Here is a 54,055-nt window from a genome sequence, read left to right on the forward strand (position 1 = left end):
CCCGCATGGTGGCGCTAAAGCTCACCGGCTGAAAGCCGGTGGTTTTAACCTTTCGATGGAAAATAAAAAGCCGCTGGCGTTGGTTACACCAGCGGCGAATAACAAGCGGACAGCGCTGGGGCTAACCGGCTTGACGTTGCGCCAGCTCCAGCCGTTTGACCTCATCCATTGCCCAGGACTCGAAAGTGGTTAACTGTGAGGCCTCGACAGGCTTGGCCAGCGGGTAGCAGTTAACCTCATACGCGCGCCCCGGATACTGCTTTGTGAGCACGTCTCTTGCCCAGTTCGCGTTTGCCTCGGTGGATAGCGGGCGCACCATCGCATGGCTTGCCCCCTCGCTCACTGCGGCCCAGCATACGGCCTGCCATATCACCGGCAGGCCCTGTACGGTCTTAAAGCCATTACGCAGTTGACGTGAGACAGCGGCGCGATATGGGGTACTCATGCCGGCCACTCAGAGACCCTGCGGCTGGGCGTTGGCACGGCCAGCCAACTCCACCAGGTCATGCCGGCCCAGGCGCACACGGCTCCCACCTGACGAGAAGAACGGGATATTGAGGTCATTGGTCTCATGGTAGCCACCGTCACTCAGCAACTGCACAAGCGGAGCGCCGTACCTCGCCAACAGGTCAAGAGCGGCGTCATTCCACGCAGCCATGGCCAGCGCGGCCTTGGCACCTTGCACACGGGCTAGAGCCTTAGCTGCCCTATTCTCGGCCTGCTCCATTTCAGCAGTGAGCATTTCCGCCTTGTTACGCAAAGCATCCATTAATCCAGCGTCATCAGCTACAGCCTGCCGGGCAGTGGTGAGGGCACGCCGCGCATCAACTAGGCGAACTTCCAAAGCCTGAATAGCCTTATCCGGCGAACCATTTGCGAGTGCCTCGGCAATCTCCCGTGCAATCTGGCCTTCAGATTGGGCGGCTTTATCAATGGCGGCGGCGCCATTCTCACTCAAAGCAGTGAGCCGGGGGGGCAACCGCCTGCAACTGCTTGGCAACTTGTGCCACCTCAGAGTCGGCAACCTGCTGAGACTGCAGAGCATCGGCCAACGCGGCCTTGAGGGATTGATAAACGTCTTCCGAAGTCTTGGTATGAGTCATCTCGTTAAATCTCCAATTCGATATAGGGTCTGTTCGTTCACGGGCGGGCCAGGCCCGAAGGCGGCCGGCACTCTCCTGCATGCGGCAGCCCTGGCTTATGCGGCCTCGGTTGCTGCGTCTTCGGAGAACAGCGCGGCATTGCTCACCACATAGGTACGCGTGCTGCCCATGCCGGGCAACGCCGTAACCTGTGCGGCTTTGCCATCCTTGCCGGGCAGCAAAATCCCACGTGCGACCAGCTCCCTGTTCACGTTGCGGGCGTTCATGCCCTTGAACACCTCATTGCTCCAGGCAGTCGTCAGGAAGTAGTAAGTCTTGGTGGTGTAGAGAATATCTCCATAGCCGTGGCTGTCCGTGCGCTGGAAGCCGAGACGGTCAACCGTGCGCGGGCTGTGGTCGTCGACCTTGGCGGCGACGCTCTCCCAGCGGGTAAACCGGCTTTCGCCATAGCGCTCGATGGTCAGGCGCAGGCGCTGCACAATGGCGTCGCCTTCTAGGTTGCCAGCCCCGCCCCGCTCAGCGAGCCAGGCGCCCAGGCACACCCTGGCCGCGTGTGTGGCCGTGCCATCCGGCCAGCCCGTGACGCCCAGCGACGTGGCCAGTTCGCCGGCTGCAGCAGCCAGGCCAAAGCGCGCCGCAGCTCGCTGGGCCTGGCCGCTCGCGTCAGCCGGCAACGCCTCGGCAGTGAAGCGCTCCACCGTACTGCGCACCACGGCCGCATAGCCGCGCAGCTTGCCCGGCTCGCAGAGGGCCGACAGGAAGGCCAGAGCCGGCGTGCCGTAGAACTTGCCTGCCCGGGCCTTGAGTGCATCCGACAGCGCGGCAGCATCCTCGAAGCCATGCAGCACCTCGAACAGCCCGAGACCCTTGCCAGCGTCTGCAGGTACGGCCAGCAGCCGAACCTCCATCCCTGCTTTCAGTTCCTTGTGTGCCTCGGCCATGTGCTGCGCTAGCGTCTTCTCCCCGGTGGAAAGGAACAGCAAACGCCACTCATGCACCTGTCGACCGGCCTGTCCTCGATCATTGGCGCGAGCCTTGCCGGTGCCATTGCCAAGCATGTAGACCATCTCGCCGATAATGCGTGGCTCTGACTGGCCAATTTCGTCCAGGATCAACAGCGCATCAGACAGAGCGGCGGCAATGCTCTCCATCGCGTTGTCCGTCGCCCGCCACGGCATTACCAATCGGGGGCCACCCCACACCGAGGCAGCTACCTGCAAGTGCGTGGTCTTGCCGCCCGAGCTGTCGCCATAGAGGTGGAAGCCACCCGACTCGGCGCCCAACAGATGCAGCAGCGGGCCGGCGAAGGCCACGCACACCACGAACGCCAGCCGGTTGTTACCGACGCAAAGCGCGCCAACCTGCTGCCGCCATTGTTCCAGGGTGCCGGCCTGGCTGATCGGCGGGAGGCGTGCGCCGGCTTCGTAGAAGTGCAGGTGCTCTACGCTCTGCCCTATCTGGCGATCCGGCAGCAGGTAGGCATCGCCATGCCAGCCCAGGCGCGTGACCAGCCGAGCCCGCTCGGCACTGTCATAGCCCTGCAGGTAGCTCTGCAGGTCGTTGCGTGAATTGCGGGCGGTACGCACGGGAGCCAGGCGCAAGCCTGCGTCAACCAGTGGAGCGACCACCTCCTTTCCGAAGTCGCCAGCCATGGCACGGGCTGGGATGTTAAGCCGCTTCTTGTCGCCGTCCGGGTCGTCGAACTCCACCAGCAGACCCCAGCTCCCGCCGTTACCGTCTCGAGTGCGCGCCTTAATTTCCAGCCATGAACACACCGGCCGCGCCTCGCCATCCTCGCCGGCATAGAACACGCCATCGGCTGTGACGCGAAAGCCCGCCGGCAGGGGCGCGGGCTTCTCGGTTGGTGCCGGTTTGCTGCTGGCACTCCCCTTGGTGCTGGGCTTGCCGCCCTTACCTTTACTGGCAGGCGCTGCAGCCGGCGCCAGGGCGAACAGTTCCCCGGTGCGTTCCAGCTCGGCCAGGTGCGCCGCCGTCCAGCCCTTGGCCACTGCATCGGCGGCGTCGTCACCCTCGGCCCATTCGCCACCAGGGGCGAAGGTGGGCCGGTCGCCATCGAGGCCAGGGCGCTGGCTGAACACCGTCAGCGCTACCGAGCGCACGGAGGCCGCGCCAAGCTGGCGCAGGTGCTCGGCCAGGGCATCCATGCACTTGAGGCCCGGCGCGTCGTTGTCCGGCCACAGCAGCACATGGCGACCGGCCACCGGGCCGAAGTCGGCTTTCTGCCAAGAGTTGGTGCCGTTGGGCCAGCAGGTAACGACGTAGCCCGGCAGCAGCTCGGCGGCAGCGTCTGCCGCTTTCTCGCCTTCGCACAGCACCACCGGGGCAGCCGCTCGGGTGGCCAGCTCATCGAGGCGCAGCAGCGGGCGCGGCTCGGGCAACACCTGCCAACGCCAGGACAGCGAGCCATTGCCCGAGTGCTTGCACCAGGTCAGTGGGGCGAACACCTTGCGCGGCGTGCCGCTTTCATCCGGCCCCAGGTCGAAGCGATACAGCACCATCAACGGTTGGCCATCGGCGGCACGGTAGATCCACACCTTCGACGGCTTGCCGTGCTGGCGGTGCGTCTGCAGCACCTTGCGCATGGCTTCATCAGGAATTGGCAGCACCGGCACCCACTCGGGCGCCTTGGGCTTGTTGCTGGCCGGCGCGCTGGCGCTGACAGTGCCTGGCGTAACACCCAGGAAGTCCGCCAGCTTGTTGCAAGCGTCCACCTCGCTGCCGCCGTCCAGGTAGCGCACCAGGTCTATCAGGTCGCCGCCCTTGTCGCCGGTAGCAAAGTCGCTCCAAGTGCCCTTGGCCAGGCTCACCTTGAGCGAGCCAGCGCGCTTGTCGGCCCGCGTTGGGTTGGGTGCGGTGTATTCCTTGCCACCGTCCACCCGCTTGCCACCGGGCAACCAGTGCGACAGCACCCGGTCGATGGCCTGCAGGGCGGCGCGCTTCACCTCGGCAAAGGTGGGGTACTTCTTGTGCTCTCGGGCGTCAGTCATTGGCCGCCCTCCGCGTCAAACACCCCGCCGGCACTGGCATCTACCAATGCCTTGGCCATCTCGGCCAGGTACTGGATAGCGAAAATATCACCGCCCCGGTTTGCCTCATCGCCAATCTGTACCGCCAGGTTCTCCACGCAGGCGAGTAGGTTGGATGCCTGCTCCAAGGCATCAGCGACCGGCATGCCTGCTTTAACGGCGAACAGCATGCCGGCGGGGAAGCGGCTGAACTCCTGAGGCTGGGTCAGAATGCGGCGGCGCTTCATTTCGCACCCCCTTTCATTTTCTCGGCCTGCGCGTACAGCTCGAAGCCAGTCACGCGCACATAGTTTCCCAGCGCCATGACAGCCTGTTGCAAGCCGTTAACGTCATCGGCGTGCAGCTCGCTTTCATTCAAGAGCCGACCGATTGCCTCCAAGCCCATGCCGGCCGAGGTAAGGCCATCGGCACGCTGACTCAATTGATCCAACTCCCAACGCGAATCGAGGTTATCCATGGCTCACCTCCTTGGCCTTGAGGGCAGCTGCAATCTCTTCGCAGGCATCGGCCCAGGCGTCGCCCTCCAAGCTCTCCAGCCAATCGCAGGCATTGGCTTGTGCTTCAAGAGAGCGCTGGATGGCGCGGTGGTGGTTGTAGCGGTTGAGCCGAACGGCAAGGGAGGAAGTGCTACGCAGTGCAGCAAGGGCCATTGCCCGGTGAGCGGCGGCGCGTGCTTTGGACGGATTGAGGGCGTGCGGGTGCTTCATGGGTGGTGCTCCTTTTGCTTGGTAGGAGCTGCCACGTACCGTCGCCAAACGGATAAGGGTGGCAGCCGTGCGCAGGTTGGCGAACCGGGGCAAAAGGAACCCGGCAGACCCGAAGGTCTCCCACGCACGGCCGCCATAACACGGCATTGCGGGCACAAAAAAAGCGCCTGCAATGGGGTCTATGGCGCCTGTGCGCCTTTTGCTGATCGGGTCGCCAAACCCGGCCGCTGGATTGACAGCGACGGGCGCAGAGTAGCGCGGCCGATTGGCTCGCGCAAGGTTCAAGAGCGAGCGCATTGCTTGCGCGACACTCGGCCAAGGCATAGATTGATCGAACACAGTGCGTCACCTCTAACGCCCTCGGCTGCCACCGGGGGCGTTTTCATTAGTGAATCGTGGTAGTCGGGCGCTGCAGATGCAGCCAGGCCAGGTGCTGGCCTTGCGTGGCATTGCGGTGCATCTGCTGCAGCGCCTCTGGATTGGCCATCAGGTTGGGGATGAGCTGCGCAGCGTCCTTGATCACCACGCCGGCCGGCACCTCGACAGCGAGCAATGCCCACTCGAAGGTTGGCCAGAGCAACAGCAGCACATGCGCACCGTCTGCCAGGGCTCGGTCACGCAAAGTACAGAGACGGCTGCGCCCCTGTCGGGCAGTCTCGGGCAGCGCGGCGGCGCCCAGTTCGTCGATGGCATCAAGGGCCGTGTGCGGCAGGAATATCGGCGTCATGCGGCAGCCTTCCCACGCGCAGCGATGCGAGCCAGCACCCACTGATTAACCTCACCAAGAACCCATGCCACAGGCGCGCCACGGGCGGTGCTATCGCTCAGCTTTACCGGCTGGGGAAAGCCGCTCTCAGGTTGGCGCAGCAGCTTGTAGATGGTGGGGCGCGCCAAGCCGACAATGGCCACCACCTCATTGATACGAATCAGGGTGGTGGACGGGTCACGGGGGATGGCGCCGGCTGTCGCATCCATTGCAGAAGCAGGGCGACTGCCAGCAGAGAGCGCGGCAGGTTTTCGGGTCGGGTGATCCATGGGTAGCCTCCTGTAAATTGGTTCAGGCAGGAGGCTATTGGCGCGCGATTGACAGGGCGAAGCTGGCTTTACTTTTTCTTCGCGGGTGAACTGTGTAGGCCGTAGCGCTTGAGAATGGCGTTCATCGCCGGCTTGCTCAGAGATTTTCCGGTGCCCCGTAGCAGCCATCCACGCAACTTGCTGCTCAGGTTATGTAGCTTCGTGCCGGTTCTAATCAGCTCTAGCGCCTTGAGCCGGATTGCCTCATCGCGGGCATCTGTTCCGTCAAGCTGTCGCCGCCCTTCGACCAGCAAGCCGCCTACCGGCTGATACCCTTCAATCCTTCGATAGCCGCTGGCAGAGCGCGTAGCTATCAGCGCTGCAGCGTCAGCAAGGTCGGCTATCTCAAAACAGGCATCTATCTCGCCGGCCGACAGCCCTGACGGATTAGGCGCCGTGTAACCATGCACCGCGCAGTCACGCACCGCGCCTACAGAGTCGAGAAAGACTTTATGCCACTCCCAGTCATCCGCGCCGCCCCGCTCGCCCGCCAGGATCGGCAGCAGCGCCTGCAGAGCGTGCGCAGCGCATGCCAGCACGTACGCCGATATGGCCTCCATATCGCCGGCTTGCTCATAACCGGCAGCCCGCCTTACCTCACCGGGTAACACGCGCCCGCCGTAGCCTTCTGCCATCTGGTCAATTGCGTCATTGCGAGTGTAAGCAGCCTCGGCTAAGCGCCTGGCATGCGCGCCGTCCAGCCAAGGCCTGCAAGCCTCCACAATCGACAGGATGGAGCTGATTCGCGCTTCGCAATCGTCAAAGCGCCGGTAGTCAGCCAAGCGCGCCCGCACACCCTCAACTGGGTTTTCGACTGGTTCCAGATAACTGCCAACAAGAATCTTCCACCCTATGCGGTCATCCAATCATCACCCCCCAGGCCCCGAAGTCGGCGACCATACCCGCGCTGGTTTGCTCATGCCGCAGCAGGCCAACAGGCAGGAACGGGGCCGTATCGTGTCGGACGAGGCATTACACCGATGGTGTAAATTACACGTGGTGTACGCACTCCCCGTGCCTTGTGTAATTTCTCTGAAAGCCACGCCACGCAAGGCTTTCAGAGCTTTCATTACACCTGTTACACCGATTACACCGGATTTTTGAGGGGTACGGGTTCGCATACTCAAACCACCTTGCCGAAGTTGACCGGCACCACGTTAGCGGCGCCCTCCCCTCGGTGAGCAAAATCATAGGGGGTGACGTGCTGCTGCCTGTTGGCATCGAGGTAGTCAGCCCACCACTGCACCATAAGCCGACGCTCCTCAAGGTGTTCAGCCTTGTGGATATAGGCGGCCCGCACCGTGTTGCGTTCTTGGTGGCTCATCTGCCGCTCTACCGCCTCGCGCGTCCACAGCCCTGACTCCACCAGGGCAGAACAGGCCATTGCCCGAAAGCCATGCCCGCATACCTCTGCCTTGGTGTCGTAACCCATGCGGCGTAGGGCAGCATTCACGGTGTTCTCACTCATGGGCTTGTGGTGGTAGTGGTCGCCAGGGAACACCAGCTCATAACGGCTGGACAGCATATGAACCTGCCCGAGCAACCCCAGCGCCTGGCGGCTCAGCGGCACCAGGTGCGGCGTGCGCATCTTGGCCCCTCGGCTGGAGTGCTTGACGCCCTCGATAACCTCACGCTCACCCGGGATCGTCCAGAGGCTGGCTTGCATGTCGATCTCCCGCCACCGAGCAAAGCGCAGCTCGCTGGAGCGGATGAACACCTGCAGGGTGAGTGCCACGGCCAGCTTGGTCAGTGCGCGGCCGTTGTAGGTGTCGATCCGCTCCAGCAACTCGGGCAGCCGCTCCAGTGCGAGCGCCGGTCGGTGCTGCGCCTTGCGGGTCGCCGTAGCGCCCACCAGGTCACTCGCTGGGTTGGTTTCGATAAGCCCATGCTGGACGGCGTAGCGCATTACCCCAGTGGTGTACTGACGCAAACGGCCGGCCAGCTCCAGGGTATCGCGCTGCTCTGCCGCCTTGAGCGGTGCCAGCAGGTCACGCACCTTGAGGCTTGCCACCGCCCGGCTACCGAGCGCCGGGAACAGGTGCTGTTCGATGCGGCGCAGCACCTTGGCGGCATGATCCGGCGACCACTTGCGGGCACCGGCCGCATGCCAGTCCAATGCTACGGCCTTGAAGGTGTTGGTCTGCTCGGCCTGGGCGGTCGCCCTCGCCTGCTGTTCGTGCTCAATGGGATCAACACCTTCGGCCAGCAGCTCAAGGGCTGCAGCACGGCGACCACGCGCAGACTTTAGACCGAGGGCTGGGTAGTTGCCGAAGGTGGCCAATCCGGCGCGGCCATCAGGACGGGTGAACTTGAAGCGCCACACCTTGGAGCCATTGCGCTTCACAAGCAGGAACAACCCTTGACCATCAAACAGGGTGTAGTCCTTTTCCCGAGCCTTGGCGGCCTCGCATTTGGCGTCTGAAAGTGGGGTAACGGTACGCGCCATAGGTATATGCCTCCCTTGCCGAACCGGCGTATACCTAAACGTATACCCATTTTAGGTATATGCCTAGAGACAAGAGTAGACAGCCATAAACAACAAAACCGGCCAAGAGTGCCGGTTTAGATGGGTTTCGTAGACTTATAGAGACTGCTAGAAACAGATGAATGGTGCCCGAAGCCGGACTCGAACCGGCACGCCATTACTGGCGAGAGATTTTAAGTCTCCTGCGTCTACCGATTTCGCCATTCGGGCGGTAGCGCTGTGCAAAGGACCGGACTATATACAGCCCTCCCCGTCCTCGCAAGGTATGCCAAAGCACATCAGGGGTAATGAAAAAGGCCTCGTAAATCATGGATCTACGAGGCCTTTTAAATTGGAGGCTGAGGTCGGAATCGAACCGGCGTTCACGGATTTGCAATCCGGTGCATAACCACTCTGCAACTCAGCCATGAAGCAAACGAACCGCCTTGGCGACTCGTGTAAAGCTGGAGCGGGAAACGAGACGTTTACTAGGCGCGTAAGTCGTTGTTTCCCGAACACTTTCTTCGCCGAGGTGGCCAGCGAAGACCTAGATTGTAGCCTAGTTTTTCACCCCCGCCAACAAGATCGTCCAAAGAGTTCCACTGGCGTCCATAGACCCGCACTCAGCACACCGGCCCCACACTCGTCACAACGTCGTCAGCGACGGTCTCGAACTGGCGCCTGTCCCTGCTCTCGGCACCCGCACCACTACCGCGATGACGTCCAGGCCGATTCTCTCGGTGCTGGCTCAGTTCGGATGTCAGCTACGAGCCGCATGCGCCGCGCATTGCGTAGCTCGTCCGCGCAAGTCGTGCGGGAAGAACGCACACCCTAGCCGTGGCGCGTCAGCGCGCGATTCTTTGTCGCTATATCAGGATGCTGGACAAGCATGACAGGCTGGGGTTTCACCGCGTCCTTGTGGACGTCGGGTAGCGATTGCGAGCCCTTCGCGCCTCGTGAAACCGCTGGCATATCAGGCCATACCCAAACGGTTTTGCGAAGATCGCCGCTACTTATGACGCTGCTACTGTGCGCGTCGCTTTCGAGCCTGCCAGCGAAGGCTCGACCATCTTGCGACTCACTGGATTCTTGCATATCGAGCACACGACGGCTACCTGCAACACAAGCCGGTGAGAAGTACTCAGGCCCCATGACGAAGCGGACCTCGGGACCCGCTTCATGCACAGACAACACGCCGACCTTCAGGTTGGCACCAAAGGAGTCGGCCATGTAGTTCTCCTGGAAGGAGATGGGAGCATGAACAACAATGCACCAACATCAAAGGTGTTCTACCGCCCGATCGAAGCCTCCATACGCTGGGCCGGGCTGCTGCGATTCGAGCACGTCATCCTGGCCTCGATCTCGTCGCCGAGAGACCTGCCACAGTCGTTGGACTGCCCGCGCTGGGGCGAGTTACGGCTGTACACCGAACGCATCTACGACGGCATCCTCAATGGGGAACTGCCCTTCGGGCAGAACGGCATCACGACACGCGATACCGCACTGATCGACGCCCCTGATCTGACCGTGCGCCATGTCGATCTGAAGCGCTGGATGCACCAGCACTATCCCGAGCAGCGGCCCGCCTTTCTCTTCTCCCACAGCGAGCGCATCGCCCATCCCTTCATCTCGCTGGAGACCGGGCAAGCCATGCTGGTCGAAAGGCTGGCCCTCAAATCCGCCTTGGAGCAGTCCAAGCGTCAGCTTCGCGAGTTGCAGGAAAAGCACGACGCGCTGCTCAAGCAGTCCTCGGTGATCCCCGCATGCGCGCAATGCTCGATCAGCGACCGGGCCGAGACCACCTACCTGAACATCATCGGGGGCATGCTGGAGTTGATACTCGGCCAGTCGCCCTCGGGCACGCCGTACTCCAGCTTCAAGACGCAGGAGGCCGTGGTCAGCGCATTGGTCGCCCATCACCACGGCGTCATGGGGATCGCGGAGCGGACATTGAACGGCAAGTTCGCCACAGCCAAGCGCCGGCTGCATAGCGCCATCCTCTGAGATTTTCCAGCTTGTTTAGGCAGCCGCGGAGATTGCATTGGCAATGTCTTTCCGCAGCCGCGTCTATTGAATAGAGGTCACGCCAACAAACGCCACTGAGCGTTCAGGAGTGACCGCCATGTCGCCAACACCTGCACTGCCGCCCAACGAGCGCCGCATCCTGCGCCTGGAAGAAGTCGAAGCGAAGTCCGGCTTCAAGCGTGCCCACCTCTACAACCTGATGCGCGCCGGCAAGTTCCCCAAGGCGCTGCGCCTGGGCGTGCGCGCCGTCGGCTGGGATTCCATCGAAATCGACCAGTGGATCGCCGAGCGCGTCAACAACCGGGCCTGACCCGTTCTCCCACGGACTTCCCATCCTCACCCGGAGAACGCCATGCAGGTTGTATCCATTGTCTCGACCAAAGGGGGCGTCGGTAAAACGACCACGGCCGCCAACCTGGGCGGGCTAGCCGCCGATGCGGGACTGCGCGTGCTGCTGCTCGATCTCGACGTGCAGCCCACCTTGTCCTCTTACTACGAGCTGGCCCACCGCGCGCCCGGTGGCATCTATGAATTGCTGGCCTTCAACGAGCGTGACCTCGGCCAGCTCGTGTCCCGCACGATCATCACAGGCCTGGACCTGGTGCTGTCCAACGACCATCGGGGCGAGCTGAACACCTTGCTGCTGCACGCGCCGGATGGGCGCCTGCGGCTGCGGCACCTGCTGCCGGTCCTGGCTCCCCTCTATGACCTGGTGCTGATCGACACCCAGGGCGCGCGCAGCGTGACCTTGGAGATGGCAGTACTGGCCTCCGACTTGGCGCTGTCGCCTGTCACCCCGGAAATCCTCGCCGCCCGAGAGCTGCGGCGCGGCACCATGCGGTTGCTGGAGGACATCGCGCCGTACCGGCACCTCGGCATCGAACCACCGCCGCTGCACCTCCTCATCAACCGCGTCCACCCGGTGTCAGCAAACGCCCGACTGATTCAGCAGGCCTTGCGCGACCTATTCCAGGACCACACCGGCATCCGCGTGCTGGCCACCGACGTGCCGGCCATCGAAGCCTATCCGCGCGCCGCGACGCGCGGCCTGCCGGTGCATCGGGTCGAGTACCGCCAGCCACCGGGCAGAGTCGCCCCCGCCGCGCTCGACACCATGCGCGGCCTCGCTGGCGAACTGTTCCCGCAATGGCAGCACCGATTTGCCACGGTGTCCGGCCGCCCGCCATTCCCTCTTGATACCGGGAGGTCCCATGGCGAACGCACATGAACTGGCCCGAGGCCACAAACGGCTGCGCGCCCTGATCGAGTTCGCTGTCGGTGAAGGCTGGCACGTCAAGCGCACGCCGGGCGGCCACCTCAAATTCACCAAGGCAGGCTGCGCCGCGATCTACACCAGTTCGACGGCCAGTGACCACCGGGCCGCCCTCAACGCCCGCGCGCAGATCCGCCGCGCCGAGCGCGAGGCCGGGTCCCCAGCGCAGGGAGGCCGCCATGGCTGAGATGACCTCCCAGCAGATGGCCGGCAAGCTGCTCGCGGCCGGATTCGAGCGCAGCGGCCCGTCCACCTCGGCCTTGAGCGACCCGATCGCCGACACGCCCATGGTCGTGACCCTGGACCAGTTGCGCCCCTACGACCACGATCCCAGGAAGAAGCGCAACCCGGCCTACGAGGACATCAAGGCGTCCATCCGTGAGCGCGGCCTGGACGCGGCACCGGCCATCACCCGGCGCCCGGGCGAGGACCACTACATCATCCGCAACGGCGGCAACACGCGCCTGGCGATCCTGCGCGAACTGTGGTCGGAGACCAAGGACGAGCAGTTCTTCCGCATATCGTGCCTGTTCCGTCCGTGGCCCAGCCGCGGCGAAGTCGTGATGCTGACCGGCCACCTGGCCGAGAACGAACTGCGCGGGGGCCTGACGTTCATCGAGCGCGCCCTCGGCGTCGAGAAGGCGCGCGAGTTCTACGAGCAGGAAAGCGGCGCCGCGCTGAGCCAGTCCGAGCTGGCCCGCCGCCTCGCCGCCGATGGCTTCCCGGTCCAGCAGTCGCACATCAGCCGGATGAACGACGCGGTGCGCTACCTGCTGCCGGCGATCCCGACCGTGCTCTATGGTGGGCTCGGCCGCCACCAGGTCGAGCGCCTGTCGGTCATGCGCAAGGCCTGCATGCTCGCGTGGGAGCGCTACGCCAAGGGCCGCATGCTGGTACAGGACTTCGACGACTTCTTTCAGGAGGTGCTGTCGCAGTTCGACACGCAGGCCGACGAGTTCGCCCCCCAGCGCGTGCAGGACGAGCTGATCGGCCAGATGTCCGAGCTGCTCGGCATCGACTACGACGTGCTGGCGCTCGACCTCACCGAATCCGAAAGCCGCCATCGCGCCCTGGTCAGCGATCCGACCCCGCCATCGGCGCCGCCCGCGCTGCCTGAGCCTGGCACCATGGCACGCCCGCCCGCCGCATCAGCCCCATCAGCCCCGACGCCGGCGGTCACGCCTGGGTCGCGCGACCGCGAGGCCGGCTCGGGGACGGACGGCTCGCCCGCAGGAAGCCCTGTGGCGGCTCCTGGTGATCTGCTGCAGGGGCACATCGTTTCGCCTGCACCGACGACGGAGCGGCTGCAATCCATTCAGCGGATGGTCGCCGACGAGCTGGGGGATGCGCTGCCCGATTTCTCGGCCAATGTCTTGCAGTCCATTCCCGTCCAGGCAGGCGGTCTCTACCCGATTTCCGACGTCTGGCACATCGACGCGGGCCTGGACACGCCCGACCGCCTGCGCATCCACATCGCGCAGTTCGCACGCGAGATCGCGGGCGAGGCAGGACTCGATCAGTGCATCGAGGAACGCGCGGACGGTGTTGGCTTCGCATGCCATGCCAGCGCGCAGCCCCCATCACCGCAGGGCCGCGCCGTGCTGGCATTGCTGGCGAGCCTGGCAGGCCAGGGCTTCACCGATGCCGATCTGGACGGCGGGCAGCTTGCCGCCGAGCTGCCGGCGCTGCTGCACGGCCAAGGCGATGCGACACACCGCTTGAGCGACACCGCGCTGGTCAAGCTGTTCCGATTGCTGCGCCTGGCCCGGCGCCTGCTGGACCTGGAATCCGGTGCCGCAGGCCCTGGGGCATAAAGGAAGGAGACCCGCATGTCCGCCCCGCACCCGCTCAATCAGGCCGTCATCGCCCAGGCGCTCTACGACCTGCGCAACGGCCAACTGCGCCGCTGCAAGGCGATGGGCTTCAGCGAGGCCGAGTTGGATGCGCTCAAGCATCCCGCCATGGTGAGCGTGCTGGCCAACGCCAATGTCTCGTGGTGTTCCGTGTCCGTAAACCGTGAGGTGCTCCGGCGTCTGCTTTCGCAGGCGCAGGACGTGGAGAAGGAAATAGCGACCGTCGATCGCATGTTGCGCCTGGGGGCCAGCACGGAGATGGTCAGCCGCTTCTATGGCCTGACCCATCAGGAAGTCGCCCTGCGCCGTGAGGTGCTGGGCCTGCCCAAGCGCAAGGGGCGTCACCCTGTCCTGGACGAGAAACAGGACGTCGAACTGTGGCGGCGCTGGAAAGCCATCACCAGCAGCAGGAATGTGGACCCGGAGGACGAGACCTCGATTCTCGACGCGGCCATGGACCTCGCCGAAGGCATGGATTTGCCGCTGTCGGTGGTCTGGGCCGCGATCAAGTCGTGGGTCGATCAGGGATTGGGTTGAGCCATGGCCGTGGACGACACCGCACCACGCCATGGCCCCGTCGCACTCGCTGACCTGTTCGACGCGGCGCTGAAAGACCTTGCGCCCAGGCCCAGCCCGCCCACAACCATACCTGCGCCGTCACCTGCGACACCGGCCGCATCCGGCGATGCGTTCCTCTTCAGCGGCAACCGGCATGAGACCGTACCGCGGCGGCTGTTCCTCGATCGCCGCCTGACGCCGCTGGAGCGCAACGCCTGGCAGGTGTTCCGGCTGATGCTCAACGACGACGGCGTGACCGCATTCCCCACCTATGAGCAGTTGCGGCCCTGGCTGGCCTCGATGCCCTGCGCCGGGCAGGCCTCGCACGAAACCGTGGCGCGAGCCCTGACGCTGCTGCGGCTGACCCGATGGCTGAGCCTGGTGCGGCGACGGCGCGACGCCAAGACCGGCCGCATCCTCGGCAACCTCTATGTCCTGCACGACGAGCCGCTGACCCCCTTTGAAGCGATGCAGCTCGACCCGGACTACCTGCAACTGGTCAGCCAGGCGCTCGGCCATTCGGCCAAAGCCGTGCAGATCGTGGGCCTGCACACCCTCAAGGAAATCGGCGAAGACCCGATGCTGGCCGGGCGCACCCTGCCGTCGAGGCTGCAAGTCTTGGCCGAGCGCCTCGCCAGCCAGGGCGTCGGGGCGCACGAAGGTTATCCACAGGAGGATGCCACACACGAATCCGAAGAAGGGCCGACGAGCCTTCTTCGGAATCGTGATGACCCCACTTCGGAATCCGAAGCAGGGTCGAAACCCGCGCCAAACGCCTCTCTTCGGAATCCGAAGCAGGCCCGTACAGTACGTAGTAGTCGTATTAATGAAGTACGTACTACCGCGCATGCACAGGCGCAGGCGCGCGCGCTGGGCGACCTGCAATGGCCCAAACGCTTCGCGGAACTGAAGGCAGAGCAGCAGACAGGTGCGCGGGTGGCATTGCAGCAGGTCGATGCCGCGCTGAGGCAGGCCGTGCTGGACGAATGGGCCACGCGATGCAGCAGCCACGGCATCCGCAATCCTGCGGGGTATCTGTTCGGCATCATCCAGCGGGCCATCCATGGCGAGTTCAACGCCTGGGCCAAGAAAGACGCGCCATCGGCACACGCTCCGCCGAACGAGCGGCCACCACCAGCACCGCCAACATCCCAGCCGCAGGGCAAGCCGGTGCCACCAGAAGTCGCCAGGCAGCACATCGAGCGGCTGCGCAACCTGCTCGCCAGCAAGTGAGCGGACCTGCAAGGCGGTGAAGTGGATGCCGGTGGCTTCCAGTAGAGCTATCCCCTGGGGATAGTTCCACTGACGGCTACGACGTCGAACCGCTGCACGCCAGGCCTAGATCGCCAGCCGCGGGATCGGCCTTGTCCACGCTGATCTGGGCGTGCAGCGTTCCTTGGCGCTCCATGGCGCTATCCCCAGGGGATAGCTCGCGACGCATTCGACCGCCGCGCCCTGAACCGGGGACGGGCGGGTTTCGGTTTGTTGACTGACTGCCTTCCGCCACCTGCCGAAGCTGTCCGCTCTTTTCCAACAACGAGCGGACACCATGGCAACCACCAACGAACCCCTGCAACTGAATCTCGGCTCCTTGCGCAGCGCGATGTCGCTGACGCTGCACACGCATCACGCCTCGCGCATCTGGCACGGCCGCGCCGCCGCCGAGGGGCGACCGGGCATCGTCGGCCTGAATGGCTACATCGCCCAGATGAACAAGATGCGGCGCGGCTCGGAGCAGGACGACCCATACAGCGACTTCTGGATGCTGCGCATCGAGGACAAGCTCGACCAGACGAAGGCCACGCTGCAATCGCTGCGCGAGCAGGTGGACCAGGCCCTGGCGAGCGTGCCGCCTGCACTCACCCTGGGCGAAAACCTCAACGTCCAGCCCGTCAAGCTGCCGCTGTTCGTCAATGCGCAGTTGGGCTTTGCCGCGGTGTATCTGCTTGCCGACTACGACGACATCGCCCGCAAGCTGATCCTCGCGCACCACACCGCGCTGATCGATCGCTCGACACTCGAACGCTGGCTCAACGAAGGCGCACATGCGCTGCGCAGTCTTTTCAGCCTGGCCCAGCAGTACCGCTACTCGGGCTGCACCCGCGATGACTTCGCCGCCAAGAATGCCGCAGCACGGGCGGCGCTGGAGAAGTTCGGCGAACTGCCGCAGGACGTGCTGGAAGGCACGCGCCGCTCGAAGTTCGCGCCGCCCATCGTGCGCCGTGGCCTGCAGCAGCGCGGCGACGGTCCTGCCGCAGCCGCATCCCCCAGCGACGAGGCCGCCGCCGAGGCCCCCGAAGCGACGGCCGGAGAGGACTCGCAGGCATGAGCGCCCCGAACCGCGACACCCGCTACTTCCGCCCCCTGCAACAGACCGCCTTCATGCGGCTGGAACACGCAGGCTCTCAAAAAGGCCTTTTAAGGCCTTTTAAGGGTAAAGGGGACTTGGAGGCCTGGGCCAGCCAGTGCTTCGCCATGCGCGACGAGTTGATTGGCTTGGCGCAGCGACAGGTGCTGCAACAGGCCGTCGGGCATCCCTTCCACCTGCTGCCCATCGAGTTGGCCCAACAAACCACTGGCGCAGGCACGGCGTTTCTTCGCTGGCGCAAGCACGACCGCTCGGCCATGGGCGTCACCTTGTGGCAAGAGCTGATGGAGAGCACCAGCACGCCGGTCAACCTGCTGGCCGACCTGCACGCGATCGAGCTTCAGCGCATCACGCTGAACATGCAGATCAGCCTGTTGCACACCTTGGGCAGGCAGGCCCAGGAGTGCGCCAGCAAGGCCGCCGAGGCGGAAGACGCCTACCTGCGCCGGCTCAAGTCCACGCCACCCGCCATGCGTGATCGGTGATCGCGCAGGGCATCCCAGCACGCGCCCGCCGCCGACCCGGTGCGGGTATCTCAACCACCACGGAGATTGCAACATGAGCACCTTCTTTTCGGGCGAGGGCAACATCGGATCACCCCCCGAATTCCATGAATATCCCAATGGCAACGAGGAACCCCGTCGGGTGCTGCGCCTCAATGTGTATTTCGACAACCCGGTTCCCGGCAAGAACAACACCTACGAAGACCGCGGTGGCTTCTGGCGGCCAATCGACTGGTGGCACCGCGATGCCGAGCACTTCGCCACCCTCTTTCAGAAGGGAATGCGGATCACCGTACAGGGACGCGAGGAACGTGACGACTGGACCGATGACGAGGGCAACCCGCGTACAACTTATCGGATCAATGCGCGCAGTGTCGGCATCCTGCCGTACCGCATCGAGTCCGTGACGCTTAGCCCGAAGCCGCAGGAGACCGAGCCCAAGGCCCAAGCCGCCGAGGAGCCGGCCGCACCGAAAGAGTCCAAGCGCAGGAAGTGAAGCGGCATGGAGGGCGGCCGAGGTCTTCGTCGCCCTCCTTGAGCCGCAAACTATCCCCAGGGGATAGCTCCATCAACGTCCACCGACTTCCACGCGCTCCCAAAAATCGCGGCTCCCGGCCCGCACACCCCCGGCCGCACGCCACTTCCGTCCTCACCATTCCATCCCGTGAAAGTGGCCGCCACCGCATGCGGCTTGTTTGCTGCTGCCCCTGGTGGTGCTCGGCATCCTCGATTCCAGCAACTCAATGAACCACGGAATTCGGATGGACGGACATGCGGCTGTTTTTGTGCGAGAAGCCCTCCCAGGGCAAAGACATTGGCCGGATTCTCGGCGCGACTCAGCGCGGTGAAGGCTGTCTCAGCGGCTCCGGCGTCACCGTTACCTGGTGCATCGGCCATCTCGTAGAAGCGGCAGCTCCCGAGGTCTATGACGCGGCGCTCAAACGCTGGTCGCTTGAGCAGTTGCCCATCATTCCCCAGCAGTGGCGGGTCGATGTCAAACTGAAGACCGCCACGCAATTCAAGGTCGTCAAGGCGCTTCTGGCGAAGGCGACCCATCTGGTCATCGCCACCGATGCCGACCGTGAGGGCGAGCTGATCGCCCGCGAGATCATCGACCTGTGCGGCTACCGCGGCCCCATCGAGCGGCTGTGGCTGTCGGCGCTCAACGATGCGTCGATCCGCACCGCGCTCGGCAAGTTGCGGCCGTCCTCCGACACGCTGCCGATGTACTACTCGGCGCTTGCGCGCTCACGCGCCGACTGGCTCGTGGGCATGAACCTCAGCCGGTTGTTCACGGTGCTGGGCCGGCAGGCGGGCTACGACGGCGTGCTATCCGTCGGGCGCGTCCAGACGCCGACCTTGAAGCTGGTCGTGGACCGCGACCGCGAAATCGCGGCCTTCAAGTCGGTGCCGTTCTGGGCCATCGACGTATCCCTGTCCGCAGGTGGACAGGCTTTCAGCGCGCAGTGGGTTCCGCCAGATGGCTGCACCGACGATGCCGGCCGCTGCCTGCAGCAGCCCATCGCCCAGCAGGCCGCGCAGCAGATCCGCGCTGCGAGCAGCGCCCAGGTCGTGTCAGTCGAGACCGAGCGCGTGCGCGAAGGTCCGCCGCTGCTGTTCGACCTGGGAACGCTTCAGGAGGTTTGTTCCAAGCAGCTTGGGCTGGATGTGCAGGAGACGCTGGAGATCGCCCAGGCCCTGTATGAGACCCATAAAGCCACCACGTACCCGCGTTCCGATTCGGGCTACCTGCCCGAAAGCATGTTCGCCGAGGTGCCGACTGTTCTGGACAGCCTGCTCAAGACCGACCCCTCGCTGCGCCCGATCATGGGCCAGCTCGACCGCTCCCAGCGCTCGCGCGCCTGGAACGACGGGAAAGTGACGGCGCACCACGGCATCATTCCCACCTTGGAACCCGCGAACCTCTCGGCCATGAGCGAGAAGGAACTGGCGGTGTACCGGCTGATCCGCGCGCACTACCTGGCGCAGTTCCTCCCTCACCACGAGTTCGACCGCACGACCGCCGAGCTGTCCTGCGGCCAGCAGAAGCTGGTGGCCACCGGAAAGCAGGTGGCCGCCCAGGGTTGGCGCCTGGTGCTGGCCGAGCCGCAAGCGGACGAGGACGGGGAAACCACCGCGCGCAGCCAGGTACTCCCCGCGCTGCGCCAGGGCATGGCGTGCCAGGTGGCCGAGGCCGAGATCAAGGCGCTCAAGACGATGCCGCCCAAGCCCTACACGCAAGGCGAACTGGTCAAATCCATGAAGGGGGTCGCCAAGCTGGTGACAGACCCGCGCCTGAAGCAGAAGCTCAAGGATACGGTCGGCATCGGCACCGAGGCGACACGGGCCAACATCATCAGCGGGCTGATCACCCGCGGCTACATCGTGAAGAAGGGGCGCTCCATTCGCGCATCGGATGCGGCGTTCACCTTGATCGATGCCGTACCCGCGGCGATTGCCGACCCCGGAACCACCGCCGTGTGGGAGCAGGCGCTCGACATGATCGAGGCCGGACAGCTCACCCTGGACGTGTTCATCGCCAAGCAGGCGAATTGGATCTCGCAGTTGATTGCGCAGTACGGCAGCACCTCGCTGTCCATCAAGGTTCCCCAGGGACCCGCTTGCCCGCAGTGCGGCGCACCCACGCGCCAGCGCACCGGAAAGACCGGCCCCTTCTGGTCGTGCAGTCGCTACCCCGACTGCAAAGGCACGCTGCCGGTCGAATCCGGCACGTCCAAGCGCGGTGCCTCGCGCCCGCGCACTAGCGGCCGCAAGGGCTCCTGACCGACCCCGCTCCCCGAGAGCCGTGCCCGCCATCGGCGGCATGGCCCATGTCCCGCATGCCCTGCGGGACGCCCAGCGCGCAACGCCTTCTCTTGTCCGTGTGCGCGTCCCGCCCGGCCGTCCCCGGCCGCGGGACCTGAAGGCAGCTTCTCCGCGAACCATGTCCGGATTTCCCGGCGCGTTCTGCTGATCCGCTTTTTTCCGCCTCTGCGAAGGGTCCCCCGATGGCTTGCCAGCCCGCGAGCCACCCGGAGACCCTTCGTGGTCAGCGGTATTCGATGCCGTGCCCAACGGCGAAAAAATGGGCTCCTTTTGTGCGCGGATGTGCGCCAGAAGATGCCGGCGCCAACCACGACATGCGCCGGGTGCGATTGCTGACAGCAGACGGTTCTAGCGACGACCGGGCCTGCCAATCAGCCCACGGGTGGTTCCGTCCTCCCGAGCCGAAGGCCGCAAGGCCTTCGGCGCCTTTCTCCTGCCGATCAATGTCCCGGCCCGCCCTGGGCCACACGAACAGGAGACCCGACATGAACCCGCAACCTCGCACCCCACGCGGTGCGCCCCAGGCCGCGCCACTGCTGTACGGCAGCGTGTGCAGCGGCATCGAGGCCGCAAGCCTCGCCTGGCAACCCCTCGGCCTCGAAGCCGCATGGTTCGCCGAGATCGAGCCGTTCCCGAGCGCCGTGCTCGCCCACCGCTATCCCCGCGTGCCCAACCTGGGCGACATGACCGCGATCGCCGGCCAGGTGCGCGCCGGCACCGTGCCGGCACCCGACATCCTGGTCGGCGGCACGCCGTGCCAGTCGTTCAGCGTTGCAGGTAGCCGTCGTGGGCTGGACGACCCGCGCGGAGCCCTTTCCCTTGCCTATGTGGAGCTTGCCAATGCCATCGACCAAACCCGCCAACAAGACCGCCGCCCGGCGGCCACGCTCGTCTGGGAAAACGTCCCCGGCGTCCTCAACGACCGCAGCAATGCCTTCGGGCATTTCCTGGGGGCACTGGCCGGAGAAAGCCGTGCGCTCCAGCCGCCAGGGGAAAAATGGGCGCACGCTGGTTGTGTGTCTGGACCCCGCCGCCGCATCGCCTGGCGCGTGCTCGACGCTCAATATTTCGGTGTCGCGCAACGCCGCAAGCGCGTGTTTCTTGTGGCAAGTGGTGGAGATGACTTCGATCCCGCAGAAGTACTTTTTGAGCGCGACGGCCTGCGCGGGGATTCTTGTGCGGGCTGCGCGCCGTGGCAAGAAGCTGCCCGCGCTGTTGGATCGGGTGCTGACGCAGCAGGCGCATGCGCAGGACTTGCAGGATTCGCAGGACTGAAGCAGCCCTACGGCAAGGTCACGACGACGTTCGGATTCAGCGGCGGCATTGGCCCCGTCGATGTGGCGGCATGCCTGATGGCCGCTGGGCCCAAGCACGACATCCGCACCGAGACGTTCATGGTGCAGTCGGTCGCCGGCAGCATCGCCCACACCCTCGACACCGCCAACAACGGCAAGGGCAGCAGCGAGGACGGCACCGGCAAGGGCGTTCCGATCATCGCCTTCACCGCGCAGGGCAGCGGCGCGGATGCCACGCTCGACCTGACGCCGACGCTGCGCGCTGGCGGCCATCGCAACAGCCATGCGAACGCCGGGGTCGTGCCCGCCATCGCGTTCGCGCAGAACAACCGCGGTGAAGTGCGCTTCGAGTCGGGCCATGGCCAGGTCGCTTGCACCGTCCTGTCCAACGGCAAGCCGGGCTACGGCGTGCCGATGGTGGCCTGCGTGTCTCTGCGCGGCCGCGAGCAGGGTCTTGCCGCCGAGCTGGCCGGCAGCGTAGCGGGCGCACTGCGCACCAGCGGCGGCGGCGCGGACAAGCCCCATGTCCTGGCTCCCGACTTCGAGGCGCATTTCCGCTACGACTGGAACGACCCTTGCCCCGGCGACTGGTCGCACTGGCGGGTGCGGCGGCTGATGCCCGTAGAGTGCGAGCGGCTGCAAGGCATGCCCGACGACTACACGCTGATCCCGTACCGCGGCAAGCCCGCCGCGGATGCGCCGCGCTACAAAGCAATCGGCAACTCCATGGCCGTCCCGTGCATGGCATGGCTGGGGCAGCGGCTCGTGCAGTGCCTGCACAAGGCGGGCTCGACCGTTTCGGATTGATCTGCGACGCAGCCTGCGGGCCGCGCCATTCTCCCTCCTGCATTGCCGACGTATCGGCAGCAGCCCGCAGCCAGGGTGTCAAGGCTGCCGCGAGTTTCACCCGCGCCACCCACCAGTTCGCTTCGGCATCTCACCGGCGAACGCTGCCCACCGGGGCATCGATGCCTCTCTTCTCCAACCCACGGGATGGCCGCCACGTCCCGTCGGGGGCATGTCGCCACCCGGTCGATTTCAGGACTTCCCATGGACAACATCACCAAGCAAGACCGCATCACGCTGAAGAACCTCAAAGTGGCCGACTTCGCCAGCGAGGAAACGATGTGCTTCAGCGCCACCGTCGTGTTCGACGGCACTCCCATCGCCGAGGCCCGCAACGACGGCCACGGCGGCTCGACGTTCCTCCACGCGCTCAGCGGCAAGGCGGCGCTGCTGGCGCAGGCCGAAGCCTTCGCCAAGGGCCTGCCGCCTGCGCCGCTCGACCTCGGCCAGGAGGGTGAAGACCCTCACTACATCGACATGACGCTCGACTTCCTGGTCGATGAACTGGCCGATGCCATGCACGCCGAACGCAAGGTGCGAGCCGCGTTCAACCGCGACATCGGCAACAAGGTGCTGTTCATCAAGGGCGGCAAACTGCTGTTCATCAAGGGCATCAAGCTCAAGGCCATCGCCGACCGCAAAGCGTACTTCGCTTCGCTGCGCGCCCGGCAGGCCCAGCCCATCGTCATCCTCGCAGAGCTTGCGCCCGAGCAGGCATTCGACCTGTGGAAGCAGCATGTCCTGGGCGACAAGCCCGACTGACCCAGCACCACCGCACCCTCCTGACAGCCCTGCACTCGTGCGGGGCTTTTTCTTTTCCCCGTGTCCATCAATCGGGGCGAGGCCGGATGCCGTTTTCCAACTGACGCGGCGCGGCCCGCGCACGAAGCTGCCCGCATGTTCGCTGATTCCGATCAGCACATGCCAGCAGCCAGGGTTCCAGGCTGCCGCGGGTCTCTCCCGCGTTGCCCACCAGTCCGCATCGCATCAATTCCGCGGACGCGCGTCCTCGTGACGTCGATGCTTTTTATCAACCGCGTGCGGGAGCTGCCATCCCGTGAGGGACGAGGCCCCGCTTTTTCCAAGGAGCCCGTCCATGTCCCAGCAAGCGTCTTTCGGCCAATTGGCCTCGACCTACTGCGGCAAGTTCCTGCCGCTCGAAGTCCTGCAAAGCGCCGCCGGTCACTACATCGGCACGCGCGATACCGAAGGTCCCGTTTCGCGGGAATCCCGCGAGTATTTCCGCAGCTATGCCGCGGCTCAACGTGCCCTCGAAAGAGGCGGCTGGTCCCAGCTCGCCATTCCCTGATCCAACTGGAGGAATCACGTCATGAACCAGCTTCTACCGCGGGAAGTCGTCGATCAGATCATGCGGGAAGAGCAGCATTTCGCTGCCGCGCCCCAAGCCTTTTTCGAGGCCTGGAAGCGCGGTGTCGAGATCGCTGGCCCCGAGTGGTTCGGCGACGGCACCCGTGAAGGTCTGAACCAGGCCAAGAGCAAGTGGGATCTGCGTCCCAACATGCTGCGGCTCAACGATGCCCTCGGCGTCCTGAGCAGCGGGGAACGCATGTTCCTGTCCGCCATGGTCAGCTTCTACAACGCGCGCGAGGGTGGTGCCATGCTCAAGCGCTGCCACTTCCACGGGCTGTCGGACTTCGACGGTCTCGACCTGCAACGCCGCAAGGTCATCGCCGACCTGCTAGTGAACTACAACGGTTGGTGAGCCGGTCTCCGGCACACCATTGCGTTCTCGTTCACTCCCCCACGAGGGACATGCGCCCCGAGGCCATGTCCCTCGATTTATTTCCCGTCGTCCAGCGCAGTGCTGACAACGCCAAGGTCAGCGTTGTCTGACGCATTTCCATTTTCAACCCACCGGGTCCAGTTCCCGGTGGCGGGAATTGGCTCCATTATTCAATCTGGAGAGTTCCCATGTCTCAGAAACCTAATCCCTTTCTTCGCGGCTACTGGAATCTGAAAATCGTCCGCACGCTGAGCATCAGCTACGAGGACGGAAGCCCGCATGTCTGGCGCAACATCCATGCGAGCCAGCAACACCTCTCCGACGAGGAACTGGTTTCATCCTCCTGCATCGTCACCAACGATTTCGCCGTGGTCAGCAATGGCCCCGAACCCGTGAGCACCGAGGTACTGGCCGAATGCGATGCCGGCGAAGGCGTCAGCGGCGAAGGCGTGATCGGCGCCGTGGTCTATGCCATCCGTGGGGACGACTTCGACGGCCGCCCGGTCCACGTCGGTGACACCTATTCGGCCGAGGCCGCCCAGGAAGTCGTGCAGCGGCTGAGCTTCGAGACCGGCTACTACAGCCGGTGCTGGGAAATCAGTCGTGAGCACATCACCGTCGATACCTGGCACTACCTCGCCAACCTGGCAGACCTTGCCACGCCGGAGGCCTTCCTGTTCATCGCGTTCCGGGTTCCATACAGCCCGGCGATCGGCATCAAGCTGATCTCCACCCCCTGGACGGACGAGAACCTGGAACATGCCGAAGGCATCAGCGCGGACCAGCTCCGGCAGGAGCACAGGGGAAAGGGTATGCCGGAGGACCTGGCGAACATCCTTGAACTGGCTGGCCAGGCCGATGTGCGCATCCTGATCCTCGATGCCGACGCACCCGCGCTGCTGGGCCTGCCACTGGCCGAGTCCTAGCAGCCGCGCGACGCGCCAGCCTTCCTCTTTGTCCCCCATGCCAGCCCGTCTCCTCGCCAGGAGTCGGGCTGGTGCATTTTCGTAGGAGCAACCTCATGTTTCCCGATCTCATTTCCCGCGCACCCGACTTCGAGCACCAGCTCGGGGCCTGCGTCACCGCCATGGGCCAGGACGACGCCATCGGCCAGATCCTGGTATTCGAGCGCACGCACGGCACGCTGCACATGCGCCATATCGCCAGCGCCGACCTGGTGGACACCGACATTGACGACTACGAGATGGTCGTGTTCGACGGTGGCAACACCAGCGGCGACACGTGGAAGCATGTCTTCTTCCCGCGTCAGCGCGAGCACTACTTCGTGTACGAAGCCTGACCCGACCAGCCCCTTTCGAGGGGCTTTTTCTTTCCACTGCCTACTGGAAAGACGGGGGAGACCGGATGCGCATTGTTTGCTGTCAGGCACACGAGGCCCGGCCATGCTGACCCCATGCCTCGCTGACAGTCGTCAGCAGCATCCCAGGTAGCCACGATCTTCAAGGCTACGGCGCTGTTTCTACTGCGTTGATCACCCAGTTCGCACCGGCATCCCTGCGCGAACGACCATCGGTTTCCGATGGTGATGCCACCCAACTGTTCCATCAACCCACGCGGGGGTTCCACACCTTCCCCGCCTGGGTCGCGTGTGTCTCCGCTCTTTGTCCTACTGGAGATTCACCATGACCACTTCCAACGAAAAGACCTATTTCGACCTGCACGCCACTGGCCTGGGCTACCTCAATCGCATCCGCGATGTGAAGCCCAAGAAAGCCGAACCCTTCCTCGCCTGCGACATCGCAGCGCTCAACGGTCCCAGCGACGACGTTTCATATACGCGATTCGACACCCGTGTTTCGGGCAGCGAGGCGCAACACCTCGTTCGCCGCTGCGAGGCTGCGGTCAAGGCTGAAAAGAAGGTCCTGATCGGTTTTCGTCTGGGCGACCTCTGGCCCAACGCCTTCACCTACACCAAGGGGAAGCGTGCTGGCGAGCAGGGCTTGAACATCAAGGCCCACCTGCTGTTCATCTCTTGGATCAAGGTCGATGGCGAGCTTGTCTACAAAGCCGAGCCCAAGCCAACCGACTCCGACGACCGCGAGAGCGACGTTCCGGCCCCCACCGAAGCGACCGCTCCGCAGGAAGCTCCGGCCCAGGCACCCCCCGCGCCGGCCGATGAAGCTGACGTCGAAGCCCCCGAACTGGAGGCCGCCGAGTCGTTCTGACCCGCTGATCCACAAGGCCTCGTACTCCGGGGCCTTGTTCTTCTCCCTGCAGTCATCCCGTCGCCGGCCATGTAGCCAACGACGGATGGCTGCTCTTTCATCCGCAGGAGCCTCCTATGATTACCCTTCCTGGCCAACTGGCTATCAAGACCATCCATGGCCGCAACGGCGACTTCAATGTCGGCCGCCTGGCCACCTCCATTGGCGAGTTCGTCGTCAAGAACGCCGAACTCGATCAGTACGCCGAAGGCAAGTACGAGGGCGACTTCGCCATCGCGGAGATCCGCCCGTCCACGTACACCGCCAATGGCCGCATGGTCATCGAAATCCGCGCCCTCCTGGGCGGCATGACGTTGTCCAACATCGACGCACTGAGCGGCGACGAAGCCCGTCAACTGAGCCCGCAGGAAGTCGATCCGATCGACGAGGAAGCGCAAGTCCCCGCACCGGCCAAGCCCAAGGCTCCGGCCAAGGCGAAGGCCCGCAGCCCGCACGATCCCCTGGTCGATACCACGCCATTCGGCAGCGAACCCACCAACGTCACTCCCGAGGCTTCGGCCGAGGCGGACGACGTGGCGCTGTTCGGTGTGCTCTGGCCGCTGGGCGAGATCGTCAAGCTCGACGCCACCGTCGATCGTCGTGTCCTGCGTCAACAGCGCGACCGTCTGGGGACGCTGGGCTATGCCTTCGAGCCGTTGTCCCAGGACTGGCACCTCGCCAAAGCCTGATCCCCTGCGTCGCATCCACGACGTTCATCCACCCACCGGGGCCGCTTCCCCGATGGGGAGGCCCCCGGCTTTTTCTGAGGTCTCCACTATGTCCACCATCGCATGCGACCCCCACCGTTCCACGCTGGATGAAACCGCTTGGCAGGCTGTTTGCAAGACGGCCGCCGAGCACGCCCAGCGTGGTTGCGGTTTGTCCTGGGATCACTGGGTCACGCTTTTCAGTTCGGAAATCGACGCGCAAGCCAGTCGGTTGCCGGAAAGCCAGCGGGCTCAGGCCCTGGAAATCGCCACCCAGGAATGGGACTACGCAACGCCTGCCGAACGGCAGGAAACCCAGGACTGGAATGCGGAGCATGGCTACTGCTCGCATGGCATCGAGTTCGGCTACTGCCCGGCCGGTTGTGATCGCGACGATGACGACTGGGACTGAGGGCAAAACATAGGTTCCTTCGCCGCACACGCGGCATTCCATCACCCGCTGGGGGTTCTCCCCCACGGGGAGGCCTCCGGCTCCATTCTTCAGGAGGCCTCTCATGGGCTGGTATTTCTCCCCCCAATCGCGGTCTGAACTGATCGCGGAACTGATAGCACCGCAAGAGACCGAGCGCGCCAGCGTCAAGGTCATCGCCCACGCGCTGCGCGGCAACGTCCTCTGGTCCGTCGCGGAAGTGACGGCCAAGGTCGGAGGTGTGCATCGTCATCTGGCGCCGGGCCAATCCCTGCGCTACATCCGTTGCGATCTGCTCGAACGCAGCGGCAACCAGTGGGGCTACAAGCCACTGGACGAGTCCATGCACCCGTACTACTACACGTGCCCGCTGTCCTATCTGGACCTCGCACCAGAGCAGTCCGCCGACTGGCGTGCAGGCGTTCGCGCCTACCACGCGCGGCGGCGCACACCCACGGCACCTGCGGCACCCACCGCAGCGCTGATGGCCTGAGCCAGGAGGAACCGACATGGACCCGATCCTGGCTGCGCTCCCGCCCTCGCTGTTGAAGCTCGTTGAAGGGAGTTTGTCCAACGACGAAGTTTCTTCCGACGAGGAAATGCTGGAGTACTTCATCAGCAACGGCCTCACCGAGGAACAGGCGCGGCAGGCACTGACCTACCGCGACCAGTACCTCAACAACATCTACCTGGAGGGCTTCACGCCAATCACTTCGGTAGATGAGGCGCTTCACTTCAACCCGCACACCCGGCAGTTCGAGCCGGACTGAGCGGCTTTCTTCCACCCCCTTGGGGCAGTACTTGCCCCAGCGGGCGGTGCTGTTCCCGTTCATCCGAGGACACCACCATGCCCGCAAACACTTCTTCCACCACGCTGTATCGCATCGACGAATGCTCCGACGTGATGGCCGACGCTTGCGTCGGCGATGACCAGGGCAATCTGATCTTCCTGTCGATCTGGGCGCGGGATACTGCCGTCCAGCAGTTCCTCGCTCGTCTGACCCTCGGGCGCGACGAACAAGGCCTGGACCAGTTCCACGTCATCACCGACCAGGGCGGCAGCGTCCCGGTGTTCGTCAGCAACGTCGATCGCCTGGAAAAGCGCATGACCCGCGCCTACCGGCGAACGCTGTTCGGTTCGCTGTCCAACGTGTGGCTGTTCGACCGCCGCTGCGTCAAGCCCGACAAGGCCAACGCCAGCGCATTGGCATTGCTGCCCAAGGGCAGCGCCCACCGGCTTGACCGCCTGTGGATGCTGGTACGGGACACCTGCCCACTGCCACTGCTCGACCACTGGCGCGAACCCGTGCTGGAACTGCTACAGACCCGCGAGATGCTGTCCCGCCTTCCGTTCGCCCTCGGGCCCCTGGAAGGCCATCGGCTCGCCATCGACGTGCCGGCGCTGACCCTGGCGCTGGGCTCCCTGATCCGCAGTGACGTGCTCACCGCCTATCCCTATCCGGCCAAGATTTGGACGCCGGAAGCGGTAGCGGCTTGACCCACCCGCGAGGGCACGCCCTGGCGTGCTTTCGCCCTTCATCCCCGCCAACCAGGAGACTTCCATGGCCCTCATGTTCCCGCGGCTCGCCCGCAATTTCGCCAAGAACGGGTACTACCCGACCGACGAACCCACGCTCGAAAGAGCCCTCAACGCACTGATGCCCAGCGATGGGCCGATGTGCATCCTCGATCCCTGCGCCGGTGAAGGCGTGGCGATCGCCGAAGCCGCTCATGCCCTCGGGCGCGAGCAGGCCAAGGCGTTCGCCGTCGAGTTCGACGCGGAGCGGGCACGCCATGCCCGCGGCCTGGTCGATCACTGCCTGCACGCCGACCTGATGGACACGATGATCTCCAAGCAGTCCTTCGGGCTGCTCTGGCTCAACCCGCCGTATGGCGATCTGTCCAAGGACGTCAACGGCAACATCGGCTATCAAGGCCAAGGTCGCGCCCGCTTCGAGAAGCTGTTCTATCAGCGCAGCCTATCGCTGCTTCAGTACGGCGGTGTGCTGGTCTTCATCGTCCCCAGCTATGTGCTCGACGCGGAACTGGTCGGCTGGCTGACGCGCCACTACATGGACCTGCGGATCTACCGAGCGGTGGAAACGCAGTTCAAGCAGGTGGTGATCTTCGGCCGTAGGGTACGCCAGCGCGAGCAGGCACCCGATGGCGTCAAGGCCGTGCGCAATCTGCTGCTGCAGATTGGGCTCGGCGAAGTCGAAGCCGAGGAACTGCCGAGCGAATGGCCGTTCCTGCCGTACATCGTCCCCGCCAGTCCGGCCGAGCCGGAGCATTTCTTCCGCGTGACGATGGAGCCGGAGCAGTTCGCCGATGAAGTCGGCCGGCTCCAAGGCCTCTGGCCGTCGCAGGACACGCACTTGGGGGCCGCGCAGCAGTCGCTGCGTCCGCCGGCGCGTGCCTTGTCCCACTGGCATCTCGCCCTGGCTCTGGCTGCGGGCGCGATCTCGGGGGTTGTGCGCTCCAAGACCGGGCGCGTGCTCGTCGTCAAAGGTGACACCCATAAAGACAAGACGCTCCAGCGGGAATTCACCGAACGCGAGGACGGCTCGATCGCCGAGACCCGCATCCTCACCGACAAGTTCGTGCCTGTCATCCGCGCGTGGGACATGACGCCCGGCTCCGCTACACGGGGCGAGGTCCTGACCATCCGTTAATCCACCGGACGCGCTGCCGTCCTGCTGTACCACCTCGAAGGAGAAACACCCATGTTCTCAAGCCTGTTCAAGCGGCCCGCGCCGCAGAAGCAACCGTTGTTCGCACCAGGCACGTTGCAGTTGAGCGAGAAGGTGCATTGGCTGGCCCGCAAAGGCCTGATCGACCCCTTGGCTCTTGTCCAGCGCCATGTGCGCGGTGACTGGGGCGAGACCGATGAGGCAACCCGTCAAGCCAACGATGTCGCAATCCGTGGGGACGATCCGATGATCTCCCACTTCAGGATCACGTCCGAACTGGTGTTGATCGTCAAAACCGGCGAGGACCACCAGACCACGGTGATCCAGCTTCCCGAAGAACGGGACATGATCTGACAGCACCATCGTCGTCTTCATCCACCTGCCGGAGCCACTTCACTCTGCCAGGGGTGTCGTGGCTCAATGACTCATCAAGGAGGAGCCCATGGCATCACATCGCATTGAAACCTACTGCCACAGGCTCGCGTTTCCAATCGGTGCGCTCATCTTCAGCAGGGGCATCGATCGCCTGGTCCGCACGGGTCGCCTCGACCCGATCCCGTACTTCAGGCGCCACACCCGTGGCGACTGGGGCGACGTCAACCTCCAGCAATGGCAGGCCAACAGCACTGCACTGCAATCCGGTGCATCGCTGGAATCCCACTACGTGATCCATCCGGGGCTGGCCATCCGCATCGTCACCGATGCGCAGCGCAGCGCCACCGTCATCGTGCTGCCGTCCGAAGACTGAGCACGATTCACCAGCAGGCCGCCACGGCCGGCAACTTCGACCACCTCGGCCAAGCGCCGATTTCCTTCCCACTGCGGGGCATGCCATTGCCCCGCTGGGGGTGGTGCATGCCCCATTTTTCATTGGAGCATCACCATGTCCCTCGATCTCGAAACCACTGCCGCTGAAGCCGCGCCCGTACAGGGCGAACTGCTCGATGCGGAATCTTCCCCTCTGACCCTGAGCCTTCAGGATTTCGTCGGCGAGTTCGGCGACGAACTGCTCGACGCCCTCAATAGCGCGAACCCGCCGGTCTATAACGGCCAGCCGCAGGCGCACCGGCAACTCGTCGTCGCCAGCCTCAAGCGCAAGCTGTTCCCGGCCCAAGCCGAAGTCGTCCATGCCGCCGCCGAGCTGCTGATCGACTGTGGCGAACGCGCCGCGATCGTCAATGGCGAAATGGGCTGCGGCAAGACGACCGTCGGCATCGCCACGGCCGCCGTGCTCAACGCCGAAGGCTACCGCCGCACGCTGGTTCTTTCGCCGCCGCACCTTGTTTACAAGTGGCGGCGTGAGATCCAGGAGACGGTGGCAGGCGCCAAGGTGTGGGTGCTCAACGGGCCTGACACGCTCGTCAAGCTCATCAAGCTGCGCGAGCAGTTGAATGTCCAGCCCACGGGCCAGGAGTTCTTTGTCCTGGGCCGGGTCAGGATGCGGATGGGGTTCCACTGGAAGCCCGTCTTCACCCAGCGGCGCACCCGTCACGGCAACGTGGCGGCGTGCCCGGACTGCGGCACGGTCATCACCGACCTCGACGGCGAGCCGGTCAACCCGGTCGCGCTCCAAGCCGAGGAATACCGCAGGAAGTGCAGCCATTGCGCCGCGCCCCTGTGGACGCTGATCCGCCCGCGCAGCCTGTCCGGCAGCGACCAGTCCTCGGCCGTGCTGAAAGCCCTCAAGCGCATCCCGACGATCGGGGAAGTCACCGCGCAGAAGCTGATGCAGAAGTTCGGCGACGGGTTCCTGGCGTCGATGCTGGGCGACAACATCCATGAGTTCATCAACCTCATGGACGGCAACGGCGAGCTGGTGTTTTCCGACCGTCAGGCCACGCGCATGGAGCGTGCGATGGCCAACATGGAGTTCGGCTTTGGCGAGGGCGGCTATCAGCCGTCCGAGTTCATCAAGCGCTACCTGCCGCAAGGCACGTTCGACCTGTGCATCGCAGACGAGGCACACGAGTACAAGAACGGTGGCAGTGCCCAGGGTCAGGCTATGGGCGTGCTGGCGGCGAAGGCTCGCAAAACCTTGCTGCTGACAGGCACGCTGATGGGCGGCTACGGGGACGACCTGTTCTACCTGCTGTTCCGAGCCCTGCCTGGGCGGATGATCGAAGACGGCTACCGCCCGACCACGAGCGGCAGCATGACCTCGGCGGCCATGGCTTTCATGAGGGACCACGGGGTCCTCAAGGACATCTACTCCGAAAGCACTGGCACGGCGCACAAGACGGCCAGGGGCACCAAGGTATCGGTGCGCACGGTCAAAGCGCCGGGTTTTGGTCCCAAGGGCGTCTTGCGGTGCATCCTCCCGTTCACGATCTTCCTCAAGCTCAAGGACATCGGCGGCAACGTCCTGCCGCCATATGACGAGGAGTTCCGTGAAGTCGCAATGGACACGGCGCAAGCCGCGGCCTACCGCGACCTGGCGGGTCGGCTGACCGCGGAGCTGAAACAGGCTCTGGCGCGACGCGATACGACCCTGCTGGGTGTGGTGCTCAACGTGCTGCTGGCCTGGCCGGACTGCTGCTTCCGGTCGGAAACCGTGGTGCATCCGCGCACGCGCAACACCTTGGCGTTCGTCCCGGCTCAGTTCAACGAGTTCGAGGTGACGCCGAAAGAGCGCGAGCTGATCGACATCTGCAAGGAAGAGAAGGCGCAGGGCCGCAAGGTCCTGGCCTACACGGTCTATACCGGCACGCGCGACACCACGTCGCGCTTGAAGGTGCTGCTGGAGCAGGAGGGTTTTCGGGTGGCGGTGCTGCGCGCAAGCGTGGATGCCAGCCGCCGCGAGGACTGGATCGCCGAGCAATTGGACCGTGGCATCGACGTGCTCATCACCAACCCCGAGCTGGTCAAGACGGGCTTGGACCTGTTGGACTTCCCGACGATCGTTTTCATGCAGTCGGGCTACAACGTTTACTCGCTCCAGCAGGCGGCCCGCCGCTCCTGGCGCATCGGACAGAAACAGCCGGTGCGCGTGATCTACCTCGGCTACGCCGGTTCCTCGCAGATGACCTGCCTGGAGCTGATGGCCAAGAAGATCATGGTCTCGCAGTCCACCTCGGGCGACGTACCCGAATCGGGCCTGGATGTGCTCAACCAGGACGGTGATTCCGTCGAGGTCGCACTGGCCCGGCAACTTGTCGCGGCCTGATCCCCACGCCAACGTCGGCCTCGCGCCGCCGGCTTTCCATTGTTCCCACCTTGCAGCCACGCCCACGGTCTCCGTGGACGTGGCTGCATCTTCACTGGCCCCTTCGGGGGCCTTTTTCTTTGGAGGGAGGCTGCCGGGAAATCGGGCGCTGCCTGGTTCGCATTGTTTGCTGCCGCTCGTGGCCCGAGCGGCGATGGTGAGGGCTCGATGTTTCAGGACGACGCGCCATGTGCCCCTCTCCACCTTGGTTTCACCATCCCGAACGCCGCCTGCTGGCGGGTTTTCTCGGCCTGCTTTGGTCGGTGCTGGCTGGCGGCTGCGCGACGACGAACACGCCGGTCGCGCCCGACACCATCGAGGAAGTCTCGGCGGCTCCCGCACCCGAGGCCCCCGAGTACATCCCCGTCGTGCGCTACGGCCGCTACACCCTCGTGGAACTGGCACCGACAGCAGCGCAGCGCGACCTGCTGTTGCAGACCATTGACGTGTCGATGCCCGAGGATGCACGCGCCACGGTCGGCGACGGGCTACGGCATGTGCTCAAGCGCAGCGGTTACGGCTTGTGCCAGACGGCGCACGCGGTGATCGAGCTGTACGCACTGCCGCTGCCGGCGGCGCACCTGCACCTCGGCCCCATGACCCTGCGCGATGCGCTGCTCACGCTGGCTGGTCCGGCCTGGGAACTGCACGCGGATGACCGCGCGCGGCAAATCTGCTTCGAGCGGCCCGGCGACAGCATGACCGCCGACAACACACCCGCGCCGCCCGCCACCGAGGCGGTGCAGACGTCCCCGCTGGCACCCGCGGCATCGGGAGGCCAGCCATGAACAGCCCGCAGCCCGCCCATCGTTCAACGGCCGCCGTGGTGGTGCAGAGCCTGATGTGGCTCTGGCTGATCGGCCTCAGTGTTCTTGTGGCCCTGGGCTACCAGGCCATGAACGACCAGGCCGACCAGGATCGCCTCGATTCCCGCCTGCAACGCCTCGAAGCGCAGGCAACGGGCCTGGCCGAGACCGTCGAGGCCATCCAGCAGCGTCCGGCCGTCGCCACGGCGGCAGACCTCAAAGACACCCGCCAAATCCTGGAAGCACGCGCGGCCCAGGTCGAGAAATCGCTGAGCGCCTATGCCGCTGCCGACGACCTTCAGGCACTGCGCGCCGAAGTCGAGCAGGTCAAGGCGCGCCAGACCGCCGCACGCGCCGCAGTACCCGCCCAGCCGCGCGCACCGAGCAAGTCAGCCGCCAAGTCTGAACCCCCGCCGCTCCCGTTCCGCATCGTCGGTGCCGAACTGCGCGCCGGCGAGCGCAGCGTGTCCGTCGCGCCGAGCAGTGGCGACTTCACGCCCGACCAGCTTCAGGTGCTGCTACCCGGCGATGCCGTCGGCCCGTGGCGCTTGCAGGTCGTCGAGGGCAACACCGCGGTGTTCCAGGCCGGCGACCAGACCCGCCGCGTGGCGATTCCCTGACCGGAGCAGGTCGCATGAAGCCATCGATCTTCCTTTCCGCGCTCCTGCTGGCGTCCGCCCAGTGGCCCGTCTGGGCGCAGCAGCCGCCTGCGGCACCCGCCCGCAATGCACAGAGCCAGGAGCGCCCGCTGGTCGCTCGCGTTCTGGATGACCGGGTGGCGAGCGACTGGGGCCTGCAGCCGCAGGAGTGGGCGCGCTACCGCGAACTGATGGACGGGCCACTGGGCATCTACTCGCCCAACCTGGACCCGCTGTCGGCCCTGGGCATCGAGGCGCGCACCGATGAAGAACGGCGCCGCTACGCCGAGCTGCAGGTGCAGGTCGAAGCGCGCCGCGTGGAGAAGCTGCTCGCCTACCAGAGGGCTTACGACGAGGCCTGGCAGCGTCTGAACCCCGGCATGCAGCGGGTGAACTTGCCCGACGACAAGCCGATCGCCGGAGCCACGCGCGGCTCCGGCCGCACGGCGGTGTTCGTCAAGGACGGCTGCGAAGCCTGCGGGCAGCTCGTACAGCGCCTGCAATCCTCGGGGACCGAGTTCGACCTGTACATGGTCGGCAGCCGCCAGGACGATGCGCGCATCCGCGACTGGGCCAAACGCGCGAACGTCGATCCGGCGCGCGTGCGCAGCGGCACCATCACGCTCAACCACGACGGCGGCCGCTGGCTGTCGCTGGGCCTGCCCGGCGACTTGCCCGCGGTCGTGCGCGAGGTGAACGGCCAATGGCAGCGCCAGCCATAGCCGCACTCCCGCGCGCACTGGTGCTCGCCGCTGGCCTGTGCGCCTGCGTCGCCCAGGCCCAGGAGGTTCCGCCACCTGCCTACCAGCTCGCCGCACAGCGCGCAGGCATCCCCTCGACGGTGCTCTACGCCGTGGCCTTGCAGGAAAGCGGCATCCGGCGCAACGGGCGCATCGTCCCATGGCCGTGGTCGCTCAACGTCGCCGGCCAGTCGCGCCGCTATGCGACCCGCGCCGATGCCTGCGCGGGCTTGCAGCAGGTGATGCGCTCCACGCCGCACACGCGCATCGACGCGGGCCTGGGCCAGATCAACCTCGGCTACCACCAGCAGCGCTACGCCAGCGCGTGCGACCTGCTGGACCCGTACCGCAACCTCGCCATCGCTGCCGAGATCCTGCGCGAGCAGCACACCCCCGGCGAGGACTGGTTGCTGGCGATCGGCCGCTACCACCGTCCTGCGGGCGGCGAGCCTGCCGCCCGCTACCGGCGCAGCGTGTCGCGCCACCTCGCCCGGGTGCGGGGCGCACGCCCAACCGCCGCGGTTCTCGCCGCACGCCAGGAGACATCCCCATGACGACATCGCATCTGGCCTTGCGGGGCCTGCTCGTACTGCTGGCGGGCCTGCCGCTGGCCTCGCTTGCCGGCGAGCCGCTGATCGTGGTCGAAGACCGTGGCGGCGCGTCGGCGCTGCCGTACTACGAAGCCCTGAACCTCCAGCCGCGCGCCAACGCGCCGGCCCGGCCGCCGATCCCGACACCCCAGGTTCCCGCCACGCCGGCGGACGAGGCCGCGATGCTACCCGTGCGCAGCGCCAAGCTCACGCCCGGCACCGTCGCGCGGCGGGTGATCGAGGCCCCGGGCCTGCGGCCTTTCGTGGTCGTCGGCGACGACGAGGCGTCCCGGGCCTGGCTGCGCCGCCAGGCGGCAGCACTGCACGAGCGCGGCGCGGTCGGCCTGGTGGTCAACGTCGAGACCGTGCAGGGCCTGGCGCGGCTGCGCGCCCTGGTGCCCGGTGTGCCGCTCGCGCCTGTGTCCGGCGACGACTTGGCCGAGCGTCTGGGCCTGCGGCACTACCCGGCGCTGATCACGGCCACCGGCATCGAGCAATGAAGCCATGTCGGGGAAACAGCCGGTCGAGGTACTGCTACGCCCAGCGGTGGAGCTATACACCGTTGCCGCATGCGCGGGCGCCGCGTTTCTGTCCCTGGTGGCCCCATGGTCGCTCGCGCTGAGCCCGTCGATGGGCGTCGGCAGCGCGCTGGCGTTCGGTGCCTACGGTGCGATCCGCTACCGCGATGCCCGCGTCATCCTGCGCTACCGGCGCAACATCCGCCGCCTGCCTCGGTACGTGATGACCAGCAAGGATGTGCCGGTCAGCCAGCAACGGCTGTTCGTGGGGCGCGGGTTCCTGTGGGAGCAGAAGCACACCCATAGGCTGATGCAGACGTACCGGCCGGAGTTCCGCCGCTATGTCGAACCGACACCCGCGTACCGGCTGGCGCGGCGCCTGGAGGAACGGCTGGAGTTCGCTCCGTTCCCGCTGTCCAGCCTGGCCCGGCTCACGAGCTGGGATGTGCCGCTCAACCCAGTGCGGCCGCTTCCGCCAGTGGGCGGCCTGCCGCGCCTGCACGGCATCGAACCCGAAGAGGTGGACGTCAGCCTGCCACTCGGCGAGCGCGTCGGCCACTCACTGGTACTGGGCACCACGCGCGTCGGCAAGACCCGGCTGGCCGAACTGTTCGTGACCCAGGACATCCGGCGCGTGAACGCCGCGGGCGAGCACGAGGTCGTGATCGTCATTGACCCCAAGGGTGATGCCGATCTCCTGAAGCGGATGTACGTCGAGGCCAAGCGCGCGGGCCGCGAAGGCGAGTTCTACGTCTTTCATTTGGGCTGGCCGGACATTTCCGCGCGCTACAACGCCGTGGGGCGCTTCGGCCGCATCAGCGAGGTGGCCACCCGCGTCGCGGGGCAGCTTTCCGGCGAAGGCAACAGCGCGGCGTTCCGCGAGTTCGCCTGGCGCTTCGTCAACATCATCGCCCGCGCCCTGGTGGAGCTGGGGCAGCGCCCAGACTACATGCTGATCCAGCGGCACGTCATCAACATCGACGCACTGTTCATCGAATACGCCCAGCACTACTTCGCCAAGACGGAGCCCAAGGCCTGGGAGGTGATCGTCCAGATCGAGGCCAAGCTCAACGAGAAGAACATCCCGCGCAACATGATCGGGCGCGAGAAGCGCGTGGTGGCGCTGGAGCAGTACCTCTCGCAGGCGCGCAACTATGACCCGGTGCTGGATGGCCTGCGCTCCGCCGTCCGCTACGACAAGACGTACTTCGACAAGATCGTCGCCAGCCTCCTGCCGCTGCTGGAGAAGCTCACCAGCGGCAAGATTTCGCAGCTCCTGGCTCCCAACTATTCAGACCTCAACGACCCCAGGCCGATCTTCGACTGGATGCAGGTCATCCGTAAGAGGGCCATCGTCTATGTCGGCCTGGATGCACTGTCCGACGCCGAGGTCGCCGCTGCGGTCGGCAACTCGATGTTCAGCGATCTCGTGTCGGTCGCCGGGCACATCTACAAGCACGGGATTGACGATGGCCTGCCGAGCGCATCGGCCGGTGCGCGCGTGCCGATCAATGTCCACGCGGACGAATTCAACGAACTCATGGGTGATGAATTCGTGCCGTTGATCAACAAGGGGGGCGGTGCCGGCCTGCAAGTCACCGCGTACACACAGACCCTCTCGGACATCGAGGCCCGCATCGGCAACCGCGCGAAAGCCGGCCAGGTGATCGGGAATTTCAACAACCTTTTCGTGCTGCGCGTGCGCGAGACCGCGACCGCTGAACTGCTGACCCGGCAACTACCGAAGGTCGAGGTCTATACGACCACCATCGTGAGCGGCGCGACGGATAGCTCGGACATCCGCGGGGCGACGGACTTCACCAGCAACACCCAGGATCGCATCAGCATGTCCAGCGTGCCGATGATCGAGCCGTCGCATGTCGTCGGCCTGCCCAAGGGCCAGTGCTTCGCACTGCTGCAGGGCGGCCAGCTTTGGAAAGTGCGCATGCCGCTGCCGGCGCCGGACCCGGACGAGGTGATGCCGGCAGACTTGCAGCAACTGGCCGGGCACATGCGCCAGAGCTACAGCGAAGCGACGCAGTGGTGGGAGTTCACCAGTTCCCCGGTCTTGCAGGACGCAGCCTTGCCCGACGACCTGCTGGACGATGCCGCTGCGCCCGGGCCAGACGTGGTGGCCACCACCACGGGCGACAGCGCCGCCGACGAGGCTTCGCCATGAAAGATGCCGCCTCGACTGCGCAGCGGGAGCAGAACCAGCGCCAGGGCCTGATCGTCGGCACCATCACCTTGCCGTTCCGGCTGCTCGGGGTGCTGATCGGCTCGCTGCTGTTCTCGATCGTGATCGAGTGCGTCGGCATGCACCTGTTCTGGCAGGACCAGGGCTGGCGCCATTCCCAGCAGATGTTGCAGTACGAGCTGGGGCACCTGTCCAGCCACTTCACGCGCAGCGTGGTCGTGCAGGAGCCGGGCCGCACGGCGCACGATCTGGTGGACACCGGCTACGAATGGGTGTTCGTGCGTTCCGGGCTGCTGGAGCGCATGAGCCAGACCGCCGAGCGCGCCCGCGCGCCCAGCCACGAGCAGACGCGCAACTTCCGCTACTACGTCAGCCAGGTCTATGTCTGGACCGAGAGCTACCTGATTGCCGCGGCCTTCACGACGCTCACATTCCTCGTGCGCCTGCTGGTCCTGGTGCTCACGCTGCCGCTGATCTTCACCGCGGCATTCGTCGGCCTGATCGACGGCCTGGTGCGGCGCGACGTGCGCCGGTTCGGGGCAGGCCGCGAATCCGGCTTCATCTACCACCGCGCGAAGGCGAGCCTGATGCCGCTGGCCGTACTGCCGTGGGTCACGTACCTGGCCTTGCCGATCTCTGTGCATCCACTGCTGATCCTGCTGCCCAGCGCCGCCTTGCTGGGACTGGCCGTGAGCCTGACCGCAGGCAGCTTCAAGAAGTATCTCTAGCTCATCAATCCGGTCATCCGCGGATTCCTATTGTTTGCGGCCTAAAAGCCCCTCGCTGCCCACGATCAAGCCATTGCTGATCACACAGGAATGGCGCGATGTTGGCTCCGATCTGGCAGCGCGCCGCGCATCGCGGCGTGCCCATTTTTCTCGTGACGGCCCTCCTGCTGGGTCAGTCCCCGATGGCGTTGGCCGAATCCCCCGCACAGCGCCAGGAGCTGGTCGCCGCGCTGCGCCAGCTCGACGCGCTGGAGCGCACCGTCGCCGACAGCGCCGCGCATGCCCCCATCCAGCCAGGCGAGCGCTACCACTTCGATTACCCGCGGCTGCTGGCTGACCTGGCGCGCATGCGCGCAGGCATCCAGGCCCATCTCACACCGTCGCGTGCCCAGCCGCGCGACCCCTCCGAACTGGCCGGCGACTACCGCACCGAGCGGTCCGCTTCGCCATCGCCGACGACTACGGAAGCCAAGCAATGAACGGCGCCCAGGTCTCGGCATTTCAAGCCAACAGCGGCATCGCGCCTTCGGCGATGGCGACCGTCCTGGTCGGCGTCGTGTTCGCGGTCCTGCTCGTGTGGGGCGTCTGGGCCATCCGAACGGCCTACGTGGGGTGGTCCGAGAGCCGCCTCAACCAGCGCCAGTTCCTCGGCGTCTGCATCCGCTTCGTCGCGATGTACCTCGTCCTGAGCTTCTTCCTCCTCTCCTGACCTGAAAGGCACGACCATGCAAAACCGCATCCTCCATTCCCGTCTTGCCCAGCGCGCCGCCGTGGCGCTGGGCGCCGCCGCGCTGCCCGCGCTGTCGTTCGCGCAAGGCTTGCCGCAGTTGGAAAACCCAACCCGCGGCACCGGCAACGGCATCATGGAAACGATCAGGAACTACGGCTACGACATCATCATGCTCGTGGCCCTCCTGGTCGTGGCGTCGATGTTTATCGGCGTCTGCTACCACGCCTACGGCACCTACGCCGAAATCCACACCGGCCGCAAGACCTGGGGGCAGTTCGGTCTCACGGTCGCCATCGGCGCCGTCCTGCTCGTGATCGGCATCTGGCTGCTCACCGAAGCCACCGGCATCCTGTAAGGCGAGGCCGGTATGTCCGAGCAGCAGCACGTCCGTGCGGACGGGACGGTCACGTTCCTTCCGCACCGGCTCAACCGCCATCCCGTTGTCGTGCGCGGCCTCACCGCCGACGAACTGTGGATCTGCTGCGGCCTGTCCGGCGCCGCCGGCCTGCTGGTCGGCGCGCCGCTGTCCTGGGTGTTCCGCACGATCGCCATCGCGCCGACGTTCGTCGTCCTGGGCGTGGCCCTGGGCGTCTTCATCGGCGGCGGCATCCTGCGCCGGCTCAAGCGCGGGCGTCCCGATACCTGGCTGTACCGGCAACTGCAATGGCGCATCGCCACGCGCCATCCGCTGATGGCGGGCTGGGTAGGCGGACACGTGCTGATCTCGCGCTCCGGCTTCTGGTCCACCCGAAGGTCCGTTGCAAGGAGCGCACGATGAGCCGCTTCAAGAACGAGATCACCCACCTGCAGGCGCACATCAAGACGCTTCGCCTGGGCGCTGGCGCGCTGGTGATCGTCGCCCTGGTCATGGGCGGCGGCTGGTGGAGCGCGCCGCGCGACCTGACCATCCACGTCCCGCCCGACCTGCGCTCCGGCAGTACCCGCAAGTGGTGGGAAGTGCCGCCCGAATCGGTCTATGCGTTCACGTTCTACGTGTTCCAGACCCTGAACCGCTGGCCGACGAACGGCGAAGAGGACTACGCACGCAACCTCCACACGCTCTCGCCGTACCTCACCCCGTCCTGCCAGGCCTTCCTGCGCGCGGACTACGACTACCGCCGCAGCACGGGCGAGCTGCGCCAGCGCGTGCGCGGCATCTACGAAATCCCCGGCCGCGGCTACGGCGACGACCCCACGGCACGCGTGCGCGTGGTCTCCGACCGCGACTGGGTGGTGACGCTCGACATCACCGCCGACGAGTACTACGGCGCCGAGCAGGTCAAGCGCGCGCTCGTGCGCTACCCGGTGAAAGTCACGCGGGTGGACGTCGATCCCGCCCGCAACCCGTTCGGCCTGGCGCTGGACTGCTACGACGGTGCGCCCCAGCGCATCAGCGCCCCGGAGCCGACGCGCCCGGCACCTGGCGGCCTGTCTCCGCAAGCGCCCCAAGGAGGAAACACCCCATGAAGCATCCTGTACTCGTGCTGCTGGGGCTGCTGGCCGCGGCCGCGGCACCCGTCTCCCATGCTGTGGAGATTCTGCGCTGGGAACGCATGCCGCTCGCGGTGCCGCTGAAGGTGGGCCAGGAGCGCATCGTGTTCATCGACCGGAACGTCCGCGTGGGCGTGCCCGCAGGCGTGGGCGAACGCCTGCGCGTGCAGAGCGCGGGTGGCGCGGTGTACCTGCGCGCCAGCGAGCCGATCGAGCCCACGCGGCTGCAACTGCAGGACGCCGACACGGGCGCGCTGATCCTGCTCGACATCGCGGCCGAGCCGCCCAAGGACGGCGAAGCCGAGCTGGAGCCGGTGCGCATCGTCGAGGGCAGCAGCACCCCGGCGCGCTATGGCGATCAGGCAGGCGGTGCCGATGAGGCCCCAGCACGCGCCCAGGATCAGGCAGGTACGCGGGCAGCGCGGCGCGAGACGCCGGTTTCGGTCGTCCTGACGCGCTTCGCCGCGCAGAACCTCTACGCGCCCCTGCGCACCGTGGAGCCGCTGCCGGGCGTCATGCGGGTGAACCTGCGCCGCGACCTCGACCTGGGCACGCTGATGCCGACGCTGCCGGTGCGCGCGGTCGCGCTCGCGTCGTGGCGTCTGGAAGACCAGTGGGTCACCGCCGTGCGTCTGACCAACAGCAGCGGCGGCTGGGTCACGCTCGACCCGCGCGTGCTGCAAGGCGATTTCCTCACCGCCACCTTCCAGCACGAAGCGCTCGGCCCCCGCGGGACGCCCGAGGACACGACCGTCCTGTACCTGGTGACGCGCGGGCGCGGCCTCGCGCAGTCGCTGCTGCCGGCGATCCACCGCTTCGACCCGGCCGTGCATCTGCCGCAGCCGGACGCGAAAGCCGACGATGGCAAGGAGGCCCGCCATGCGCAGTAACGGCTTGCTCAAGTGGCTGATGATCCCGGTCGCCTTGCTGGTGTTGTTTGTTGCCATCCGGCTGTTCTCCGGTGGAAGCACGTCGGCACCGCCCGCGGCGGATGCAGGCGCCAAGCTCACGCCCGAGGAAATGAAGGCGCTGGGCATCGAAGGCGATACCCCGCGCGACACCGTTGCAACCCTGGTGGCCCAGGTGAAGCAATTGCGCACCGAGCTTCAGACCGCGCTGACCGACAACAAGTCGCAGCGCGAGGAGAACCAGCGGCTACGCCAGCGCGAAAACTCCATCGACCAGCGCATCAATTCGGCCCTCGAATCCGAGCGCTCGAACCTGCGCCGCGACCAGGAACAGGCGGCCAGTGCGCGCCAGCAGACCGAAGGGCTGCTCGCCGACCTGCAGCGGCGTCTGGACAGCATCGGCGGGCGCGGCGGCGGCCATGCCGATCTGCCCGTGGGCCTGGGGCTGCGCGATGGCGACGAGGCCGGCATGGAAGGCGGCATGCGGTGGGTCGAGCCGGACGACGCGAAGACCGAGGGGCGCAACGGCAGTCGTGGCGCGGGCAGCGGCGTGAGCTTCCCGACGAGCTTCGGCTCCGCGCAAAGCACGCTGGAAACGACCGCGGAAACCGTGGCGAACGCCGGCGCACGTGCTGCAGGCGTCAAGAGCGCCACGCCGGTCTATACCGTGCCGACAGACTCGACGCTCATGGGCTCCGTGGCGATGACGGCACTGATTGGGCGGGTGCCGATCGACGGCACCGTGAACGACCCGTATCCCTTTAAAGTCCTGGTCGGCGCCGACAACCTGACCGCCAACGGCATTGACATTCCCGACGTGGCCGGCGCCGTGTTCAGCGGAACCGCATCGGGCGACTGGACGCTCTCGTGCGTGCGCGGCCAGGTGCGCAGCATCACCTTCGTCTTCAACGACGGCACGATCCGCACGATCCCCGAAGACCGCGAAGGCAACCAGCAGAACAACCAGCAACGCGACGGCTTGGGCTGGATCAGCGATCCGCACGGCATCCCCTGCGTCAGCGGCGAGCGGCGCAGCAACGCCCAGCAGTACCTCGGCTCCCAGGCCCTGATCACGGCCGCCGGTGCCGGCGTGGCCTCGCTCATCGAGAGCGACAGCGGCCGCATGTCCTACGTCGGCTCGGACGGCTCCATCGGCACCGTGGGCATCAGCGGCCAGGAAGCGGTCGGACAGATCCTCGCGGGCGGCGTGCGGGACATGTCGGCCTGGGTCAACAAGCTTTACGGCCAGGCGTTCGCCGCCGTCTATGTGCAGCCCGGCGCCAAGGTCGCCGTTCATCTCGAAAAGCCGCTCGCCATCGATCACGACCCCGAAGGTCGCAAGGTCGATCACCGTGCAGGAGAAAGCCATGCGCTCGAACTTGACTAAGGGCCTGGCGCTGGCCCTCGCCGTCGCGGTGCTCGGCGGCTGCGCCACCAGCAAGGAAAAACTGCTGACCCATAGCGACCGCACCATGATGGACATCTGGCAGCAGGAAACAGGCGGCAGCGGTGGCACCGGCCAGGTCGCACGCCGGCAGTTGCTCGACGCGCGCCAGAGCCTGCGCCGGCCGCTGACCGACGCCGACGTGCAGGCCACGCCCGCTGAGCAGATGCGCTACACGCGCACGGCGCGCAACGAGGTCTATCGCCAGTTCCACCGGCTGCCGAATCCCGATCTCGTCATGTACGTGTATCCGCACCTGGCGGGCACCGACCCCGTTCCCGTGCCGGGCTACACGACGGTTTTCCCGCTATACCAGCGCGTGCAATACGCCATGCCGGGCGAGCGCGTGGAGGACTACTGATGCGCTGGAAGCTCCCTTGGCCAAAGCTGGCCGCATCCGGCGCTGGCGGTGACGAGCAGCCGGACGGCTGGCAGCGCCACGTCGAGGCCTTGCGCCAGGCCGGCATCCCCGAACCCGGCGCGGCGGTCCTGGGCCGCAGGCCGGCGACCGTGGCCGACGAGCAAGCGCTGTACGACGTCGCACCGTCGTTCGCGGAACTGCTGCCTTGGGTGGAGTTCCTGCCGCAGTCGAAGTCCATGCTGCTGGAGGATGGGCAGTCGGTCGCTGCCTTCTACGAGCTGGTGCCGCTGGGCACCGAGGGCCGGGAACCCGGCTGGCTCGCGCATGCCCGCGATGCCTTGGAGAACGCGCTCCAGGACTCGTTCGATGAGCTGGACGAAAACCCCTGGGTGCTCCAGCTCTACGCCCAGGACGAGCCCAGCTTCGACCAGTACATACAGACCCTGCGCGACTACGTGCAGCCGCGCGCCCGCGACACCGCGTTCACCGAGTTCTACCTGCGCTTCTTCGGCCACCACCTGCGCGCGGTCGCCAAGCCGGGCGGCCTGTTCGAGGACACGGTGGTCACGCGGCTGCGCTGGCGCGGCCAGACGCGGCGGGTGCGCATGGTGATCTATCGCCGTGCCACCGGGCAGGCAAGCCGCCGCGGCCAGACGCCCGAGCAGATGCTGAACATCGTTTGCGACCGCCTGTGCGGCGGCCTGGCGAACGCCGGCATCCAGGCACGGCGCATAGTCGCAGCCGACGTCCACGACTGGCTGCTGCGCTGGTTCAATCCGCGCCCCGCGATGCTCGGGCCGAGTGCAGAGGACCGGGAGCGCTTCTACGCGCTGGCGCGCTACCCCGACGAGGCCGAGGACGGCGAAATCGAGCTGGCGAGCGGGCGGGATTTCAGCCAGCGGTTGTTCTTCGGTCAGCCACGCTCCGACGTGGAGCACGGCACCTGGTACTTCGACGGCATGCCGCACCGCGTGCTGATCACCGACCGGCTGCGCATGCCGCCCGGCACCGGACACCTGACCGGCGAGACCCGCAAAGGGGATGCCATCAACACGCTGTTCGACCAGATGCCGGAAGACACCTTGCTTTGTCTCACGATGGTCGCCACGCCGCAGGATGTCCTGGAAGCGGATCTCAACCACCTGGCGAAGAAGGCCGTGGGCGAGACGCTGGCGTCGGAGCAGACGTTGAAGGACGTGCAGGAAGCCCGCTCCCTCATCGGCAGCGCGCACAAGCTCTACCGGGGGACGCTGGCGTTCTACCTGCGCGGACGCGACGAAGCCGAACTGGACCGGCGCGGCCTGGACCTGGCGAACGTGATGCTCAACGCCGGCTTGCAGCCGGTGCGCGAGGACGACGAGGTGGCACCGCTCAACAGCTACTTGCGCTGGCTGCCGTGCTGCTACAACCCCGGCCAGGATCGGCGCAGGTGGTACACCCAACTGATGTTCGCGCAGCACATCGCGAACGTGTCGCCGGTGTGGGGCCGCGCCCAGGGCACGGGGCACCCCGGCATCACGATGTTCAACCGTGGTGGCGGCCCGATTACGTTTGACCCCTTGAACAGGTTGGACCGGCAGATGAACGCCCATCTCTTCCTGTTCGGTCCCACCGGCTCGGGCAAGTCCGCGACGCTCAACAACCTCTTGAACCAGATCACGGCGATATACCGCCCGCGGCTGTTCATCGTGGAGGCCGGCAACAGCTTCGGCCTGTTCAGCGATTTCGCCAAGCGCTTGGGTCTCACCGTGAACCGGGTCAAGCTGGCCCCTGGCTCAGGCATCAGCCTCGCGCCGTTCGCCGATGCGCGCCGGCTGATCGAAACGCCGAGCGACATGCAGACGCTCGATGCCGACGCGCTGGACGAGGACCTTCCCCCGGATGCCTCGGCCATGGAGGCGGACGAGCAGCGCGACGTGCTCGGCGAATTGGAGATCACGGCGCGGCTGATGATCACCGGCGGCGAGGACAAGGAAGAAGCCCGGATGACGCGGGCCGACCGCTCGCTGATCCGCCAGTGCATCCTCGACGCCGCCGAGCACTGCCACGGTGGAGGTGGTAGCGAGAAGCGCACGGTGCTCACGCGCGACGTGCGCAACGCGCTGCGCACTCGCGGCCAGGACCCGACGCTGCCCGAGATGCGGCGCGTGCGGCTGCTGGAGATGGCGGACGCGATGGATATGTTCTGCCAAGGCACGGACGGCGAGATGTTCGACCGCGACGGCACACCATGGCCGGAAGCCGACATCACCCTGGTCGATCTGGCGACCTACGCCCGCGAGGGTTACAACGCGCAGCTCTCCATCGCCTACATCAGCCTGATCAGCACGGTGAACAACATCGCCGAACGCGACCAGTATTTGGGGCGCCCGATCATCAATGTGACCGACGAAGGTCACGTGATCACCAAGAATCCGCTGCTCGCGCCCTATGTGGTCAAGATCACGAAGATGTGGCGCAAGTTGGGGGCCTGGTTCTGGCTTGCTACGCAAAATATCGACGATCTGCCGCGCGCCGCAGAGCCCATGTTGAACATGATCGAGTGGTGGATCTGTCTCAGCATGCCGCCCGATGAAGTCGAGAAGATCGCGCGGTTCCGCGAACTCTCGCCCGCGCAGAAGGCGCTGATGCTTTCGGCGCGCAAAGAGGCGGGGAAATTCACCGAGGGCGTCATTCTCTCCAAGAGCATGGAAGTGCTGTTCCGTGCCGTGCCGCCGAGCCTGTACCTCGCCCTCGCACAGACAGAACCCGAGGAGAAGGCCGAACGCTACCAGCTCATGCAGCAATACGGCTGCACCGAACTGGAGGCGGCCTTCCGGGTCGCCGAGAAGATCGACCAGGCGCGCGGCATCGAGTCGCCGGCCCTGGAACTGTCGTAAGCCGGAGAACGCCATGGAACCGAAACGTCCTTCCATCCCGATGCAGGTCCAGGCGTTCCGCCGCCGCACTCGGCGGCCTCGCTGGCCCTGGGTATTGGCTGCTGCACTGGTCGCGCTGCTGCTGATCTGGCTGGTGTTCCGGTCGCCCGGCGAATCCCCGCCGCAGCCGCCCGCGCCGGCCAGCATGACGCAGCCTTCCGGGCCGCCCTGGCAGATGGGCAATCCGGAGGGCCGCTTCACGCTGACGCTCTATGCCGACCTGGAATGCCCGTTCTGCCGGGAGTACTTCCCGCAGCTCAAGCGCTGGGTCGGCAACAACACCGACGTGGCGCTGCAATGGCACCACCAGCCGCTGGCCGCGCACGAGCCGGCCGCGTCGGCCGAGGCTCGTCTGGCCGAGTGCGCCGCTGAAGCTGGCGGGCATGCTGCGTTCTGGCAAGCCGTCGAATGGGTCTATGCCCACACGCGCAGCGACGGCCAGGGCTTGCCCGATGGCTTGCGTTACCCCGAAACAACGTCAGCCATCGAGCAGTGCATGGCGAGCGAGCGGCCCAACGCGGCCATCCGCGCCCAGGCCGCAGAAGCCACCAAGAGCGGCGTGACCGCCACACCGTCGCTGCGGCTGCTCGATCGCCAGACGGGCCAGGCCATCCTGCTGCAGGGGCCTATCGAGGGCGATGCCTTGCTGTCGGCCATGGACATGCTGGCGGCTGGGGGCATGGCCAGCGACGCGGCGGCTTCACCCGCCACCGCCACATCCGAAATGCCTGCCGACGTTGTCGGTGACATGCCCAGGTAGCCCTCGGTCTTGGAGGCTACGGCGCGGCTTGCCGCGCTGACCGCGACCCGTTCGCTTCGCATCCTGGCTGCGAACAATCACCGCTGCGCGGTGGTGGATGCACCTTGTTCCGCTGTTTCATCCCCAGGAGGGCTTGCCCTCCCAGGGCGGCGTCCTCCGTTCACATTCTGGAGGTTCGCCATGTCTCTCGTCGTCAACGACTCCTGCGTGGAGCCACGTTTTTCCCCTGCGTCCCAATCCGATGACTGGATCATCCGGCAAGCGATCGTGCTGCTGGAGCAGCGGGTCTTCAAGAAGGGGCCATCCCTGGATCAGCCTGCGGCCGTCAAGGACTACCTGCGCCTGAAACTGGCCGCCGAGCCGAACGAAATCTTCGCCGTCGTGTTTCTCAACAGCATGCACGAGGTGCTGGCCTATGAGCCGATGTTCAAGGGTACGGTCCATTCGACCACGGTGCATGCGCGCCCAATCGTGCAGCGCGCCCTGGAACTTAACGCCGCTGCGGTCATTTTTTCGCACCAACACCCTTCGGGCTGCACGGAGCCGTCAAGCGCGGACCGCGCGTTGACCCAGACGCTGAAGACCGCGCTGGCGCTGATCGACGTGAGGGTGCTGGATCACCTCATCGTCGGCCAGGGCACGCCGTACTCGTTCGCGGAATCCGGCCTGCTGTAGCGACGGCATCGGCTTGCTAATCCAAGTGGAGGCTTCGGCCTCCGCTTTTTCATTGGCGCGAGACAAGCAGGTATGCGGGCAGTGCGCGATGCGCATTGTTTGTTGGGGCCGCGTCGGCTTCGCGTTTGACTACGGCTCTGATCAACTTCAAGGGCACGCGACATGCCAGCACCTCTTTCCAGGTTCGCGCCGGGCTGGGGAACCCTCGGCCTGGCCGTAGCGCTGCCGGCAGCCCTGGCCGTTTTCAGCCCGGCCACCTTCGCCGCCGACGTGGTGGTCGTCACCGACAGCCGCCACCCGGTCAAGACCATGGGTGGCGAGCGGCTGATCGAGCTGGACGAAGCCCACAGGATTGAAGCGGAGCTTTCCGTGGGACTGCCCACCGACCCCGAACAGGCGATGGCCATCGTCAAGCGCCGGTTGAATGGCGGCGGTGCCGATCTACAGCGACGCATTGCTTCTGCATACCAAGGCGTCACCGACGCATGGAGCCTCGGCATCACCAGCCTCCCGGCCGTCGTTGTGGACCAGCGCTACGTGGTCTATGGCGAGCCGGACGTGGCTCGCGCCGTCGCGCGCATCGAGCAGCACCGGAGGGCGCAGCCGTGATCCGTCCATTCGACCTGTTGCGCCGCCTGCGCGTTGCCGTGGCCTCGCTGCTGCTGTTCAGTGCCACCGGCAGCTACGCCCTCAACACCGCCACCATCGTCGGCTCGGTGGCGTCGCCCGACTGCCTCGAATACCGCGTCGTCGGCATCTGCTATTGGCTCTACTGCACCTGGACGGGCTGCACGGTGCGCACGTCGATCAAGGTGCGCCACTACATCCCCGATGCAGTGGTGTCGTCGTACTCGAATACCGGCGAAAACCCCTGGATCGAAGTCCGGGCAATGAGCACGCCCAATCCGTCCGCTCATGCAGGCGGCGACGGGACGACGAACGAGGACCACGAAAACAACCTCGCGAAATTCAAGAACGCGGATGTCATCGGCCACCCCGGCGCCGAGGTGTTCAACCAGTTCGTCTCGTCCTCGGGCTACTTCTGCGAGGGCGCGGGCACGGCGTTCATGCCGTATCTGCTCAGCACCCTGGATACGCTGGCCTGGCGCTACAACGTGCCCGAGATGGCCTACCCGGAAGCGCTGATTCCGGGCCGGCGCGAGGTTGGCGCACGCACCACGATGAACCTTTGGGGCAACGTGTATCCCCGCGGCGGCTTCCTGCACCAAACCGACGACTTCAAGGCCGGCGCAGTGGTGGCCCAGCGTGCGGGCGATGTCGTCACGCGCCGCGGGCAGATCCACGTCTATCAGCCGTTGCTTGCCAACTCCCGCGACGGCTACTGGCCGGCCGGCGCGCTGATGGAAGGCGATGCCTCCACCGGCAAGTGGCAAGAACTCACGCCCGTCCTGTCCTCGTCCTGCACGGTTTTCCCGCGCAGCGGCTTCCTTACCCAGGCGCAGCAAGGCGACTACGCATGGGCGCTGTGGCGGCCGTATGCCTGCTGCGAGCGCCGGGGCCAGGTTTTCCTGGGCAGCGTCGATTTCCTCTGAGGTGGTGCCATGAAGTTCCGTCCTGCATTCAATCCGTTCTCCCGCCGGGCACGCCGCACGGAGATCGTCCTGGCGCTGGCCGGCGCGCTCGCGCTGGGCAGCGGCGTGGCCTGGGGTCAACTGGGATACCAGACCAGCGGCAGCGTCATCGGCGATGACGTCATGTACTCGATTGGCGGCGGCAACGCCGTGTCGATGGGACGTGCGGCCGGCATGCGCTCCATCGGCGTCGGCGTGGGCTGGAACAGCAACTTGATCTGCGGTGACATGAGCATCCAGACCACGTTGAGGAATCAACTCAATGGCATCACCAACGGTTTTCAGCAGATCATGAGCAACGTCATTCAGAGCGCCACGAGCGCCGTGGCATCTCTGCCCGCGTTGATCATCCAGCGGGCCGATCCCGGTCTGTACAACCTGCTCACCAATGGCGTGCTGCAGGCGCGACTCGATTTCGACCGCAGCAAGCTGACGTGCCGTGCCATGGCCGAGAAGATGGCCGAAACGGCGGGCGGCCAGCTCGGCTGGAGCCAGATGGCCGAAGGCCTGGCGCTGCGCGATGCCGTGTCGAGCACGGATGCAGTCTCGGCCATCGAGCAGGCCGAAACACGCCGCGGCAATGACGGCGTGCCGTGGGTCGGGGGCAGCAACGCGGGCGGCTCCGGACAGCCCGCAATCAGGGTCGTTGGCGATGTCACCCGCGCCGGCTACAACCTGGTCAACGGCCGCGGCGTGACCGACACCTCGTCCATCGCGCCGTCCAGTTGCGGCAGCCTCTCATGCCAGACCTGGACCTCGCCGCAGGCCGCCGTCGAGTGGGCTACGCGCGTGCTCGGCGAGAAGGAGCAGCGCACGTGCGATGCCTGCACCAAGACCGAGACGACGCCCGGCGTCGGGCTCACGCCGCTGATCCAGGAAGAGTACGACACCAAGCTGCAAGCGCTCCAGGATCTTGTCTCCAAGGCGAAGAACACGACGCCAGAGAACCTGCGCGAGGCCGGCAGCGCGTCGCTGCCCATCACGCGCGGCGTGATCGAGGCGCTGCGCGACGAGCCCGACCAGCACCTGCTGTCGCAGCGCCTGGCGTCCGAGGTCGCGCTGGCGTCCGTGCTGGAGAAGGCGCTGCTGCTGCAGCGCACGCTGCTCACGGGGAAGAAGGAGCCCAACGTCGCGGCCAACGAGCTTGCCGTTGAGGCGGTGAACCACGAGAGCGACACGCTCGACCGCGAGATTCGCAACCTCAAGACCGAACTGGAGCTGCGGCGCGAGCTGGCGAACAACTCGCCCATGGCGATCATCCAGCGCCACGGCACGCGCGCGGCCGGCTCGCGCGGCATCTACGAGGGCGATCCTGTGCCGGATCGTCTCGACCAGCTCCAGAAGGGCAATCCGGGGAGTCGGCCATGAGCCCGGCGCGCATGGCCTGGCGGCCGCTGCGCTGGTTGTTCAGCCGGCGCGCGACGAAGACGCTGCTGTGGCTGGTGCTGATCGTTGCCGCTGCCGTGGGGGCCAACGTCGCGGGCATCTACCTGGTCGGCAGCGTTGCAGGCTGGGAACGGTGGCTGGCGGCCTCCGCAGGGTATTTCTTCATCTGGCGGCTGTGCGTGTACGCGGCAACGGCCTATGGATGGTTCTGGATGCGCCGCCGGGTGCTGGCCCGCGAAGACCAAAGCGGGACGGGTGGGGAGGCGCGGCGCCGGCTGATCCGCACCGAGGTCGCCGGCGTCGTCGCCATCGTCGCGCTGGAAGCCAGCCTGTTGATGCAGGCCGCTTGAGGGGAGATCGGGGCCATGACGCTCTTCACGACCGACTATCTGGAGTACTACCTCACCCTCGTGTCCTGGATCGTCAACAACGGCATCTGGGCCGTGCTGGTGTCCAGCGGGGTGTTCGCGCTGCCTTTCGTTGCCATCGTCGTGCAGGAGTGGCTAAAGGCCCGTGCGGAAGGCGCTGACGAGGGCAACAAGGGGGTGCTCTCTGCCGCGCGCATCGAGAACCGGGTCTTCGTTGCGATCGTGGTGGTGATGTTCGCGGGCATTCCGTTCATCGACGTGGACCTCAGCACCATCCAGTACGACGGTTCGCGCTCGGCCCAGTGCCAGGTCAGCGTGCCGCAGCCCGCGGAAACCGGCTGGTCGCAGTCTTTCAGCACCATCAACAACCAGTCGGCAAAGGTGCCGGTCTGGTGGGCCTTCATGCACGCACTCTCGCGCGCTGTCACGAGCGCCTCGGTAGCGGCGATCCCGTGCGGTACGGACCTGCGACAGATGAGGATGGAGATCGACGCGACCCGCATTGACGACCCGGTACTGGCTCAGGAGGTCGCGGACTTCTCCCGGGATTGCTATGGGCCTGCGCGGGCCAAACTGTTCATGCAGCGCCCGGATCTCGATGAGCAGCAGATGCACGACGTGACCTGGATCGGCTCGCGCTTTTTCACGGACACGGGTGGCTACTACGACAGCTATCGCTCCAGCACGGCGCGCGAGGGCTGGCCCTACGACGACACCCGCGATGCTGGCCTCGCTCAGGTTGCCAATGGCGGCGGCTACCCGACTTGCAGGCAGTGGTGGTCAGACGGCAGCAACGGCCTGCGGGCACGCCTGCTGGGTCAGGTGGACCCGAGCCTGCTGAATCGCCTGGCGGGCTGGGCCGGGTTCCTCAGCCGGGCCGAGGTGGACGACTCGGTGATCCGCGCCATTGCTTCCCCGCGGCAGCAGAAGTTGAACCAGGGCAGCATCTATACGGACTACGGCGGCCAGATCGACAAGACCCTGCCGAACATCGTGACGCGCGCCACAGGCGACGTCGGGATGGCAGTAGGCGCGATTGCCGCGTTTCCCGCCATGGACGTTGTGAGACAGTCTCTGCCCATGGTCCTGGCCTTGCTCAAGATGGCGCTGGTCATCTGTATTCCGCTCGTGCTGGTCATCGGCACTTATGATCTAAAGACGGTCATCACCGTCAGCGTCGTGCAGTTCGCGCTATTCTTCGTGGACTTCTGGTTCCAGCTCGCCCGCTGGATCGATAGCACCATCCTCGATGCGCTTTACGGCTGGGGCTTCGGGTGGAACCGGCCGCACACCAACTTCGACCCGCTGGTGGGATTGAACAATGCCTTTGGCGACATGCTTCTGATGTTCGTCATGGGCACCATGTTCATCGTCCTGCCTACGTTCTGGATTGGCGCACTCACCTGGGTCGGTGTACGTGCCGGTGCGATCGCCAACACCTTCGCCACTGCCACAAAGGATGCAGGAAGTGCTGGCGGCAAAGGAGCAGGTGCTGTCTCAGGCGGCAAGCTCAAATGATCGAATGACCTTCGGCGTCAGTCGTCCTGGTACATCTCGTGGGATGTATCGTTGTACAGGTTGGGATCGTAGCCAGGCGTGGCCCGCAGTTCCTCAATGGTTGGGTACTGCAGTTCAAACCCTTCTTCATCGGAATGGTGCTGATTCATAGCCCATCCTGCCACCACCACTCCCAGCAGCACGAGTGCGAACCAGAAAGCAACGTAGAGCAACACGCCGAGCAGAGCCAGCTTGCAGACCCACACAAATGCAGTAGCACCAGTTCGCGGCGCGCCCTTGGATACCAACCAGTTCGACGCCCGCAGTTCGCCACGCGCATAGGCACGCCATCCGCGGCCAAAGGCGCGGCCGAGGCGTTCTGCAGTGCTGGTGCGGGTCGTGGTGTTCATGGTCGTCTCCTGCTGTTGAGGAATGCCTATTCCAGTTTGCTCCAATTCATTCGGTTTGAGGCTTCAATGCGCTTTCTTGCTGCTTCAGGACGCTTCATCCTCCGGCTCCACCGGGCCGGGATCGGGTGCCACGCCGATGCGGTAGGTGGCAACGAACCGCGGCCAGTCCACATGGTCAACCAGGTCGATGTCCTCGACAACGCTGATCTTGGCTCCCGCACGCTCGAACAGGGCGATGCTCTTGGCGGGATAGTTGTTGCGCGACGGGTAGAGCACCCCGTCGAACAGGGGCTGGCCGTCGTTTCCAAGCATCGCATGCACCTGGGCGGACACCTGCTGCGTGTGCGTGTAGTCGCGG

64 protein-coding genes and 2 tRNA genes (1 of these 66 only partly in view) are annotated in these 54,055 nt (G+C 65.7%); 51 read left to right on the forward strand and 15 right to left on the reverse strand.

The features are described 5' to 3' along the window. The coding region (locus tag DBO86_RS26155) for a hypothetical protein (RefSeq protein WP_208630298.1) at positions 1 to 193 on the forward strand (193 nt) is incomplete at its 5' end. 261 nt (positions 194 to 454) lie between these two features. On the opposite strand, the gene DBO86_RS00140 is transcribed toward DBO86_RS26155, so the two are convergent. The 13 genes from DBO86_RS00140 to DBO86_RS00200 all read right to left on the reverse strand — a co-directional run bounded on the left by DBO86_RS00140 (position 455) and on the right by DBO86_RS00200 (position 9,625). Further along, positions 455 to 958 (reverse strand): hypothetical protein, encoded by a 504-nt coding sequence (locus tag DBO86_RS00140; protein ID WP_108232656.1) that lies wholly within the window; start codon positions 956 to 958, stop codon positions 455 to 457. Further along, positions 951 to 1,103, reverse strand: a complete 153-nt coding sequence (locus DBO86_RS25950) for a hypothetical protein (RefSeq protein WP_167399085.1) — start codon at positions 1,101 to 1,103, stop codon at positions 951 to 953. Before DBO86_RS25950 ends, DBO86_RS00140 begins: the two co-directional genes overlap by 8 nt. Positions 1,104 to 1,198: 95 nt before the next feature. Continuing rightward, on the reverse strand, positions 1,199 to 4,111 hold the full coding sequence (locus DBO86_RS00145) for a DUF927 domain-containing protein (protein ID WP_003460258.1): 2,913 nt from the start codon (positions 4,109 to 4,111) through the stop codon (positions 1,199 to 1,201). Beyond that, positions 4,108 to 4,377, reverse strand: coding sequence for a DUF3077 domain-containing protein (locus DBO86_RS00150; RefSeq protein WP_003460259.1), 270 nt, complete (start codon positions 4,375 to 4,377; stop codon positions 4,108 to 4,110). The genes DBO86_RS00145 and DBO86_RS00150 overlap by 4 nt, the downstream gene beginning before the upstream one ends. Beyond that, positions 4,374 to 4,607: a hypothetical protein gene (locus tag DBO86_RS00155; RefSeq protein WP_003460260.1), complete on the reverse strand. Its 234-nt coding sequence runs from the start codon at positions 4,605 to 4,607 to the stop codon at positions 4,374 to 4,376. Before DBO86_RS00155 ends, DBO86_RS00150 begins: the two co-directional genes overlap by 4 nt. Further along, on the reverse strand, positions 4,600 to 4,857 hold the full coding sequence (locus DBO86_RS00160) for a hypothetical protein (protein ID WP_039964605.1): 258 nt from the start codon (positions 4,855 to 4,857) through the stop codon (positions 4,600 to 4,602). Before DBO86_RS00160 ends, DBO86_RS00155 begins: the two co-directional genes overlap by 8 nt. 385 nt (positions 4,858 to 5,242) lie before the next feature. Continuing rightward, positions 5,243 to 5,584: a hypothetical protein gene (locus DBO86_RS00170; protein ID WP_003460262.1), complete on the reverse strand. Its 342-nt coding sequence runs from the start codon at positions 5,582 to 5,584 to the stop codon at positions 5,243 to 5,245. Beyond that, positions 5,581 to 5,832: a helix-turn-helix transcriptional regulator gene (locus DBO86_RS00175; RefSeq protein ID WP_039964606.1), complete on the reverse strand. Its 252-nt coding sequence runs from the start codon at positions 5,830 to 5,832 to the stop codon at positions 5,581 to 5,583. Before DBO86_RS00175 ends, DBO86_RS00170 begins: the two co-directional genes overlap by 4 nt. Positions 5,833 to 5,960: 128 nt before the next feature. Beyond that, positions 5,961 to 6,797 carry a hypothetical protein gene (locus tag DBO86_RS00180; RefSeq protein WP_146173168.1) on the reverse strand — a complete coding sequence of 279 codons (837 nt, stop codon included), beginning with the start codon at positions 6,795 to 6,797 and terminating at the stop codon, positions 5,961 to 5,963. Between the two features lie 257 nt (positions 6,798 to 7,054). Beyond that, positions 7,055 to 8,377 (reverse strand): tyrosine-type recombinase/integrase, encoded by a 1,323-nt coding sequence (locus tag DBO86_RS00185; RefSeq protein WP_003460265.1) that lies wholly within the window; start codon positions 8,375 to 8,377, stop codon positions 7,055 to 7,057. A 162-nt stretch (positions 8,378 to 8,539) separates the two neighbouring features. Beyond that, positions 8,540 to 8,626: transfer RNA gene (locus tag DBO86_RS00190), tRNA-Leu, on the reverse strand. 122 nt (positions 8,627 to 8,748) lie between these two features. Beyond that, positions 8,749 to 8,822 (reverse strand) — tRNA-Cys (locus tag DBO86_RS00195). A 404-nt stretch (positions 8,823 to 9,226) separates the two neighbouring features. Next, positions 9,227 to 9,625: a hypothetical protein gene (locus DBO86_RS00200; protein WP_060433553.1), complete on the reverse strand. Its 399-nt coding sequence runs from the start codon at positions 9,623 to 9,625 to the stop codon at positions 9,227 to 9,229. A 27-nt stretch (positions 9,626 to 9,652) separates the two neighbouring features. Here DBO86_RS00200 and DBO86_RS00205 point away from each other — a divergent pair, with 27 nt between their 5' ends. The 50 genes from DBO86_RS00205 (at position 9,653) to DBO86_RS00450 (ending at position 53,308) form a co-directional block, all read left to right on the forward strand. After that, a complete protein-coding gene (locus tag DBO86_RS00205) occupies positions 9,653 to 10,399 on the forward strand; it encodes a hypothetical protein (protein WP_094226393.1) in 747 nt (248 codons plus the stop codon). Positions 10,400 to 10,517: 118 nt separating this feature from the next. After that, entirely contained in the window at positions 10,518 to 10,730 is a 213-nt protein-coding gene (locus tag DBO86_RS00210) for an AlpA family transcriptional regulator (protein WP_033448903.1), read from the forward strand. Positions 10,731 to 10,772: 42 nt separating this feature from the next. Further along, positions 10,773 to 11,648, forward strand: a complete 876-nt coding sequence (locus DBO86_RS00215) for a ParA family protein (protein ID WP_108232658.1) — start codon at positions 10,773 to 10,775, stop codon at positions 11,646 to 11,648. After that, positions 11,632 to 11,880, forward strand: coding sequence for a hypothetical protein (locus DBO86_RS00220; protein WP_021264254.1), 249 nt, complete (start codon positions 11,632 to 11,634; stop codon positions 11,878 to 11,880). Before DBO86_RS00215 ends, DBO86_RS00220 begins: the two co-directional genes overlap by 17 nt. After that, on the forward strand, positions 11,873 to 13,507 hold the full coding sequence (locus tag DBO86_RS00225) for a ParB family protein (protein ID WP_108232659.1): 1,635 nt from the start codon (positions 11,873 to 11,875) through the stop codon (positions 13,505 to 13,507). The genes DBO86_RS00220 and DBO86_RS00225 overlap by 8 nt, the downstream gene beginning before the upstream one ends. A gap of 15 nt (positions 13,508 to 13,522) precedes the next feature. Continuing rightward, positions 13,523 to 14,083, forward strand: coding sequence for a DUF2857 domain-containing protein (locus tag DBO86_RS00230; protein ID WP_108232660.1), 561 nt, complete (start codon positions 13,523 to 13,525; stop codon positions 14,081 to 14,083). 3 nt (positions 14,084 to 14,086) lie between these two features. Then, positions 14,087 to 15,337, forward strand: a complete 1,251-nt coding sequence (locus DBO86_RS00235) for an STY4528 family pathogenicity island replication protein (RefSeq protein ID WP_108232661.1) — start codon at positions 14,087 to 14,089, stop codon at positions 15,335 to 15,337. Positions 15,338 to 15,653: 316 nt separating this feature from the next. Further along, positions 15,654 to 16,433 (forward strand): PFL_4669 family integrating conjugative element protein, encoded by a 780-nt coding sequence (locus tag DBO86_RS00240; protein WP_094226360.1) that lies wholly within the window; start codon positions 15,654 to 15,656, stop codon positions 16,431 to 16,433. Further along, positions 16,430 to 16,957: a DUF3158 family protein gene (locus DBO86_RS00245; RefSeq protein ID WP_094226359.1), complete on the forward strand. Its 528-nt coding sequence runs from the start codon at positions 16,430 to 16,432 to the stop codon at positions 16,955 to 16,957. The genes DBO86_RS00240 and DBO86_RS00245 overlap by 4 nt, the downstream gene beginning before the upstream one ends. Before the next feature lie 73 nt (positions 16,958 to 17,030). Beyond that, positions 17,031 to 17,471 (forward strand): single-stranded DNA-binding protein, encoded by a 441-nt coding sequence (locus DBO86_RS00250; RefSeq protein ID WP_094226358.1) that lies wholly within the window; start codon positions 17,031 to 17,033, stop codon positions 17,469 to 17,471. A 275-nt stretch (positions 17,472 to 17,746) separates the two neighbouring features. Further along, positions 17,747 to 19,759, forward strand: coding sequence for a DNA topoisomerase III (locus DBO86_RS00255; protein WP_094226357.1), 2,013 nt, complete (start codon positions 17,747 to 17,749; stop codon positions 19,757 to 19,759). Between the two features lie 527 nt (positions 19,760 to 20,286). Next, the gene (locus DBO86_RS00260; protein ID WP_094226356.1) at positions 20,287 to 21,903 is read left to right on the forward strand and encodes a DNA cytosine methyltransferase; all 1,617 of its coding nucleotides are present in this window, start codon (positions 20,287 to 20,289) and stop codon (positions 21,901 to 21,903) included. 243 nt (positions 21,904 to 22,146) lie between these two features. Further along, the gene (locus DBO86_RS00265) at positions 22,147 to 22,704 is read left to right on the forward strand and encodes a hypothetical protein (RefSeq protein ID WP_094226355.1); all 558 of its coding nucleotides are present in this window, start codon (positions 22,147 to 22,149) and stop codon (positions 22,702 to 22,704) included. 334 nt (positions 22,705 to 23,038) lie between these two features. Then, positions 23,039 to 23,251, forward strand: coding sequence for a hypothetical protein (locus tag DBO86_RS00270; RefSeq protein WP_033465114.1), 213 nt, complete (start codon positions 23,039 to 23,041; stop codon positions 23,249 to 23,251). A gap of 21 nt (positions 23,252 to 23,272) precedes the next feature. Further along, positions 23,273 to 23,665, forward strand: a complete 393-nt coding sequence (locus DBO86_RS00275) for a hypothetical protein (protein ID WP_003821065.1) — start codon at positions 23,273 to 23,275, stop codon at positions 23,663 to 23,665. A gap of 209 nt (positions 23,666 to 23,874) precedes the next feature. Next, a complete protein-coding gene (locus DBO86_RS00280) occupies positions 23,875 to 24,612 on the forward strand; it encodes a DUF5983 family protein (protein WP_094226354.1) in 738 nt (245 codons plus the stop codon). 95 nt (positions 24,613 to 24,707) lie between these two features. Further along, complete coding sequence (locus tag DBO86_RS00285) at positions 24,708 to 24,986, forward strand: hypothetical protein (protein WP_016253286.1); 279 nt, start codon at positions 24,708 to 24,710, stop codon at positions 24,984 to 24,986. Between the two features lie 343 nt (positions 24,987 to 25,329). Next, entirely contained in the window at positions 25,330 to 25,872 is a 543-nt protein-coding gene (locus DBO86_RS00290) for an STY4534 family ICE replication protein (RefSeq protein ID WP_094226353.1), read from the forward strand. Positions 25,873 to 25,988: 116 nt separating this feature from the next. Beyond that, positions 25,989 to 26,600, forward strand: coding sequence for a DUF3275 family protein (locus DBO86_RS00295; protein WP_094226352.1), 612 nt, complete (start codon positions 25,989 to 25,991; stop codon positions 26,598 to 26,600). An 88-nt stretch (positions 26,601 to 26,688) separates the two neighbouring features. Next, on the forward strand, positions 26,689 to 27,030 hold the full coding sequence (locus DBO86_RS00300) for a hypothetical protein (protein WP_094226351.1): 342 nt from the start codon (positions 26,689 to 26,691) through the stop codon (positions 27,028 to 27,030). A gap of 103 nt (positions 27,031 to 27,133) precedes the next feature. Then, on the forward strand, positions 27,134 to 27,541 hold the full coding sequence (locus DBO86_RS00305; RefSeq protein ID WP_094226350.1) for a hypothetical protein: 408 nt from the start codon (positions 27,134 to 27,136) through the stop codon (positions 27,539 to 27,541). A 16-nt stretch (positions 27,542 to 27,557) separates the two neighbouring features. Beyond that, positions 27,558 to 27,818 carry a hypothetical protein gene (locus tag DBO86_RS00310; RefSeq protein WP_011347578.1) on the forward strand — a complete coding sequence of 87 codons (261 nt, stop codon included), beginning with the start codon at positions 27,558 to 27,560 and terminating at the stop codon, positions 27,816 to 27,818. 77 nt (positions 27,819 to 27,895) lie between these two features. Further along, entirely contained in the window at positions 27,896 to 28,546 is a 651-nt protein-coding gene (locus tag DBO86_RS00315) for a hypothetical protein (RefSeq protein ID WP_094226349.1), read from the forward strand. Between the two features lie 40 nt (positions 28,547 to 28,586). Further along, positions 28,587 to 29,720, forward strand: coding sequence for a DUF6094 domain-containing protein (locus DBO86_RS00320; RefSeq protein ID WP_260467167.1), 1,134 nt, complete (start codon positions 28,587 to 28,589; stop codon positions 29,718 to 29,720). A gap of 51 nt (positions 29,721 to 29,771) precedes the next feature. After that, positions 29,772 to 30,092, forward strand: coding sequence for a methyltransferase (locus tag DBO86_RS00325; protein WP_108232663.1), 321 nt, complete (start codon positions 29,772 to 29,774; stop codon positions 30,090 to 30,092). A gap of 88 nt (positions 30,093 to 30,180) precedes the next feature. Then, positions 30,181 to 30,486, forward strand: coding sequence for a hypothetical protein (locus DBO86_RS00330; RefSeq protein WP_108232664.1), 306 nt, complete (start codon positions 30,181 to 30,183; stop codon positions 30,484 to 30,486). A 135-nt stretch (positions 30,487 to 30,621) separates the two neighbouring features. Further along, positions 30,622 to 32,901, forward strand: a complete 2,280-nt coding sequence (locus DBO86_RS00335; RefSeq protein WP_108232665.1) for a helicase-related protein — start codon at positions 30,622 to 30,624, stop codon at positions 32,899 to 32,901. Positions 32,902 to 33,128: 227 nt separating this feature from the next. Continuing rightward, entirely contained in the window at positions 33,129 to 33,728 is a 600-nt protein-coding gene (gene pilL2, locus DBO86_RS00340) for a PFGI-1 class ICE element type IV pilus protein PilL2 (RefSeq protein WP_108232666.1), read from the forward strand. Next, positions 33,725 to 34,366: a hypothetical protein gene (locus tag DBO86_RS00345; protein WP_108232667.1), complete on the forward strand. Its 642-nt coding sequence runs from the start codon at positions 33,725 to 33,727 to the stop codon at positions 34,364 to 34,366. Before pilL2 ends, DBO86_RS00345 begins: the two co-directional genes overlap by 4 nt. Before the next feature lie 14 nt (positions 34,367 to 34,380). Next, positions 34,381 to 35,106 (forward strand): TIGR03759 family integrating conjugative element protein, encoded by a 726-nt coding sequence (locus tag DBO86_RS00350; protein WP_033448810.1) that lies wholly within the window; start codon positions 34,381 to 34,383, stop codon positions 35,104 to 35,106. Beyond that, positions 35,088 to 35,678 carry a transglycosylase SLT domain-containing protein gene (locus DBO86_RS00355; protein WP_108232668.1) on the forward strand — a complete coding sequence of 197 codons (591 nt, stop codon included), beginning with the start codon at positions 35,088 to 35,090 and terminating at the stop codon, positions 35,676 to 35,678. Before DBO86_RS00350 ends, DBO86_RS00355 begins: the two co-directional genes overlap by 19 nt. Beyond that, positions 35,675 to 36,214: an integrating conjugative element protein gene (locus tag DBO86_RS00360; RefSeq protein ID WP_108232669.1), complete on the forward strand. Its 540-nt coding sequence runs from the start codon at positions 35,675 to 35,677 to the stop codon at positions 36,212 to 36,214. The genes DBO86_RS00355 and DBO86_RS00360 overlap by 4 nt, the downstream gene beginning before the upstream one ends. Positions 36,215 to 36,218: 4 nt before the next feature. Then, positions 36,219 to 38,411: a type IV conjugative transfer system coupling protein TraD gene (gene traD / locus DBO86_RS00365; RefSeq protein ID WP_108232670.1), complete on the forward strand. Its 2,193-nt coding sequence runs from the start codon at positions 36,219 to 36,221 to the stop codon at positions 38,409 to 38,411. Then, positions 38,408 to 39,157: a TIGR03747 family integrating conjugative element membrane protein gene (locus tag DBO86_RS00370; RefSeq protein WP_033472251.1), complete on the forward strand. Its 750-nt coding sequence runs from the start codon at positions 38,408 to 38,410 to the stop codon at positions 39,155 to 39,157. Before traD ends, DBO86_RS00370 begins: the two co-directional genes overlap by 4 nt. A 98-nt stretch (positions 39,158 to 39,255) precedes the next feature. After that, positions 39,256 to 39,636, forward strand: coding sequence for an integrative conjugative element protein, RAQPRD family (locus DBO86_RS00375; protein WP_108232671.1), 381 nt, complete (start codon positions 39,256 to 39,258; stop codon positions 39,634 to 39,636). Beyond that, positions 39,633 to 39,866, forward strand: coding sequence for a TIGR03758 family integrating conjugative element protein (locus tag DBO86_RS00380; RefSeq protein ID WP_003050225.1), 234 nt, complete (start codon positions 39,633 to 39,635; stop codon positions 39,864 to 39,866). The genes DBO86_RS00375 and DBO86_RS00380 overlap by 4 nt, the downstream gene beginning before the upstream one ends. A 16-nt stretch (positions 39,867 to 39,882) precedes the next feature. Next, a complete protein-coding gene (locus tag DBO86_RS00385) occupies positions 39,883 to 40,242 on the forward strand; it encodes a TIGR03745 family integrating conjugative element membrane protein (protein WP_023095489.1) in 360 nt (119 codons plus the stop codon). A gap of 12 nt (positions 40,243 to 40,254) precedes the next feature. Further along, positions 40,255 to 40,665: a TIGR03750 family conjugal transfer protein gene (locus DBO86_RS00390; protein WP_094226389.1), complete on the forward strand. Its 411-nt coding sequence runs from the start codon at positions 40,255 to 40,257 to the stop codon at positions 40,663 to 40,665. Continuing rightward, positions 40,662 to 41,354 (forward strand): PFL_4703 family integrating conjugative element protein, encoded by a 693-nt coding sequence (locus DBO86_RS00395; protein ID WP_033448786.1) that lies wholly within the window; start codon positions 40,662 to 40,664, stop codon positions 41,352 to 41,354. Before DBO86_RS00390 ends, DBO86_RS00395 begins: the two co-directional genes overlap by 4 nt. After that, positions 41,351 to 42,268, forward strand: coding sequence for a TIGR03749 family integrating conjugative element protein (locus DBO86_RS00400; protein WP_108232672.1), 918 nt, complete (start codon positions 41,351 to 41,353; stop codon positions 42,266 to 42,268). Before DBO86_RS00395 ends, DBO86_RS00400 begins: the two co-directional genes overlap by 4 nt. Next, positions 42,258 to 43,673: a TIGR03752 family integrating conjugative element protein gene (locus DBO86_RS00405; protein WP_108232673.1), complete on the forward strand. Its 1,416-nt coding sequence runs from the start codon at positions 42,258 to 42,260 to the stop codon at positions 43,671 to 43,673. Before DBO86_RS00400 ends, DBO86_RS00405 begins: the two co-directional genes overlap by 11 nt. Continuing rightward, positions 43,654 to 44,091 carry a TIGR03751 family conjugal transfer lipoprotein gene (locus DBO86_RS00410; RefSeq protein WP_108232691.1) on the forward strand — a complete coding sequence of 146 codons (438 nt, stop codon included), beginning with the start codon at positions 43,654 to 43,656 and terminating at the stop codon, positions 44,089 to 44,091. The genes DBO86_RS00405 and DBO86_RS00410 overlap by 20 nt, the downstream gene beginning before the upstream one ends. After that, a complete protein-coding gene (locus DBO86_RS00415; protein WP_108232674.1) occupies positions 44,091 to 46,970 on the forward strand; it encodes a conjugative transfer ATPase in 2,880 nt (959 codons plus the stop codon). The genes DBO86_RS00410 and DBO86_RS00415 overlap by 1 nt, the downstream gene beginning before the upstream one ends. Before the next feature lie 13 nt (positions 46,971 to 46,983). Continuing rightward, the gene (locus tag DBO86_RS00420; RefSeq protein WP_108232675.1) at positions 46,984 to 47,769 is read left to right on the forward strand and encodes a DsbA family protein; all 786 of its coding nucleotides are present in this window, start codon (positions 46,984 to 46,986) and stop codon (positions 47,767 to 47,769) included. A gap of 180 nt (positions 47,770 to 47,949) precedes the next feature. Beyond that, the gene (radC, locus tag DBO86_RS00425; RefSeq protein WP_108232676.1) at positions 47,950 to 48,444 is read left to right on the forward strand and encodes a RadC family protein; all 495 of its coding nucleotides are present in this window, start codon (positions 47,950 to 47,952) and stop codon (positions 48,442 to 48,444) included. A 162-nt stretch (positions 48,445 to 48,606) separates the two neighbouring features. Continuing rightward, on the forward strand, positions 48,607 to 49,053 hold the full coding sequence (locus DBO86_RS00430; RefSeq protein ID WP_108232677.1) for a TIGR03757 family integrating conjugative element protein: 447 nt from the start codon (positions 48,607 to 48,609) through the stop codon (positions 49,051 to 49,053). Continuing rightward, positions 49,050 to 49,997, forward strand: coding sequence for a TIGR03756 family integrating conjugative element protein (locus tag DBO86_RS00435; RefSeq protein WP_108232678.1), 948 nt, complete (start codon positions 49,050 to 49,052; stop codon positions 49,995 to 49,997). Before DBO86_RS00430 ends, DBO86_RS00435 begins: the two co-directional genes overlap by 4 nt. A gap of 9 nt (positions 49,998 to 50,006) precedes the next feature. Beyond that, positions 50,007 to 51,404: an integrating conjugative element protein gene (locus DBO86_RS00440; protein ID WP_108232679.1), complete on the forward strand. Its 1,398-nt coding sequence runs from the start codon at positions 50,007 to 50,009 to the stop codon at positions 51,402 to 51,404. Next, positions 51,401 to 51,772, forward strand: coding sequence for a hypothetical protein (locus tag DBO86_RS00445; RefSeq protein ID WP_108232680.1), 372 nt, complete (start codon positions 51,401 to 51,403; stop codon positions 51,770 to 51,772). Before DBO86_RS00440 ends, DBO86_RS00445 begins: the two co-directional genes overlap by 4 nt. 15 nt (positions 51,773 to 51,787) lie before the next feature. Then, positions 51,788 to 53,308, forward strand: a complete 1,521-nt coding sequence (locus DBO86_RS00450) for a conjugal transfer protein TraG N-terminal domain-containing protein (protein WP_108232681.1) — start codon at positions 51,788 to 51,790, stop codon at positions 53,306 to 53,308. 17 nt (positions 53,309 to 53,325) lie between these two features. Here DBO86_RS00450 and DBO86_RS00455 read toward each other — a convergent pair whose 3' ends face one another. Both DBO86_RS00455 and DBO86_RS00460 read right to left on the reverse strand, forming a co-directional pair. Next, the gene (locus DBO86_RS00455; protein ID WP_071560039.1) at positions 53,326 to 53,697 is read right to left on the reverse strand and encodes a DUF3742 family protein; all 372 of its coding nucleotides are present in this window, start codon (positions 53,695 to 53,697) and stop codon (positions 53,326 to 53,328) included. 84 nt (positions 53,698 to 53,781) lie between these two features. Further along, positions 53,782 to 54,055: the 3' end of an RES family NAD+ phosphorylase gene (locus tag DBO86_RS00460; protein ID WP_108232682.1), read on the reverse strand. 359 nt of this gene lie beyond the right edge of the window; 274 of the gene's 633 nt are visible here — the last part of the coding sequence; its start codon lies off the right edge, out of view — the gene reads right to left on this strand; the stop codon is at positions 53,782 to 53,784.

It is taken from the genome of Ectopseudomonas oleovorans (genome assembly GCF_003052605.1).
GTDB lineage: Bacteria > Pseudomonadota > Gammaproteobacteria > Pseudomonadales > Pseudomonadaceae > Aquipseudomonas > Aquipseudomonas oleovorans_A.

Excerpts from the sequence above, each read along its gene's own strand:
- DBO86_RS00350 (WP_033448810.1), top strand. The coding sequence starts at position 34,381 with ATGAAGCCATCGATCTTCCTTTCCGCGCTCCTGCTGGCGTCCGCCCAG.
- DBO86_RS00200 (WP_060433553.1), bottom strand. The coding sequence starts at position 9,625 with ATGGCCGACTCCTTTGGTGCCAACCTGAAGGTCGGCGTGTTGTCTGTG.
- DBO86_RS00225 (WP_108232659.1), top strand. The coding sequence starts at position 11,873 with ATGGCTGAGATGACCTCCCAGCAGATGGCCGGCAAGCTGCTCGCGGCC.
- DBO86_RS00270 (WP_033465114.1), top strand. The coding sequence starts at position 23,039 with ATGTCCCAGCAAGCGTCTTTCGGCCAATTGGCCTCGACCTACTGCGGC.
- DBO86_RS00400 (WP_108232672.1), top strand. The coding sequence starts at position 41,351 with ATGAAGCATCCTGTACTCGTGCTGCTGGGGCTGCTGGCCGCGGCCGCG.
- DBO86_RS00300 (WP_094226351.1), top strand. The coding sequence starts at position 26,689 with ATGTCCACCATCGCATGCGACCCCCACCGTTCCACGCTGGATGAAACC.
- DBO86_RS00455 (WP_071560039.1), bottom strand. The coding sequence starts at position 53,697 with ATGAACACCACGACCCGCACCAGCACTGCAGAACGCCTCGGCCGCGCC.
- DBO86_RS00235 (WP_108232661.1), top strand. The coding sequence starts at position 14,087 with ATGGCCGTGGACGACACCGCACCACGCCATGGCCCCGTCGCACTCGCT.
- DBO86_RS00430 (WP_108232677.1), top strand. The coding sequence starts at position 48,607 with ATGCCAGCACCTCTTTCCAGGTTCGCGCCGGGCTGGGGAACCCTCGGC.
- DBO86_RS25950 (WP_167399085.1), bottom strand. The coding sequence starts at position 1,103 with ATGACTCATACCAAGACTTCGGAAGACGTTTATCAATCCCTCAAGGCC.
- DBO86_RS00295 (WP_094226352.1), top strand. The coding sequence starts at position 25,989 with ATGATTACCCTTCCTGGCCAACTGGCTATCAAGACCATCCATGGCCGC.
- DBO86_RS00385 (WP_023095489.1), top strand. The coding sequence starts at position 39,883 with ATGCAAAACCGCATCCTCCATTCCCGTCTTGCCCAGCGCGCCGCCGTG.
- pilL2 (WP_108232666.1), top strand. The coding sequence starts at position 33,129 with ATGTGCCCCTCTCCACCTTGGTTTCACCATCCCGAACGCCGCCTGCTG.
- DBO86_RS00305 (WP_094226350.1), top strand. The coding sequence starts at position 27,134 with ATGGGCTGGTATTTCTCCCCCCAATCGCGGTCTGAACTGATCGCGGAA.
- DBO86_RS00395 (WP_033448786.1), top strand. The coding sequence starts at position 40,662 with ATGAGCCGCTTCAAGAACGAGATCACCCACCTGCAGGCGCACATCAAG.
- DBO86_RS00410 (WP_108232691.1), top strand. The coding sequence starts at position 43,654 with ATGCGCTCGAACTTGACTAAGGGCCTGGCGCTGGCCCTCGCCGTCGCG.
- DBO86_RS00230 (WP_108232660.1), top strand. The coding sequence starts at position 13,523 with ATGTCCGCCCCGCACCCGCTCAATCAGGCCGTCATCGCCCAGGCGCTC.
- DBO86_RS00290 (WP_094226353.1), top strand. The coding sequence starts at position 25,330 with ATGACCACTTCCAACGAAAAGACCTATTTCGACCTGCACGCCACTGGC.
- DBO86_RS00185 (WP_003460265.1), bottom strand. The coding sequence starts at position 8,377 with ATGGCGCGTACCGTTACCCCACTTTCAGACGCCAAATGCGAGGCCGCC.
- DBO86_RS00345 (WP_108232667.1), top strand. The coding sequence starts at position 33,725 with ATGAACAGCCCGCAGCCCGCCCATCGTTCAACGGCCGCCGTGGTGGTG.
- radC (WP_108232676.1), top strand. The coding sequence starts at position 47,950 with ATGTCTCTCGTCGTCAACGACTCCTGCGTGGAGCCACGTTTTTCCCCT.
- DBO86_RS00260 (WP_094226356.1), top strand. The coding sequence starts at position 20,287 with ATGAACCCGCAACCTCGCACCCCACGCGGTGCGCCCCAGGCCGCGCCA.
- DBO86_RS00215 (WP_108232658.1), top strand. The coding sequence starts at position 10,773 with ATGCAGGTTGTATCCATTGTCTCGACCAAAGGGGGCGTCGGTAAAACG.
- DBO86_RS00175 (WP_039964606.1), bottom strand. The coding sequence starts at position 5,832 with ATGGATGCGACAGCCGGCGCCATCCCCCGTGACCCGTCCACCACCCTG.
- DBO86_RS00445 (WP_108232680.1), top strand. The coding sequence starts at position 51,401 with ATGAGCCCGGCGCGCATGGCCTGGCGGCCGCTGCGCTGGTTGTTCAGC.
- DBO86_RS00150 (WP_003460259.1), bottom strand. The coding sequence starts at position 4,377 with ATGAAGCGCCGCCGCATTCTGACCCAGCCTCAGGAGTTCAGCCGCTTC.
- DBO86_RS00275 (WP_003821065.1), top strand. The coding sequence starts at position 23,273 with ATGAACCAGCTTCTACCGCGGGAAGTCGTCGATCAGATCATGCGGGAA.
- DBO86_RS00360 (WP_108232669.1), top strand. The coding sequence starts at position 35,675 with ATGACGACATCGCATCTGGCCTTGCGGGGCCTGCTCGTACTGCTGGCG.
- DBO86_RS00310 (WP_011347578.1), top strand. The coding sequence starts at position 27,558 with ATGGACCCGATCCTGGCTGCGCTCCCGCCCTCGCTGTTGAAGCTCGTT.
- DBO86_RS00205 (WP_094226393.1), top strand. The coding sequence starts at position 9,653 with ATGAACAACAATGCACCAACATCAAAGGTGTTCTACCGCCCGATCGAA.
- DBO86_RS00380 (WP_003050225.1), top strand. The coding sequence starts at position 39,633 with ATGAACGGCGCCCAGGTCTCGGCATTTCAAGCCAACAGCGGCATCGCG.
- DBO86_RS00420 (WP_108232675.1), top strand. The coding sequence starts at position 46,984 with ATGGAACCGAAACGTCCTTCCATCCCGATGCAGGTCCAGGCGTTCCGC.
- traD (WP_108232670.1), top strand. The coding sequence starts at position 36,219 with ATGTCGGGGAAACAGCCGGTCGAGGTACTGCTACGCCCAGCGGTGGAG.
- DBO86_RS00330 (WP_108232664.1), top strand. The coding sequence starts at position 30,181 with ATGGCATCACATCGCATTGAAACCTACTGCCACAGGCTCGCGTTTCCA.
- DBO86_RS00240 (WP_094226360.1), top strand. The coding sequence starts at position 15,654 with ATGGCAACCACCAACGAACCCCTGCAACTGAATCTCGGCTCCTTGCGC.
- DBO86_RS00145 (WP_003460258.1), bottom strand. The coding sequence starts at position 4,111 with ATGACTGACGCCCGAGAGCACAAGAAGTACCCCACCTTTGCCGAGGTG.
- DBO86_RS00415 (WP_108232674.1), top strand. The coding sequence starts at position 44,091 with ATGCGCTGGAAGCTCCCTTGGCCAAAGCTGGCCGCATCCGGCGCTGGC.
- DBO86_RS00370 (WP_033472251.1), top strand. The coding sequence starts at position 38,408 with ATGAAAGATGCCGCCTCGACTGCGCAGCGGGAGCAGAACCAGCGCCAG.
- DBO86_RS00355 (WP_108232668.1), top strand. The coding sequence starts at position 35,088 with ATGGCAGCGCCAGCCATAGCCGCACTCCCGCGCGCACTGGTGCTCGCC.
- DBO86_RS00335 (WP_108232665.1), top strand. The coding sequence starts at position 30,622 with ATGTCCCTCGATCTCGAAACCACTGCCGCTGAAGCCGCGCCCGTACAG.
- DBO86_RS00285 (WP_016253286.1), top strand. The coding sequence starts at position 24,708 with ATGTTTCCCGATCTCATTTCCCGCGCACCCGACTTCGAGCACCAGCTC.
- DBO86_RS00450 (WP_108232681.1), top strand. The coding sequence starts at position 51,788 with ATGACGCTCTTCACGACCGACTATCTGGAGTACTACCTCACCCTCGTG.
- DBO86_RS00160 (WP_039964605.1), bottom strand. The coding sequence starts at position 4,857 with ATGAAGCACCCGCACGCCCTCAATCCGTCCAAAGCACGCGCCGCCGCT.
- DBO86_RS00325 (WP_108232663.1), top strand. The coding sequence starts at position 29,772 with ATGTTCTCAAGCCTGTTCAAGCGGCCCGCGCCGCAGAAGCAACCGTTG.
- DBO86_RS00265 (WP_094226355.1), top strand. The coding sequence starts at position 22,147 with ATGGACAACATCACCAAGCAAGACCGCATCACGCTGAAGAACCTCAAA.
- DBO86_RS00155 (WP_003460260.1), bottom strand. The coding sequence starts at position 4,607 with ATGGATAACCTCGATTCGCGTTGGGAGTTGGATCAATTGAGTCAGCGT.
- DBO86_RS00170 (WP_003460262.1), bottom strand. The coding sequence starts at position 5,584 with ATGACGCCGATATTCCTGCCGCACACGGCCCTTGATGCCATCGACGAA.
- DBO86_RS00405 (WP_108232673.1), top strand. The coding sequence starts at position 42,258 with ATGCGCAGTAACGGCTTGCTCAAGTGGCTGATGATCCCGGTCGCCTTG.
- DBO86_RS00210 (WP_033448903.1), top strand. The coding sequence starts at position 10,518 with ATGTCGCCAACACCTGCACTGCCGCCCAACGAGCGCCGCATCCTGCGC.
- DBO86_RS00390 (WP_094226389.1), top strand. The coding sequence starts at position 40,255 with ATGTCCGAGCAGCAGCACGTCCGTGCGGACGGGACGGTCACGTTCCTT.
- DBO86_RS00315 (WP_094226349.1), top strand. The coding sequence starts at position 27,896 with ATGCCCGCAAACACTTCTTCCACCACGCTGTATCGCATCGACGAATGC.
- DBO86_RS00245 (WP_094226359.1), top strand. The coding sequence starts at position 16,430 with ATGAGCGCCCCGAACCGCGACACCCGCTACTTCCGCCCCCTGCAACAG.
- DBO86_RS00250 (WP_094226358.1), top strand. The coding sequence starts at position 17,031 with ATGAGCACCTTCTTTTCGGGCGAGGGCAACATCGGATCACCCCCCGAA.
- DBO86_RS00280 (WP_094226354.1), top strand. The coding sequence starts at position 23,875 with ATGTCTCAGAAACCTAATCCCTTTCTTCGCGGCTACTGGAATCTGAAA.
- DBO86_RS00375 (WP_108232671.1), top strand. The coding sequence starts at position 39,256 with ATGTTGGCTCCGATCTGGCAGCGCGCCGCGCATCGCGGCGTGCCCATT.
- DBO86_RS00220 (WP_021264254.1), top strand. The coding sequence starts at position 11,632 with ATGGCGAACGCACATGAACTGGCCCGAGGCCACAAACGGCTGCGCGCC.
- DBO86_RS00255 (WP_094226357.1), top strand. The coding sequence starts at position 17,747 with ATGCGGCTGTTTTTGTGCGAGAAGCCCTCCCAGGGCAAAGACATTGGC.
- DBO86_RS00440 (WP_108232679.1), top strand. The coding sequence starts at position 50,007 with ATGAAGTTCCGTCCTGCATTCAATCCGTTCTCCCGCCGGGCACGCCGC.